The sequence below is a fragment of the Streptomyces sp. CA-135486 genome, from assembly GCF_050936555.1.
Classification (GTDB): domain Bacteria; phylum Actinomycetota; class Actinomycetes; order Streptomycetales; family Streptomycetaceae; genus Streptomyces.
The window spans coordinates 2,618,524-2,674,445 of record NZ_JBNJMM010000001.1 but is presented as its reverse complement, the minus strand read 5'-3'; the positions used below and the strand labels follow the sequence as shown (position 1 = coordinate 2,674,445).

The following is a 55,922-nucleotide window of genomic DNA, read 5'->3' as shown; positions in this document are numbered from 1 at the left end:
GCAGCGGCGCCGAGACCATCGCCCATCTGCGCGAGGAGACGAACGGACGCATCACTCTGATGTGGTGCGCCTTCGCCGGCCCGCCCAAGGTTCTGCGGGTGCACGGAAGCGGCGAGGCGATCTTCCGGGACGACCCGCGCTGGGCGGAGTTCATCACACACTTCACGGACGTCGACGGGCCGAGCGCCCGCGCGATCATCGTCATCCACGCCCAGCGCATCAGCGACGCCTGCGGATTCGCCGTGCCCTTCATGGAGTACCAGGAGGAGCGCACCCAGCACGCGGAGCACTTCGGCCGTAAGTCGGAGGAGGAGTTCGCCGCGTACTGCGAGAACAAGGAGCACGTCGGAGTGAGCCTGGACGGGCTGCCGGCGCTGCCGCTGCCCCTCCCGCAACGGACCGACTGACGCTCACGCGTCCGATGCGGCCGATGCGCGTACGGCTCAGTTCGGACAGCGCACCGGCCGCGGCCCGCGTACGGTCGTGAACCATGCGCCCACGTCTCGCGCTTGGCCCGGTCCTGCTCCTGCTCACCGCCGGTACGGTCGCGGTACCCACCCGCGCGGCCCCGCTCCCCGAGCGGATGGCCGACACCGGCGGCGGCAGCCAGCTGATCACCGCCGAGGCCGCGGGCGCCCGCTCCACCACCGGGAAGGTGACCTGGTGGGACCGCCGCTCCGACGGACGGTGGGTGGCGGCGGGCTCGGCCACGGCCCGGTTCGGGGCGAAGGGCCTGGTCGAGGGCGCAGGCCGCAAGCAGAGCACCTTCACCACACCGACCGGCCTGTACGACCTTCCGTACGCCTTCGGGATCAAGGCCGCGCCGGCCGGCACCGACTACGCCTATCGCCGGGTGACGAACAGGTCCTGGTGGTGCCAGGACGACCAGTCACTCGCGTACAACCGCTGGGTGGAGGGCCTGCCGAGGGACTGCCGGGCCGGTGAGTCCGAGCATCTGGACACGTACGCCACGCAGTACGCCCATGCCATGGTCATCGGCTTCAACTACGCGCGCCCGGTGCGCGGGCGCGGCGCCGGGATCTTTCTGCATGTCAACGGGCGTGGCGCGACGGCCGGTTGTGTGTCGGTGCCGGACGCGGCGATGCGCCGAATCCTGGCCTGGGCCGACCGGCACCGCGACCCGCACATCGCCATCGGCACCGCTTCGGGGCCCATGGCCCTCACGCGTTACTGACCGGGCAGCCGACTCACAGATTGCACAAGCGTCCCTCGAATTGAACTCCAGGCGCCTCGTTTGCGTATCCCCGTACGCGAATGAGGCACAGCCGAGGAGCAGTCGTGGCGATGTTGCAGAGCGGTCGGGCCGCGAGACGCCAGACCATGCGGGCGATCCGCCCCCGGCGCGACCCGGCGGTGGCGCTGCTGGCCGTCGCCTGGGCGGGGGCGGTGGCCGTGCTGTCCCTGTGGTGGCAGAACACGGCAGTGGTGCACATGACCACCGCCGAGTGGCTGATCGGTGCGGGCAGGATCACCGGTCTGCTGGGCGGATACATGATCGCGCTGGTGGTGCTGCTGATGGCACGTGTCCCGGCGCTGGAACGGCGGGTGGGTTCCGACCGGGTGACCCGCTGGCACGCGATGAGCGGCCGCTACGCGATCAGTCTGGTCGTCGCGCATGTCGTGCTGACCGTCTGGGGCTACGCCGTCCAGGCCCGTACCGGCCTCGTGGAGCAGACCGTCACCGTCGTCGTCGACTTCCCCGAAATGATCAATGCGGCAATCGGCACCGGACTCCTGCTGCTCATCGGCTTTGTCTCGGCCGGGGTCGTGCGCCGCCGGATGTCCTACGAGGCGTGGTACTACCTGCACCTGCTCACCTATGTCGCGGTGTATCTGACCTTCTGGCACCAGCTGGCGACCGGTGCCGAGTTCGTGGCGAACCCGACGGTGCGCACGGTCTGGTACGTGCTGTACGGAGCGGTCGGAGCGCTGCTGCTCTGGTACCGCGTCCTGTCGCCGGTCCGGCTCAACCTCTGGCACCGGATGCGGGTCGAGGAGACCGTGGACGAGGCGCCCGGTGTGGTCTCCGTACTGATCACCGGACGACGGCTGCACCGGCTCGGCGCCGAGGCGGGTCAGTTCTTCCGCTGGCGGTTCCTCACCAAGGGCCTGCGCTGGAGCGCCAATCCGTACTCGCTCTCCGCCCCGCCCCGCCCCACTCTGATGCGTATCACCGTCAAGGCGGTCGGCAAGCACAGCACGGCCCTCTCCCGGCTGGAGCCGGGGACGCGGGTCTGGGCGGAGGGCCCGTACGGAGCCATGACCGCCGGCCGCCGGAGCCGCAACAAGGTGCTGCTGATCGCGGGCGGCGCCGGAATCACCCCGCTGCGGGCGCTGTTCGAGACACTGCCCGGCGGCCCGGGCGACCTGACGCTGCTCTACCGGGCCAGCAACAAGCAGGATCTGGCGCTCTGGAGCGAGCTGCAACAGATCGCTGAGCGCCGGGACGCACAGCTGATGTACGCGGTGAACGGTCCCGACGGGGCACGGCCCGAGATCACCGCCAAGCGGCTCAAGGAAGTACTGCCCGACATCGACGCGCATGACGTCTATCTCTGCGGGCCGCCCGGCCTCGCCGAGGAGTCGTACCAGGCACTGCGCGAAGCAGGAGTGCCGCCCCGCCGGATCCACCACGAGTCCTTCGAGATGTGAGGCCGTCCTTGAAGAGGAAACATCCGCTTCGCCGGATCATGATCGGCGCCGCTGCCACCGCATCCAGCGTCGTCCTGCTGCTCGCACTGAAGCAGCCGGGCAACACCGTGGCCGAGGCGTCGTCGCAGGCCGGCTCTCAGGTGCCACCCGCGGGCTCGGCGTCCGCAGGGAACGGGGCCGGGGCCGCGGGAGGACAGACGGTGCTCGGTGACGTCGCCGGCACTCAGTACGGCGACGTCCAGGTCCAGCTCACCCTCAGCGGCGGCAGAATCACCGGGGCGCAGGCGGTGAAGGCACCCAGCGCCGACGCCAGGAGCCGGCAGATCGCCGCGAGCGCGATCCCCAAGCTCAACCAGGCCGCGATGACGGCGCAGAGCGCACAGATCGACGCGGTCTCCGGGGCCAGCTACACCAGCGAGGGCTACATCAAGTCCCTGCAGAGCGCACTCGACAAGGCAGGAACGGCGGGTTCGGGCACCGGGGGTTCCGGCAGCGACGGGTCGGGCGGGCAGGTCGGCGCACAACCGGGCTCCGGTGCGGGCTCGGGATCCGGCACCGGCACCGGCTCCGGTGGCGCCCCGGCGGCGAAGACCGTCCTCGGCGACGCGGCCGACACCCAGTACGGCCCGGTGCAGGTCCGGATCACCGTCAGCGGCGGCAAGGTCACCGCCGCCGACGCCGTCAAGGCACCCGACTCCGACGCCAACAGCCGACGGATCGCCGCCAATGCCGTGCCCAGGCTGAACCAGGCAGCGGTCACGGCACAGAGCGCGCAGATCGACGCCGTCTCCGGGGCCAGCTACACCAGCGAGGGCTACATCAAGTCCCTGCAGAGCGCACTCGACAAGGCGGGTCTGTGATGTCCGGCGGCCGGGAGCGCCTGCGCCATGTCGAGCACTCGATGGGCACAGTCTTCTCGTTCGACATCCGCATCGCCGACGGCGGCAACTCACCCAGGGTGCGCGCCGGACTCGCCGCCGCCGTGGCCGGTCTGCACCGTGTGGACGAGATCTTCTCGACGTACCGCCGGGGCAGTCAGGTCAGCCGGCTCGCCCGCGGCGAACTCTCCCTCGGGGACTGTGTCACCGAGGTCGCCGAAGTACTCGATCTGTGCGCGGAAGCGGAGCGGCAGAGCGACGGCTGGTTCACCTCCCGCTACGCCGGCGAGCTGGATCCGACCGGTCTGGTCAAGGGCTGGGCGGTGGAGTGCGCGGTCCGCATGCTCGCCTCGTCCGGTGCGGATTCGGTCTGCCTCAACGGAGGCGGCGACATCCAGCTGTACGGCGGTCCCTGGCGGGTGGGCGTCAGCGATCCGCTGAACCCGGGCGGGCTCGTCACGGTGATCGAGACCGACGAGGGCCTCGCCGTCGCCACCTCGGGCCCGGCCGAGCGCGGCTGCCACATTCTCGACCCGCACACCCGCCGGCCACCCGCCGAGGCCATGGCGTCGATGACCGTCGTCTGCCCGGGGCTGACCCACGCGGACGCCCGGGCGACCGCCGCGTACGCCATGGGCGGGCGGGCCCGAGACTGGCTGGAGGAGCTGCCCGACACCGAGGCCTTCGCCGTCAATGCCGACGGCAGCACCTGGCAGACCAGCGGATTCGCCCGCCACACGGCGAAGTTGGCTGTCTGACGACCTCTCTGACGACCCGAACGCCGACGGCCTCAGCGGTCGTTCTGAGCCAGGCGCAGCAGATGGTCCGCGAGCGCCTGGCCGCCCAACGGGTCACGGCTGATGAGGAGCAGCGTGTCATCGCCCGCGATGGTGCCGAGGACGTCGTGCAGTTCGGCCTGGTCGATGGCCGAGGCGAGGAACTGGGCCGCGCCCGGCGGCGTACGCAGCACCACGAGGTTGGCCGAAGCCTCGGCGGAAATCAGCAGTTCGCCGGAGAGACGGCGCATCCGCTCCTCCTTGGCCGACTCGCCGAGCGGAGCCTGCGGGGTGCGGAAACCGCCCTCGCTGGGCACCGCGTAGATCAGCTCGCCGCCAGTGTTGCGGATCTTCACCGCACCCAGCTCGTCGAGGTCGCGGGAGAGCGTCGCCTGGGTGACGTTCAGTCCGTTGTCCGCGAGGAGCTTGGCCAGCTGGCTCTGCGAGCGCACCGGCTGCCGGTTGAGGATGTCCACGATCCGGCGGTGGCGGGCCGTACGGGTCTGCGGTCTGGCGGGTCCGCCGTGCTCGGTGTCCTGCGCCTCGGTCATCGTCGTCTCATTCTCCGGATCGTCCATCCCCGCTGACTGCGTCGAGAACACCGGGCAGGGCCCGGAGGAACGCATCCACCTCCGCCTCGCCGATGAGCAGTGACGGCATCAGCCGTACGACATCGGGGGCGGGCGCGTTCACCAGGAAGCCGGCGCTCTGAGCCGCCTGCTGCGCCTGGGGCGCGAGGGGCTCGTTGAGCACGATACCCAGCAGCAGGCCCGCGCCACGGACATGGGAGACCAACGGGTGCTGCAGGGACTCGATTCCGTCCCGGATCTTCTCGCCGAGCCGCTTGACCTCGTCGAGTGCGCCACCGGCCGCGAGCGTGTCGAGTACGGCGAGTCCGGCGGCGCAGGCGACCGGGTTCCCACCGAAGGTGGTGCCGTGCTGGCCGGGCTTCAGCAGCTCCGCGGCCTCGCCGAAGGCGATCGTCGCACCGATCGGCAGCCCGCCGCCAAGTCCCTTGGCGAGCGTGACAACATCGGGCTCGACGCCCTGGTGGGCCTGGTGCTCGAACCAGTGGCCGGTCCGTCCGATGCCCGTCTGGACCTCGTCGAGCACCAGCAGGGTGCCGGTGGCGCGGGTGATCTCCCGGGCGGCCTCCAGATAGCCCTTGGGCGGCACGACCACGCCGTTCTCGCCCTGGATCGGCTCGATGATCACGAGCGCGGTCTCTTCGGTGACGACGGCCCGCAGCGCCTCGGCATCGCCGTACGGGACATGCGTGACGTCTCCGGGCAGCGGCAGGAACGGCTCCTGTTTGCCGGGCTGCCCGGTGAGTGCGAGGGAGCCCATGGTGCGGCCGTGGAAGCCGCCGGCCGTGGCGACCATGTGCTTACGGCCCGTCAGCCGCCCGATTTTGAAGGCGGCTTCGTTGGCCTCCGCACCCGAATTGCAGAAGAAGACGCGTCCGGGCCGGCCGAAGAGCTGGACAAGACGCTCGGCGAGTGCGACGGGCGGCTCGGCGACAAAGAGGTTGGAGACATGACCGAGGGAGGCGATCTGGCGGGAGACGGCCTCGACGACGGCGGGATGTGCGTGGCCGAGCGCGTTCACCGCGATACCGCCGACGAAGTCGGTGTACTCGGTGCCGTCCGCGTCCCAGACCTTGGCGCCCTCGCCACGGACGAGCGACAGCTTCGGCGTGCCGTAGTTGTCGGTCATCACGCCCTGCCAGCGCTGCGTGAGTTCCTGGTTGCTCATGATTCCCCCTGTCCGTCGGGCACGACCATCGTGCCGATGCCCTCGTCGGTGAAGATCTCCAGCAGGATCGAGTGCGGCACGCGGCCGTCGATCACGCGCGCGGTGTGGACCCCGTTGCGTACGGCGAACAGACAGCCCTCCATCTTGGGCACCATGCCGCTGGAGAGGTCGGGCAGCAGCTTCTCCAGCTGGCTCGCGCTGAGCCTGCTGATCACCTCGTCGCTGTTCGGCCAGTCCTCGTAGAGGCCCTCGACGTCGGTGAGGACCATCAGGGTCTCGGCGCCCAGCGCCGCGGCGAGCGCGGCCGCGGCGGTGTCGGCGTTGACGTTGTAGACGTGGTGGTCGTCGGCGGACCGCGCGATGGAGGAGATGACCGGGATACGGCCGTCGTCGAGGAGCGCCTGGATGGCGCCCGTCTCGATCTCGGTGATCTCGCCGACCCGGCCGATGTCGACCAACTCGCCGTCGATCTGCGGCTGGTGCTTGGTGGCGGTGATGGTGTGGGCGTCCTCGCCGGTCATGCCGACGGCGAGCGGCCCGTGCTGGTTGAGCAGCCCGACGAGCTCGCGCTGGACCTGGCCGGCCAGCACCATCCGTACGACGTCCATCGCTTCGGGCGTGGTGACCCGCAGGCCCGCCTTGAACTCGCTGACCAGGCCGTGCTTGTCGAGTTGGGCGCTGATCTGCGGGCCGCCGCCGTGCACGACGACCGGCTTGAGGCCGGCCTGGCGGAGAAAGACGACGTCCTGGGCGAAGGCCGCCTTGAGGTCCTCGTCGATCATGGCGTTGCCGCCGAACTTGATGACGACGGTCTTGCCGTTGTGCCGGGTCAGCCAGGGCAGCGCCTCGATGAGGATCTGGGCCTTGGGCAGTGCGGTGTGCTTACGGGTGCTCATGGGTCGTGAGAGTCCTCAGGAGGAGTACGCGCTGTTCTCGTGGACGTAGTCGGCGGTGAGGTCGTTGGCCCAGATGACGGCGGACTCGGACCCGGCGGCAAGGTCGGCGGTGATCTTCACCTCGCGGTAGCGCATGTCGACCAGTCCGCGGTCCTCGCCCACGCTGCCGTTCTTGCAGACCCAGACGTCGTTGATGGCGACATTGAGCCGGTCGGGATCGAACTCGGCCTTCGTGGTGCCGATGGCGGAGAGCACCCGGCCCCAGTTGGGGTCCTCGCCATGGATGGCGCACTTGAGGAGGTTGTTGCGGGCGATGGAACGGCCCACCTCGACCGCGTCGTCCTCGTTCGCGGCATTGATCACTTCGATGCGAATGTCCTTGGACGCGCCCTCGGCGTCACCGATGAGCTGCCGGGCCAGGTCGCCGCAGACGCTCTGCACCGCCTCGGCGAACTCCTCGAACCGGGGCGTGATCCCGCTCGCACCCGACGCGAGCAGCAGCACGGTGTCGTTGGTGGACATACAGCCGTCGGAGTCGATCCGGTCGAAGGTCTGCCGGGTCGATGCGCGCAGGGCCTTGTCGAGGGTCGCGGATTCGAGGTCGGCGTCGGTGGTGAGGACGACGAGCATGGTCGCGAGGCCGGGGGCGAGCATGCCCGCGCCCTTGGCCATCCCGCCGACGGTCCAGCCCTCGCCGTCTACGACGGCGGTCTTGTGCACGGAGTCGGTGGTCTTGATGGCGATGGCGGCCTTCTCGCCGCCGTGCTCGCTCAGCTCGGCCGCGGCCTTGTCGATGCCCGGCAGGAGCTTGTCCATGGGGAGCAGGAGGCCGATCAGCCCGGTGGAGGCCACGGCGACCTCGCCGGCGCTCTGGCCGAGTACGTCGGCGACCTTCTCGGCCGTGGCGTGGGTGTCCTGGAAGCCCTTGGGGCCCGTACAGGCGTTGGCGCCACCGGAGTTGAGGACGACGGCGGTGACTTCGCCGCCGCGCAGGACCTGCTCGGACCAGAGGACGGGGGCGGCCTTGACACGGTTGGAGGTGAAGACGCCCGCGGCGGCGCGGCGCGGACCGCTGTTGACCACGAGGGCCAGGTCCGGATTGCCGTTCTCCTTGATCCCGGCGGCGATGCCCGCCGCCGAGAATCCCTTGGCTGCCGTGACGCTCACGGTGCAACTCCAATCGTGGAAAGTCCGGTGTCCTCGGGGAGCCCGAGGGCGAGGTTCATGCTCTGCACCGCGCCGCCTGCGGTGCCCTTGGTCAGATTGTCGATGGCGCTGATCGCGATGATGCGCCCGGCTGCCTCGTCGTACGCGACCTGGATGTGGACGGCGTTGGATCCGTACACGGACGCGGTGGAGGGCCACCGTCCTTCGGGCAGCAGGCAGATGAACGGCTCGTCCTGGAAGGCCTTTTCGTACGCGGCCCGTACGGAATCGGCCGTCACGCCCTTTTTCGCCTTCGCGCTGCACGTGGCGAGGATGCCCCGGGGCATCGGCGCGAGGGTCGGTGTGAAGGAGACGCTGACCCGCTCGCCCGCCGCCGCGCTCAGGTTCTGGATCATCTCGGGGGTGTGCCGGTGGCCGCCGCCGACGCCGTACGGGGTCATGGAGCCCATCACCTCGGAGCCGAGCAGATGCGGCTTGGGCGCCTTGCCCGCGCCGGAGGTGCCGGACGCGGCGGTGATCACGGCCTCGGGCCCGGCGAGCCCGGCGGCGTACGCGGGGAAGAGCGCGAGCGAGACGGCGGTGGGGTAGCAGCCGGGCACCGCGATGCGCTTGGACCCCTCCAGCGCGGCGCGGGCGCCCGGCAGCTCGGGAAGACCGTAGGGCCAGGTACCGGCGTGCGGCGAGCCGTAGAACGTCTCCCAGTCGGCGGCGTCCTGCAGCCGGAAGTCGGCGCCCATGTCGACGACCAGGACCTCGTCGCCGAGCTGCTCGGCGACTGCGGCGGACTGTCCGTGCGGCAGGGCGAGAAAGACGACATCGTGCCCGGCCAGCACCTCGGCGCTGGTCGGCTCCAGCACCCGGTCGGCGAGCGGCAGCAGATGCGGCTGCAGAGAGCCGAGCGACTGGCCCGCGTTGGAGTTGCCGGTGAGGGCGCCGATCTCGATCCCGGGGTGGGTCAGGAGCAGCCGGAGCAGTTCCCCGCCCGCGTAACCGCTCGCTCCTGCCACTGCTGCGCGTACCGCCATCGAACCCTCCTCGTCGATGGCATGACTATACGCTGCATTGCAGATTTATGCAATCGACTGGGGGTGCAGGCGTCTCGGTGTGATGCGACGTAGCGATTCAGTTCGCCCTTCAGGGCTTGGGCGGGCCCGCTGAGCCGGCCCCGGCCTGGTGGCGCGGCACTCAGCCGGAGGTACGGCACCGGACCGCGCCGAACCCGGCCGGAGACAGGCCCCGCCCTTCGCGCCACCACCACGCGCTCAGCCGACGGCAGCGCCGAACCACGTGGACAGCCGGCCGAGCAGATCCTGCTGATCTTCACCGACCCACGCCACGTGGCCGTCCGGCCGCAGCAACACCGCCGGCACGTCCAGTTCCTCGCTGACGTCGACGACGTGGTCGACCCGATCCGCCCAGCCCGCCACCGAAAGCCGACCGGTCTGGTCGAGCAGCAGCCCGCGGCCGCCGTGCATCAGCTCATAGAGGCGCCCCTGCTTCAGCCCCACGTCCCGCATCCGCCGGCCGAGCAGTTCATGCCCCTCGCCGAAGTCGTAGCGGACCCCGACCGCGGTGATCATCTCGGTCACGTACCGGTTCACCTCCTCGAAGTCCATCAGCTTCGAGAACAGCTCCCGCAGCGCGGTCGCACCCGGATCGGTCCCCAGCAGCGTGATCTGCGCGCGCGTGTTGTCCAGCACGCGGGCGCCCACCGGGTGCCGTTCGGCGTGGTAGCTGTCCAGCAGCCCCTGAGGTGCCCAGCCGTTGACCGCGGCGGCCAGCTTCCAGCCGAGGTTGAACGCGTCCTGCACGCCGAGGTTGAGCCCCTGCCCGCCGGTCGGCGGGTGGATGTGCGCCGCGTCGCCGGCCAGCAGCACCCGGCCGACCCGGTAACGCTCGGCCTGCCGGGTGGCGTCGCCGAACCGGGACAGCCAGCGCGGCGAGTGCGCGCCGAAGTCGGTGCCCGCGAAGGCCCGCAGCTGCTGCTTGAACTCCTCGAGGGTCGGCGCGGTCGTACGGTCCTCGGCCACGCCGTCGGCGGGCACGACGATGCGGCACACCCCCTCGTTCCCGTCCACGTCGGGGATGACGCCGAACCGCAGTTGGGTCTTGCGGACTTCCTCGACGACGGCGGCAACCGTCGCCGGATCCTCGGTCACCTCCATATCACCCAGCAGCGTCTCGACCTTGGCGGGCTCACCGGGGAAACCGACGCCGAGCCGCTTGCGCACCGCACTGCGGCCGCCGTCGCACCCGACGAGGTAGCGCGAGCGCAGATGCGTGCCGTCCGCCAGCTCGGCGGTCACCCCGTCCTCGTCCTGGCTCAGCCCGACCACTTCGCAGCCGCGCCGGATCTCGGCACCGAGTTCGAGGGCACGCTCGTTGAGCAGCCGCTCGGTGACCGGCTGCGGGGTGGCGAGGCCGTACGGGTGAGCCGTGTCCAACCGGTCCGGCCACGGCTTGACGATGCCGCCGAAGAGACCGCCGACCTGGAACTTCTCACTGACCGCGAGAAAACGGTCCAGCAGGCCGCGCTGATCCATCATCTCGACGCTGCGCGCGTGCAGGCCGCGCCCGCGGGACTGCTCGGTCGGCTCGGCCAACTTCTCCAGCACGACCACGTGCACTCCGGCCAGCCGCAACTCGCCGGCCAGCATCAAGCCGGTCGGTCCGCCGCCGACCACGATCACGTCAATCATTTAAAAGCCCCCCATGCAACGAGATTGGATTTCGGCCGGCCGCTCCGCGCAGTCCGGACGCGCGCACACCCGCGCCTGCGCGCCGAATCCCGGCAACCGCATCGCGGGTCCCACCGTCGGTTCGACATCACCGCGCGACATACGTCGACAAGACCGCACATGCTTCGCGGATCTGTCATTTCCGCAGGTTCTGGCCTTGGCCGACCATTCTGCGGCACGACCCGGGCCTTGCCGCAAGCCCCCCGGTGCGCTATAGGTTGAGAGTGGCAAGGAGTGAGTACTCTCCTTGCCTTTTGTCATCCGCTGTGGACGGACAAGCTCCTCCCGAAGCGGTGCCATGATCAGGCTCCCGTGGTGGATCCGGGGCGGACGATCATCAGGACAGTCACGGTGGCCCACAGCAGGTTGAACATCCCTGTGTACATCCCCAGTTGCCCGGCCGTCCGGCGGAGGGCCGTCGCCTCCTGCACTCCGTCGGTGTCGTCGAGTGCGGCCAGGACCGAGCTCTGCCGCGGCAGCACGAGTGCGCCGAGTACGGCCGCGGCGGCGACGGTCAGCGCGATGGAGGTGAGGAGCCAGGGGCTGCCCAGCACATGCAGGCTGTTGGCGGTCGCCAGACCGAACACCGGTACCACGACGGCGATCACGGCGTAGACCCGGCAGATCCGGTGCAGGGTCCGCACCGTGGCGAGAGCCGCCGCATCGTCGGGTGCGGCCAGGGCCCGGCGGGCGGAGGGCGGGAACATGCTGGCGGCCACGGCCACGGGACCGATGGCGATGATGGCCGCCAGGACGTGGACGGTGAGAAGGAATTTCGTCATGACGGTTCCCGGGGGCTTCCGTCAGACGTCCGCGGCGCGGTGACCGGTGACCCTGGTTGAGGGCAGCCGGCCGGCCTTGGCTGTGCCGGTCAGCTCGTCGCCGTGGACGGCAACGTCGAAGGCCAGATTGAGGCGCATCGGCCGGGTGATCGACTGCCTCCAGGTCAGCCGGTCGGCCTGGAGGGTGAGATCGGACAGCGGGACCTCCTCCGCCTCGCCCGTGGCGACGCCGCGCAGTGCGCCGTCCTCGGTGAAGAGCCGCAGTACGGCCTGCTGCTTGCCGATCGGGGTGGCGATGACGAGGTTCCAGGTACCTTCGACAGACATATGGGGTGCGCTTTCTCGAGTGCTCGGGAGCCGGGGCGTTCAGGGGTGGACGTCAGAAGCCGGCGGACGTCAGAAACCGGCGGGGACCGGGCCGGTGGCGCGCCAGACGGTGCCCTGGCGCTCGTGCGCGAAGAGCTGCTCGACGGCGTGGGCGATGCGGGGGCCGAGTTCGCGCTCCAGCAGGTACAGGCCGAGGTCCAGGCCGGAGGTGACGCCCGCGCCGGTCACCAGGTCGCCGTCGTCGACGACGCGGGCGTCGATCGCGATCACGCCGGTGGCGTCCAGCAGGTCCAGGCCCAGGCGGTTGGTGGTGGCGTGCCGGCCGTCGATCAGCCCCGCCATGGCGAGGATCATGGAGCCGCCGCAGACGGTGGTCATGGTCAGGCCCGGACGGTCGAGGGCCTCCTTGAGCAGGGCCGGCAGTCCGGTCTGCAGCGTGCGGCCGAGCAGGGCGGGGATGGAGTCCTCGTTCCCAGGGGCGTCAGGGTCGCAGAGGTCGCCGATGGGGCCCACCGCTCCCGGCACGAGGACCAGGTCCGCGCGTTGCGGGTCGAGCGCGGCGGTGGCCCGCAGCGAGAGCAGTCCCGAGCCGCTGGGTACCTCGCGCGGACCCTCGGCCGAGACCAGCTCGACCTCCAGCGCGCCCGGCGCGGCCATCCCGCCGGCGAACAGCACCTCGTAGGGGGCGATGACGTCCAGCGGGTCGAATCCGTCGAACAGCACGATCTGACACAGCATCGGGAATGGTCCCTTTCTGTTGGAGCGGTGCCCCGGTGGGGCGCAGACACCGACGCTAGTCACGGTCCGGACGGCCCAGTAGTGGCTGAAGTGCCAGATCCCAACGGATTCTGGCCAAGAGGCCAAGGGGGCCTTCCCACCAGCGCAGAACAGCCAGAAGAGGGGGTGGAATCGGTTGGCCGGAACCCGGCGTCCTTCTATGGTTGAGCCATGCATACCGTGGCTGTCCTCGCCCTGGACGGAGTCATCCCCTTCGACCTGTCCACGCCGCTCGAGGTGTTCGGACGAACGCGGCTCCCCGACGGGCGCCCCGCCTACCGCGTCCGCGTGTGCGCGCCCACCGAGGACGTCGAGGCCGGCGCGTTCACCCTGCGTGCGCCCTGGCCGCTGGACACGCTGGCCGAGGCGGACACGATCGTCGTCCCCGGCATCAGCGACCCGTCCGTGCCCGTTCCGGACGAGGTACTCGACGCTCTGCGAGGGGCCGCCGCCCGGGGCACCAGACTCGCCTCGATCTGCTCGGGCGCCTTCGTCCTGGCCGCCACCGGACTCCTGGACGGCCACCGGGCCACCACCCACTGGGCCGCCGCCGCGCAGCTCGCCGCCCGCCACCCGGCCGTCGACGTCGACCCCGACGTGCTCTATGTGGACAACGGCCCGTTGCTCACCTCGGCCGGAGCCGCCGCCGGACTGGACCTGTGCCTGCACATGATCCGACGCGACCTGGGCTCTGCCGTGGCCGCCGACGCGGCCCGCCTGTCCGTCATGCCGCTCGAACGGGAGGGCGGCCAGGCGCAGTTCATCGTCCACGAGCAGCCGCCCGCCCCACGCGGCTCGGTGATCGAGCCCCTGTTGCGGTGGATGGAGGACAACGCCCGCCGGGACCTCAGCCTCGACGACCTGGCCGCGCAGGCCGGCATGAGCGTCCGCACCCTGAACCGGCGGTTCCGTGAACAGACCGGCGCCTCCCCGCTCCAATGGCTGCAACGGGCGCGGATCCGCCAGGCCCAGTACCTGCTGGAAACCACGGGCCACCCCGTCGACCGGATCGCCACGCAAGTCGGCTTCGGGTCGCCCACCGCCTTCCGGGACCATTTCAAGCGCCTCGTCGGCACCAGCCCCCACGCCTACCGACGCGCCTTCCAGGGGGCGTGACGCCGACAGGCCGGAAACCCGCTGTGGGAACGAAGACGGAACCGCCCCGGCCGGGATACCGGCCGGGGCGGAACAGGTGCGGAGGGCGGTCGCCTCGCGTCAGCCGAGGGTCGCGAGAGTCTGGTTGAAGGTGGTCGACGGACGCATCACGGCCGAGGCCTTGGACGCGTCGGGCTGGTAGTAGCCGCCGATGTCGACCGGCGAGCCCTGCACCGCGATCAGCTCGTCGACGATGGTCTGCTCCTGCTCGGTCAGCGTCTGCGCGAGCGCGGCGAACGCCTTGGCGAGCTCCGCGTCGTCGGTCTGCTTCGCCAGCTCCTGCGCCCAGTAGAGCGCCAGGTAGAAGTGGCTGCCACGGTTGTCGATGCCACCCACCCGGCGGCTGGGCGACTTGTTCTCGTTGAGGAAGGTGCCGGTCGCCCGGTCCAGCGTGTCGGCGAGCACCTGGGCGCGCGCATTGCCCGTCGTCTGCGCGAGGTGCTCGAAGCTGACCGCGAGCGCGAGGAACTCGCCCAGGCTGTCCCAGCGCAGGTAGTTCTCCTTGACGAGCTGCTGGACGTGCTTGGGCGCGGAGCCGCCGGCACCGGTCTCGAACAGTCCGCCACCGTTCATGAGCGGGACGACCGAGAGCATCTTGGCGCTCGTGCCGAGCTCCAGGATCGGGAACAGGTCGGTCAGGTAGTCGCGCAGCACATTGCCGGTGACCGAGATCGTGTCCTCGCCGCGGCGGATGCGCTCCAGGGAGAACGCGGTCGCCTCGACCGGGGACATGATCTCGATCCGCAGCCCGTCGGTGTCGTGCTCGGCGAGGTAGGTCTTGACCTTCTCGATGAGGGTCGCGTCGTGCGCGCGGCCCTCGTCGAGCCAGAACACCGCCGGGTCGCCGGTCGCGCGGGCGCGGGTGACGGCGAGCTTGACCCAGTCCTGGATCGGCAGGTCCTTGGTCTGGCACATACGGAAGATGTCGCCGGCGCCCACAGCCTGCTCGAGCACGACGTTGCCGCCGCCGTCGACGACCCGCACCGTGCCCGTGGTGGGGATCTCGAAGGTCTTGTCGTGGCTGCCGTACTCCTCGGCCTTCTGCGCCATGAGGCCGACGTTGGGCACCGAGCCCATCGTCGAGGGGTCGAAGGCGCCGTTCGCGCGGCAGTCGTCGATGACGACCTGGTAGATGCCGGCGTAGCTGCTGTCGGGGAGGACCGCGAGGGTGTCGGCCTCCTGGCCGTCCGGGCCCCACATGTGACCGGAGGTGCGGATCATGGCCGGCATGGAGGCGTCGACGATGACATCGCTCGGTACGTGCAGGTTGGTGATGCCCCGGTCGGAGTCGACCATCGCGAGGGCGGGGCCCTCAGTGAGCTCGGCCTCGAAGGACGCCTTGATCGCCGCGCCCTCCGGCAGCGACTCCAGGCCCTTGAGGATGCCGCCGAGTCCGTCGTTCGGGCTCAGTCCGGCGGCGGCGAGCGCGGCGCCGTGCTCGGCGAACGTCTTGGGGAAGAAGGTCCGTACTACATGGCCGAAGATGATCGGGTCGGAGACCTTCATCATCGTGGCCTTCAGGTGCACCGAGAACAGCACGCCCTCTGCCTTGGCACGCGCGACCTGCGCCGTGAGGAACTCCCGCAGCGCCGCGACCCGCATCACGGACGCGTCGACGACCTCGCCCGCGAGTACGGGCACCGACTCGCGCAGGACGGTGGTGCTGCCGTCGTCCCCCGCCAGCTCGATGCGCAGCGAGCCGGCCTCGGCGATGACCGCGGACTTCTCGGTGGAGCGGAAGTCGTCGGCGTCCATGTGCGCGACGTTCGTCTTCGAGTCGGACACCCACGCACCCATCTTGTGCGGGTGCGCCTTTGCGTAGTTCTTCACCGACGCCGGGGCACGGCGGTCGGAGTTGCCCTCACGCAGCACCGGGTTGACGGCGCTGCCCTTGACCTTGTCGTAACGCGCGCGGACGTCCCGGTCCTCGTCGGACTTCGGGTCGTCCGGGTAGTCCGGCAGCGCATAGCCCTGCTGCTGCAGCTCGGCGATCGCCGCCTTGAGCTGCGGGATCGAAGCCGAGATGTTCGGCAGCTTGATGATGTTGGCGCCGGGCGTCTTGGCCAGCTCGCCGAGCTCGGCGAGGGCGTCGTCGATCCGCTGGCCCGCTTCCAGGCGCTCGGGGAAGCTGGCGATGATCCGCCCCGCGAGCGAGATGTCACGCGTCTCCACAGTGACCCCGGCCGTCGAGGCGTACGCCTGGACGACGGGCAAGAACGAATGGGTCGCCAGGGCCGGCGCCTCGTCAGTGTGCGTATAGATGATGGTCGAGTCAGTCACCGGGTGCTCCGCTCCACGTCTGCAACATTGCTCGACATCAAGATATCTCGTGTCCGACCCCCTGTTGGCAGGGCCCTGGCTCCTTGTCGACGGCACACCCGCCGATGGCTGACTCACTGCTCACGGCGGTGCGCGACGCGTGAACCCCTGGCCGCCCGGCGCCGCGCGAAAATCTGCCGGCCTCGGCCGCGTGAGATGTCGATCCGGCGGAAGGCCATTCGTATAGAGGGTGAGCGGCAGGCACGAGGCCGCCGCCGTACCGAGGAGTCAGACCATGAAGCAGTACCTGCTCAGCATCTACCAGCCCGACGGACCGCCGCCGCCTCCCGAGGTCCTGGACCCGATCATGCGGGACCTGGAGGCCGTCAATGCCGAGATCAGGGCGGCCGGTGCCTGGGTGTTCGCCGGAGGGCTGCACCCGCCGAGCACGGCCACCGTGGTGCGGCTGAAGGACGACGAGGTGCTCACGACCGACGGCCCGTACCTCGAGGGCAAGGAGCACATCGGCGGGTTCACGGTCATCCAGGCGGCCGATCTGGACGCCGCGCTCGAATGGGGCCGCAAGCTCGCCCGGGCGATCACCCTCCCGATCGAGGTGAGGCCGTTTCAGCACGTATCCACCGGGTGAGGTCCGGCATGCCTCAGGTGCCCGCATCGGTGATGGAGCGCGTGTTCCGCGAGGAGTACGGCCGCGCGGTCGCCGTCCTGGTCCGCGTCTTCGGTGACATGGATGTCGCCGAGGAGGCGGTCCAGGACGCGTTCACGACAGCGGTGCAGCGGTGGCCGTCCACCGGAGTGCCCCCGAGCCCGGCGGGCTGGATCATCACCACAGCCCGCAACCGGGCGATCGACCGCCTGCGCCGGGAAGCGTCCCGCGCGGACCGGCACGCCCAGGCCGCCCTGCTGCACGCCGGTGACGAAGCAGCCGAGGAGGGACCTGTGCGCGACGACCGGCTTCGCCTGATCTTCACCTGCTGCCACCCGGCGCTCGCCCCGGCCTCCCGCGTCGCCCTGACCCTCAGGCTCCTCGGCGGGCTCACCACCGCGGAGATCGCGAGCGCGTTCCTGGTCGCCGAACCGGCCATGGCGCAGCGTCTGGTCCGCGCCAAGGGCAAGATCCGTGACGCGGGCATCCCCTACCGGGTCCCGGGCGACGCCGATCTCCCGGACCGTCTGCGGGATGTGCTCGCCGTCGTCTACCTGATCTTCAACGAGGGCTATACGGCCAGTTCGGGCGAGCGGCTGGTGCGCGAGGACCTCTGCGCGGAGGCGGTCCGCCTCGGCCGGCTGCTGGCCGAGCTGATGCCCGACGAGCCGGAGGTCAAGGGGCTGCTGGCGCTGATGCTGCTCACCGAGTCGCGCCGGGCCACCCGCACCGCGCCCGACGGCGGCCTCGTCCTGCTGGCCGACCAGGACCGCGGCCGCTGGGATCGGGCCCTCATCGCCGAGGGCCAGGAGCTGGTCCGGCAGTGTCTGAGGCGCGACCGGCCCGGTCCGTACCAGATCCAGGCGGCGATCAACGCGGTCCACAGCGATGCGCCGGTCGCGGCCGCCACCGACTGGTCGCAGATTCTGCGGCTGTACGACCAGCTGCTCGCCGTTGGCCCGAACCCGGTCGTGGCTCTCAACCGCGCGGTGGCGGTGGCCGAAGTGGAAGGCCCGGCCGCGGCACTCGACCTGGTCGACGGGCTCGCTCTCGACCGCCATCACCTCTTCCACGCCATCCGCGCCGACCTGCTCCGGCGGCTGGGCCGCGACGAGGAGGCGGTACGGGCGTACGAGGCGGCGATCGAGCGCACCGAGAACGCGGCGGAGCGAGCCTTTCTGCGCCGCAAACGCGAGGCGCTCGGCAGGGCTTGACCCCACGGCGCACTGGTGCCGTGCGGTCTTCGCCGAGCCGGGCGGACGGCTCGGCGGCGGGACGTGGATCAGGCGGCCGTCTCCAGGCACAGGCTCCAGCGCCCCGCCTGACCGGTCAGCGTGACGGTCGACAGCGGCCGGACGTCCACGTTCCAGTACGACGAGGGCGGCGCTTTGAGTGCGTACACCAAGGCCGCTCGTACGACCGCGGGCTCGGCGACGGCCACGATGGAGCCGCAGTCCTCGGCGGGGCGGGTGTCCAGCCAGCCCCCTATGCGCGCTATGAACGCGAGCAGCGGCTCGCCACCGTGCGGGGCCGAGCGCGGGTCGGCGAGCCAGGCGTCGACGGCGGCCGGTTCGCGGGCGGTCACCTCCGCGAGGGTGAAGCCGCGCCAGCGGCCCATGTCGCAGTCGCGCAGGGCGGGCTGGACGAGCGGCGCATAGCCGAGTGCGTCCCCGGTCGCACGGCTGCGGGCGGTCGGCGCGCAGTACCGCAACTCGGCCGCGCTGAGCGGCACCAGGGCGTGCGCGGCGACCTGCACCTCGTACCAGCCCGCCTGGTCGAGCGGCCGGTCGTCGTCGAAGCGCTCCGCAAGCAGGGCGGAGCTGCGGGCGGCCGCGACGAGCGTCATCCGGACAGTCATGGCGCGATCGTGGTTGTGAAAGCCCCCGCAGGTCAAGAGGTGACTTAAGGCGGGGTGGCAGCCGGTCGGCGGCCACGGCCGGGGGACTGTCGGTCGCGGCTGCCGTGCTCGGATCCTGACGGAGGCGAGCGGCGCGACCGCGACGGACTGTCTGTGCTTTCGGCGAGGATTCCGACGATCTTTACGAGGCGTGCTGCATCACGCCGGTGCGCGGCCTCATGCCCGAGGCCCTGCTGTCGCGCCTCGGCGCCACGCAGGAGATCCGGGTCTCTCGCCGAGCGGATGACCGGCTCGCGGCTTACGCGCGTGCTCCTGGAGACCGCCCGAGTTCACAGGCGGCATGTCACCGCTGCCCAGCCGCTCGTGACGGCAGGTCAGCCCCGCATCTCCTGATGCCCGGTCGGGCCGGCCGCCTGTGACGGTTGATCAGCCGAGCCGCAGGTGCCTGGCCGGTCGGCCCAGCACCTCGTCGCAGGCGCTGCGCAGCCGTCGTACACCCTCGGCGATCTCGGCCGTTCCCGCGACGCCGGCAAAGCTCAACCGCACATGTCCGGCGGGGGGTTCGGCGCAGAAGTAGGGGCGTCCCGGGGCGAGTGCCACACCCGCGCGCAGGGCCGCGGAGAGCAGGGCGGACTCGTCCGCGCCGTCGGGGAGGCGCAGCCAGAGATGGTAGCCGCCGGACGGGATGTACGGGAGGGCGAGTTCGGGCAGGCCGAGGCGGAGGGCGGCGGTGAGCGTGTCGCGGCGGGTCTTCAACTCCCCTGACACGGCGCGCAGATGACGGTTCCAGGCGGGTGCACCGACCAGTTCCAGGGCGGCTTCCTGAAGGGGGCGGGGTACGAAAAAGTTGTCGACGACATGGATGGCGCGCAGCCGCTCCAGCACCGGCCCGCGAGCCGCCAGCATGCCGACGCGCAGGCTGGCCGAGGTCACCTTGGTCAGCGAGCTGACATGGACGACGACTCCCTCGTGGTCGTCCGCGGCGAGCGGGCGCGGCAGGGGGCCCGCGTCCTCGTGGACCAGTCGGCGGGCGAAGTCGTCCTCGACGACGAAGGCTCCGGCCTCGCGGGCGATGCGCAGCACGTCCGGGCGGCGCTCGGCCGAGAGCACCGCTCCGGTCGGGTTCTGGAAGAGCGGCTGGGAGACGAAGACCCGGGCACCGGTCGCCTTGAAGGCGGCGGCGAGCAGTTCGGTACGTACTCCCTGGGCGTCCACCGGGACCGGCACCGGTCGCAGCCCGGCGGCCCGGGCGATCGCCAGCGTGCCCGGGTAGGTGGGCGACTCCACGAGTACGGGGGCGCCGGGCGGGGCCAGCGCGCGCAGGGCCGTGGTCAGGGCGGACTGGCCGCCGGCCGTGATCAGTACGTCCGCCGCGCCGATGGTGTCGCCGAGGCCGCGCGCGAACCACTCGCGCAGCTCGGGCAGTCCGTCGGTGGGTGGCCGCCCCCAGGCGCCGGGCCGTCGTCCGGCCCGGGCCAGCGCGGCGGCCATCGCCCGCTCCGGCTGGAGGGAGGGGTGCAGATAGCCGCCGTTGAACTCGACGACTCCGGGCGGCGGTGCGGCGAGCGTGGCCAGCACTCCGGAGGCGTCGACGGCGCGCGGCACCAGCTCGGTCGCGGCGTCCGCGCTGAGAGTGACCTCCTGCCAGGAGGTGTCCCCGGGGGCCTGGGCGGTGTCGGTACGGGGCTGCGCCCGGAAAGCACCGGCGCCGGGGCGGGTGACGACCAGGCCCTCGGCCGCGAGCTGAGCCAGCGCGCGGGACACGGTCACCGGCGAGACACGGTACTTCTCGACCAGCGCCCGACTCGACGGCAGCTTCCCACCTGGAGAGTAGCGGTTGAGCTCCCGCTTCAGCGCATTCGCCAAGTCCGCCACACCGCTACGCTCTTGCATGACAGCACAGGATAGCGCTACTCCCACTACCTCGATAGCGGTCAGCAGTGGCACCCTTCTCGCCGCGCTGGGCGTCGTCGCCTTCTCACTCACCTTCCCGTCCACCGTCTGGGGCCTTGAGAGCTTCGGCCCCTGGTCGCTCGTCGCCGTGCGCAGTGTCCTCGCCGCGCTGATCGCGGGCGGCTTTCTGCTCGCGCTGCGCGTGCCGCTGCCCGAGCGCCGCCACTGGGCCGGACTCGTCGTGGTGGCCGGGGGCGTGGTTGTGGGCTTCCCGCTGCTGACGACACTGGCGCTGGTGACCTCCACCACCTCGCACGCGGCCGTGGTGGTCGGGCTGCTGCCGCTGACCACTGCCGCCTTCGCCGCCCTGCGCACGGGCCGCCGCCCCTCGCGCACCTTCTGGCTGGCGGCCCTCGCCGGCGCCGCCGTGGTGATCGTCTTCACCGTCCAGCAGAGCGGCGGCGCGCTCCAGGCCGGCGACCTCCATCTCTTCGGCGCGCTGCTGGTCTGCGCGGCCGGCTACACCGAGGGCGGCAGGCTGGCCCGGCTGATGCCGGGCTGGCAGGTGATCGGCTGGGCTTTGGTCGTCTGCCTGCCGCTCAGCCTCGCCGGATCGGCTCTCGCCCTGTCCGTCGAGCCGGTCCGGCTGACGGCGCACGGCGTGATCGGACTGCTCTGGGTCGCCGCCGGTTCAACCTTCTGCGGCCTGTACGTCTGGTACCGGGGCATGGCCTCGATCGGCATCGCCAGGGCCAGCCAGCTCCAGCTCGCGCAGCCGCTCCTCACCCTCGTCTGGTCCGTGTCCCTGCTGGGCGAGCGGCTCTCCCCGGCCGCTCCGGTCGCGGCCGTCGCCGTTCTGGTCTGCATCGCGGTCACCCAGCGGGCCCGAATCTGAGGGTGCAACTCCCGGCCCCGGCCGTAGACTCGAAACACGGACCACCGCCTTCGAGGAGGTCACTCCCGATGCATGCGAACACGGGCGACAAGCTGCTGATGCACGGCAGGACCGTGGGCCAGCACGACCGCTTCGCCGAAGTCGTCGAAGTACTCGGACAGAACGGCACTCCCCCGTACCGCGTCCGCTTCGAGGACGACGGGCACGAGGCGCTGATGTCGCCGGGCCCCGACACGGTCGTTGTACCCGGCACCAGCCGTGCCTGACCGGCCCGGGGCTGCCTTGCCCCGGCTCGGCCGAGCAGACTCTTCCTCACCCGGCCCGGCCCGGATGCCCCTGCCCGGCCGGGTATGAGCGTGCCCTGACCGGGCCGGGCAGTGGCATGCCCACCCGGTTCGTCGTCACTCCGGCGGCAGCACCCTCTTCGGATAGTGGTCGGCCACCACCCTGGCCATCGCCCCGATCCGGTCGGTCCTGACCTCCTTCGCGGCGAAGAAGCAGTGCCCGCGCACACCGGAGTAGGAGCGCGCCAGTGTGAGATGGCGGGACAGCTCGTCGGGATCCTGCCAGGGCGCGGGCTGGGCCGGATCGCTCGCCTTGTACAGGGCCTCACCCGCGTAGAGGTCGACGCCGGTGCCCCGCACCACGTCGTTCCACCAGGGCAGCAGCTTGGCGTAGTCGGCCGGGGCGAAGCCGATGTGCCAGTAGATCTGCGGGACGACGTAGTCGATCCACCCCTTCCTGACCCACTTACGGGTATCGGCGTGCAGATCGTCGTACGTCTGCACGCCGGCCCTGGTGTCCGAGCCGAGCGGGTCGGTGGCGGCATTGCGCCATACGCCGAAGGGGCTGATCCCGAAAGGAAGGCCCCTCTTGGCCTTCTTGATCCGCTCGGCCATTTCCCGGACCAGCCGGTCGGTGTTGTCGCGCCGCCATGCGGCTTTGTCCGGGAAGCCCGCGCCGAAGCGCGCGTAGGTGTCGTCGTCGGCGAAGAGCTGTCCTGCGACCGGATACGGATAGAAGTAGTCGTCGAAGTGCACACCATCGATGTCGTAGCGGCGCACGGCGTCCATCATCGCTTTCTGGACGAAGCGGCGGACCTCGGGAATGCCGGGGTTGTAGTACAGCTTCCCGCCGTACGGAAGGACCCACTCCGGGTGCACCCGGGCAGGATGGGTCTCGACCAGCCGCGACAGGTCGGTGTGATTCGCGACGCGGTACGGATTGAACCAGGCATGCAGCTCCAGACCCCGCCGGTGGGCCTCGCGCACAGCGGTGCCCAGCGGGTCCCAGCCAGGGTCATTGCCTTGAACTCCGGTGAGGTACTGGGTCCAGGGCTCGTACGGCGAGGGCCACAGGGCGTCGGCGGTCGGCCTGACCTGGAGGACGACGACGTTGAGCTTCCGGGCGACCGCGGTATCGAAGTGGGCCAGAAGCTCGGCGCGCTGCTCGGCGGCGCTGAGGCCGGGCCTTGACGGCCAGTCGCGGTTGGCGACGGTCGCGAGCCACATCCCGCGGAACTCCCGCTCGGGCGCGTGCCCCCGGTGTGCGGACGACGCGGCGGGCGCGGCCGCCGCGTCCCCGGCCGTCGCGAGCGCGGCCAGTGCTCCGGCCGCCGTCATCACGAAGCGTCTTCTGCCGATCCGCGCCATGTCCTGCCCCCTGGGTTCCCGGTGCCGGCGGCCGTTTCCGCACAGCATGCCCGCCCCTGGCCGTCGAGCACACGTACATCCGGAGTAACGTCGGGGGGTCGAGGCGGGCACCGGAACCATACGGGGGCCTGCCGCAGTGGATCAGCGAAAGGCACGAGGTGACGGACTCAATGGCCGACATTGCACGCGTCGGAGTGGTGGGCTGTGGCCAGATGGGCGCAGGCATCGCGGAGGTGTGCGCCCGCAGCGGCCTGGAGGTGAAGGTCGCCGAGACCACGGGCGAGGCCCTGGAGATCGGCCGCACTCGGCTCTACAACTCCCTCTCGAAGGCCGCCGAACGCGGCAAGATCACCGAGGAGGAGCGGGACGCGACCCTGGAGCGTCTCAGCTTCACCACTGACCTCGGGGAGTTCGCCGACCGCGATCTCGTCATCGAGGCCGTCGTGGAGAACGAGCAGGTCAAGACCGAGATCTTCCAGGTCCTCGATCAGGTGGTGACCCGCCAGGACGCGATCCTCGCCTCCAACACCTCCTCCATCCCGCTGGTGAAGCTGGCCGTGGCGACCTCCCGTCCGGATCAGGTCATCGGCATCCACTTCTTCAACCCGGCCCCGGTCCAGAAGCTCGTCGAGCTGATCCCGGCGCTCACCACCTCCGAGGAGACGATCAAGCGCTCCGAGGCCGTGGTGCAGCAGGTGCTGGACAAGCATCCGATCCGCGCCCAGGACCGCTCGGGCTTTGTGGTGAACGCCCTGCTCATCCCGTATCTGCTCTCCGCGATCCGGATGTTCGAGTCGGGCATCGCCAGCCGTGAGGACATCGACAACGGCATGGAGCTCGGCTGCGCCCACCCGATGGGTCCGCTCAAGCTCTCCGACCTGATCGGCCTGGACACCGTCGCCTCGGTCGCGGACTCGATGTACGCGGAGTTCAAGGAGCCGCTGTACGCCGCTCCCCCGCTGCTCCAGCGGATGGTGGACGCCGGCCGCCTCGGCCGGAAGTCGGGGTCCGGCTTCTACCCGTACTCCTGATCCGGCCGTGCTCCTGATCCGGCCGGGCGCGTGACAGCTTCGTACTCCTGATTCACACGGAGTGTGCGGGGCGTGCCCGCATATGCCGTGCGCACACGCTCCCGCCCTCCGACCAGGGAGAGTTGACTCGGTTCCGCTTCAAGGGTCCGCTGTCCAACTTTCCCGAAGAGGAGCCAATCAGTGACCACCACCGACCCTGATCATTTAGTGGTCGTCGAAGAGTTCGCCGAGTTGCGCCGCAGCCTCGACGTCGGCCTCGCCCGCATCGACGGGCACCTGGCACTGCTCGCGCAGCGCAATGACCAGATCGACCGAGATCTCACCGATCTGGCAGCGCGCGTCGGGGCACTCGAGCACGCCAGGTGGCCGCTGCCCGCCGTGGCCGCGCTGACCGCTCTCGGAGCTCTGGCGATCGCGGTCTGGCAGACGCTCGGCCACTAGGGGGTCACCCCTGACCACCGGTCACTCCCGACCGCCGAGGTCAGCCCAGCCGCAGATGGTGGAGCATCAGCAGCCCGGCCGCCATGTTGGCGGCCGGGACCTCGCCGCGGGCGACCATGTCGGGGACCAGTTTCAGCGGTATCCACTCGCGGCGCGAGGACTCGAAGTCGTCCTCGGGGTGTCCGATGTAGGTCGCGTCCTCGGCCCAGTAGAGGTGGTGCCGGGCGTCGGTGAGGCCGTTGGACGGCTCGACGGTCATGAGGTGCTGGAGGGGGCCCGGGCGCCAGCCCGTCTCCTCCTCCATCTCACGGGCGGCCGCGGCCTCGATGTCCTCGCCGTCCTCGACGACCCCCGCGGCGAGCTCCCAGCCCCAGCTGTTGGTGATGAAGCGGTGCCGCCAGAGCATCAGCACCTCGTTGGCCCGGTTCACCGCGGTTGCCACGGCGACCGGACGGAGCCGGATGAGGAAGTGGTCCAGGTGCCGGCCGTCAGGGAGCACGACGTCGGCCAGGTTGACCCTGAACCAGCGGTTTTCATACACAGTTTGTTCGCTTAAGTTCGTCCACTGCACTTTTCTGCCACCTTCCGACAAGTAGATGGCAATATCGCAGCAGGAGCGCGGTCAGAGGGGAACGCGCAGCGCCCCGTCGATGAGTTCGGCCGCCTCGTCCGCATTCGTGCACCCGCTCGCCACGAGATGCTTGCGCACCGCGCGCAGCCGGTCCCTCAGTCGCTGCGACTCCATCCCCCTCGCCCGCTCCACCATCTCCGCCGCCGTGTGCGCCGCCCGGTCCACCTCGCCCTGGCGCAGCTCGATCTGACTGAGCATGGCGAGCCGGTGGACCCGGCCGCGGTCGTGCGCGGGTGTGTCTACGGCCGCCGCGGCGTGCTCGCGCGCCGCGGGCAGATCACCGAGGCTGAGCAGGGCCTCGGCGACCTGGACATTCACCAGGCCCGGCTGGACATAGCCGGTCTCGTCCGGCTCGGCCCCCGGAAGGATCCGCTCCGCCTCCAGTTCCGCACGGCGGATGCACCGAAGCGCACTGCCGCCGTCGCCGAGATGCGCGTACGCCTTCGCCTGCATCGCGTACAGATCGGCGGCCAGCGCCGGGGTGATCTGATGCCCGGCGGCCCGCAGCGCCGCCTCCGCGAAGGCCACCGCCTGCCGGTGCTCGGCCATGAACAGCGACTGGTTGACCAGCAGCGCGATGACATACGCCCCAAGTCCCCGGTCTCCGCTGGCCTTTGCGAGCCGCAGTGCCTGATGGAAGTAGCGCTGGGCGAGGCCGTGCGCATTGGAGTCGTACGCACAGATCCCGGCGACCGCCACCAGACCGCCCGTCGCACGGTGCAGTTGACGGCCGAGGGCATCGCTGTACCCGCCGCGCAGCAGCGGCGCGGTCTCGGCGTTGAGGAAACCGACGATGCGGGCGCGGGTGGCGATGCCGCCCGCCTTGCGGTACATGAGCTCGTAGTGCGCCCGGGCGGCGCGCAGCATCATGATGTCGGCCATGCGGACGCGCGTCTGGCCGGAGCGGGAGACATCGCAGTCCTCCGGAGGGTTCTCCCATTCCCACACGGGCATGACGGCGGGCGTTCCGGTGACCGCGGGCGCCTCGATGATGTGCGGGCGCTGCTGCTCGTCGGAGCGCCACAGCGCGGTGGCGCGCTCCACGAAACCGCAGAGCGGCGAGCCGGGCGGCGTACCCGCGTCGCCGGCCACGCCCAGGCCGATGTCGCCGAGCGTTATGGCCCGGCGCAGCCGGCCCGCGAGCACCTCGCAGATCAGGTCGGGCACCTGGCCGCGCGGCCGCTGACCCTTCAACCACCGTGCCACGGCCGTGTGTTCGTACCGCAGTGACAGGCCTCTTGCACGGCCCGCCTGGTTGACGTGGGCGGCGAGACCCGCGTTGGAGATGCCCGCCTCGTCGAGCAGGGCGTCGAGCAGGGTGTTGGGCTGCATAAGTGCCCCTCCGGTGGCTCGGTGGGCTCAGCGTAGTGGAGGGGGATTCGCACGGGGTGTGAATGGAGTGCCCCGATCTGTGCCCCGCGCGCTCTGCCGCCGTGCCACGTGCGCCGGTTGACTGAAATGCCTCTCAAGGAGGCGGCCGGGCCGCCGGCTCCCCCTCGTAAGTGCGGCGGCCCTCGATCGCGTCGTCTGCCCTGCTGATCTGCCCGACACTCCGCGGCAGGGCGGGCGGCGCCGGCCGCACGGCAACCCCTTGGTTGCCGGTCGCTGCACATGACTGCAGGCAGGTGGCTAGCGATTGGAGGGTTGGCGCCGGGTTCGGCGCAGGACCGTGTCACCGCACTGCGCCGCCACCCGGGACCGGTCGTTGCGCAGCACGAGCAGCGCCACATCGTCGGCGAGCCGCCCGCCGGTGTGCCGCAGCAACTGCGAGTGAACGGTGGTGATGACGGCGGCGGGCGAGACCGGCGAGCCGACCGCGGCCTTGGCGAGCACGGCTTCCAGACCGAAGAACTTCCCCGACGCGTCACGGGCGTCCGCCGCCCCGTCCGTGTGCAGAAACAACCCCTCACCCGGCAGCACCCGCGCACACCGGTGCACCGGCAGCTCGGCGGGGAGCGGAAACAGGCCGAGCGGCGGCAGCGGTTCGCCACAGGCGAGCGGTGCCACGCCATGGCAGCGCAGGATGTACGGGCAGGGGTGGCCGCAATTGAGCGCCACCACACCGCCGTCGCCTCCGATCTCCAGCAGCAGAACGGTGACGAACTCCTCCGCCGACGGGCTCATGGGCTCTCCCCCGCCGGCCGCCGGATGCTCGTCCCGGGCCCGCTCCCGCAGATGCCGCTGGATCGCTCGGTCCAACCGTCGTAGTACGCCGCCGAGTTCGGGCTCGTCGTAGGCGGCCTCCCGGAAACAGCCGAGCACCGCGGCGACCGCCCCGATCGCGGGCAGGCCGTGGCCGCGGACATCCCCGATGACGATGCGGACGCCGTACGGCGTCGCCACCGCCTCGTACAGATCACCGCCGACCACGGCACCGCGGCTGACCGAGAGCTGGCCCGCGGCAAGAGCCAGCCCGTCCAGTCGCGGCGGCAGCGGACGCAGCAGCACCCGCTGCGCGGCATGGGCGATTTCGCGGACACGTCTGAGCTCGCGGCTCAGTTCCCGCCTGATCCCGAGCACAATCCCGGCGCCGACGGTGAAGAAGACGATGCCGGTGACGATCCGCTCGCCCAGACTCTCCGGCTGTTCCGGTGGGCAGGCGATCTTCCAGGTGAGGGCCGCGACGCCCCAGGCGGCGGGGAGTATCAGAGGAAGCAGCCGCCGGATTTGTGAATCGCCGACGCGCGCTGCCCTCGCCCGCCGCAAGGCCGGCAAGGGTCCCCCGGACCAGATACGGATCATGCGGATGGTCCCCTCATAGGCCCTGTCCGGCGCGCAGGCCCGCCCCTACGGTCGGGTCGATTCTGTCGACCGCCCGGCGCCCGGAGGGAACAACGCCCCACGTTCTCACCCAAATGAGTGAGGTGGGGTCTCTCGCCTCCCACCAGCGCAAAAGGGGGCGCACCCGGTGGTCCGGATGCGCCCCCTCGGCAGGCGTGATGCAGGTCGGAGGCGGTCAGGCGCCGCGCAGAACCGCACCGGTGCGCTCGGCCGCGAGCGCGACAGCGGCGTCCCGGGCGGCCGATGCCTCCTCGACCGTCAGCGTCCGGTCGCCGGACCGGAACCGCAGCGCGTACGCCAGCGACTTCTTGCCCTCGCCGATCTGCGACCCGACAAAGACATCGAACAGCCGGATGGACTCCAGCAGTTCACCCGCGCCCTCCCGCAGCACCTGCTCGACCTCGGCGGCCGGCACATCCCGTGGCACGATCAGCGCGACATCCTGGGTCGCCACCGGGAAGGTGGAGATCCGCGGCGCCCGGAGGACGCCCTCGCCGGCCCGCTGCAGAAGGTCGAGCTCGACCTCCATGGCGCAGGTGCGCTCCGGCAGTCCGAGCGCCTTGGTGACGCGCGGGTGCAGTTCGCCGGCGTGGCCGACGAGGGTCTCCTCGCCGTCCACGGTGGCGTACAACGCGGCGCAGCGGCCCGGGTGCCACGGGGCGTGCTGGTCGGCGCGGACGGTGAGTTCGACACCGGCCTCGCGGGCGACCGTACGGGCGGACTCGACCGCATCGGCCCAGTCGGCCGGGCGGCCCTTGCCCCACCAGCCAGCCTGCTCGCGCGCGCCCGCCAGGACGGTGGCGACGCGGCGCGGCTGACGCGGCAGCGCCGCGTTCAGCGCGGCGATCTCCTCGTCGGTGGGGCGGCGGTCGACGGGCAGCAGGCCGGGGACCGTCTCCTCGCCGGTCGGCCGGAAGACCAGCCCCGTCTCGAACAGGGCCAGGTCGTGCGAGCCACGGCCGTCGTTGCGGCGCAGGGCGCCGAGCAGACCGGGCAGCAGCGTGGTGCGCAGCGCCGGCTCCTCGTCGGAGAGCGGGTTGACCAGCTTGACGACGGTGCGTCGCGGGTCACCGGCGTCCAGTCCGAGCTGGTCGAACACGGCCTCACTGACGAACGGGTAGGTCGGCGCCTCGACAAAGCCCGCTCCGGCGAGCGCGCGGCCGACGCGGCGGTGCAGCCGCTGGCGCTCGGTGAGCCCGCGGCCGGCCGGCGGCCTGGGCAGCGTGGAGGGCAGGTTCTCGTACCCCTCCAGCCGGATGACCTCTTCGGCGAGGTCGTTCGGCGCGGCGAGGTCGGGACGCCAGGACGGGACGGTGACGACCAGCTCGTCCTGCCCGTACACATCGCAGCCGACCTCCTGGAGGTGGCGTACGACGGTCTCGCGGCCGTAGTCGACACCCGCGACGCGGTCGGGGTGGTCGGCGGGCATCGAGATCGTACGCGGCGCGGACGGCGCGATGACCTCGGTGACGCCGGCCTCCGCGGTGCCGCCCGCGAGCAGCACCAGCAGGTCGACGGTCCGCTGTGCGGCGGCAGCCGCGGCCTGCGGGTCGACGCCGCGCTCGAAGCGCTTGGACGCCTCGGAGGAGAGCTTGTGGCGGCGCGCGGTGCGCGCGATCGAGACCGCGTCGAAGTGCGCGGCCTCGATGACCACCTCGGTGGTGGCACCGGCGGTGTCGTCGTGGTCCGCGATCTCGGTGTTGGCGCCGCCCATCACGCCCGCGAGGCCGATCGGCCCGCGGTTGTCGGTGATGACCAGGTCCTCGGCGTCCAGGACGCGCTTGGCCCCGTCGAGCGTGGTGAACTTCTCGCCCTGCTCGGCGCGGCGGACGCCGATCGGGCCGTCGATGCGCGAGCGGTCGTACGCGTGCAGCGGCTGACCGAGCTCCAGCATCACGTAGTTGGTGATGTCCACGGCGAGGGAGATCGGGCGCATGCCCGCCTTCTGCAGGCGGCGCTGCAGCCAGATCGGGGAGTGCACCTCCGGGTCGAGCCCGACGACGGTGCGCGCGGTGAAGCGGTCGCAGCCGATCGGGTCGGCGACCTCCACCGGGTAGCCGAAGGAGTTCGGCGCGGGCACGTCGAGCAGCGCCGGGTCGCGCAGCGGCAGCCCGTACGCGATGGCCGTCTCGCGGGCGACTCCGCGCATCGACAGGCAGTAGCCGCGGTCCGGCGTGACGGCGATGTCGAGGACCTCGTCGACCAGTTCCAGCAGCTCGATGGCGTCGGTGCCGACCTCGACCTCGGGCGGCAGCACGATGATGCCGCCGCTGCCGTCGTCGCCCATGCCGAGCTCGTCGCCGGAGCAGATCATGCCGTGCGAGGTCCTGCCGTACGTCTGGCGCGCGGCGATCGCGAAGTCACCGGGCAGCACGGCGCCCGGCAGGACCACGACGACCTTGTCGCCGACGGCGAAGTTGCGCGCGCCGCAGACGATCTCCTGCGGCTCGCCGTTTCCGTTGGCCATGCCGACGTCGACGGTGCAGAAGCGGATGGGCTTCTTGAACTCCGTCAGCTCCTCGATGGTCAGCACCTTGCCGACGACGAGGGGGCCCTTGAGCCCGGCGCCGAGCTGCTCGACCGTCTCGACCTCGAGACCTGCCGCGATGAGCTTGGTCTGTACGTCGCGGCCGGTCTCCGTGGCCGGCAGGTCGACGTACTCCCGCAGCCAAGAAAGCGGGACCCGCATCAGATCTCCATCCCGAACGGCCGGGTGAACCGGACGTCACCCTCGACCATGTCTCGCATGTCTTCTACGTTGTGGCGGAACATCAGCATCCGCTCGATGCCGAACCCGAAGGCGAATCCGCTGTACTTCTCAGGGTCCACGCCGCAGGCAACAAGCACCTTCGGGTTGACCATGCCGCAACCGCCGAGCTCGATCCAGCCCTCGCTGGAGCAGGTGCGGCAGGGCCGGTCCGGGTTGCCGACGGACTCGCCGCGGCAGACGTAGCAGACCATGTCCATCTCGGCGGACGGCTCGGTGAAGGGGAAGAAGTTAGGCCGCAGCCGGGTCTTCATGCCCGCGCCGAAGAGCGCCTGGACCATGTGGTCCAAGGTGCCCTTGAGGTCCGCCATGGTCAGGCCCTCGTCCACGGCGAGCAGCTCGACCTGGTGGAAGACCGGGGTGTGCGTGGCGTCCAGATCGTCGGTGCGGTACACGCGGCCGGGGCAGATGACATACACCGGCGGCTCACGGTCGAGCATCGAGCGGATCTGCACCGGCGAGGTGTGCGTGCGCAGTACGACGCCGGAACTGCTGCCGCCATCCGTGCCCTCGACGAAGAAGGTGTCGTGCTCGCCGCGGGCGGGATGGTCCGCGGCGATGTTCAGCGCGTCGAAGTTCAGCCATTCGGTCTCGACCTCGGGGCCTTCGGCCACCTCGTAGCCCATGGCCGTGAAGACGTCCTCGATGCGCTCGGAGAGCGTGGTCAGCGGGTGACGGGCGCCGGCCGGGACCCGGTCGTGGGGCAGCGTGACGTCCACGGCCTCCTCGACGAGCACCCGGGCGTCGCGCTCGGCCTCCAGCTCGGCCTGGCGGGCGGCCAGCGCCTTGCTCACCGCGCCGCGGGCCTGGCCCACGCGCTTTCCGGCCTCGGCCTTCGCCTGCGGGGGCAGGGCGCCGATCTCCCGGTTGGCGAGCGAGAGCGGCGAGGTGCCTCCGGTGTGGGCGACCTTGGCGTGGGCGAGCGCTTCGAGGTCGCCCGCGGCGGCGAAGGCGGCGAGCGCCTCGTCCCGCATGCGCTCGATCTCTGCCGGTTTCAGTGCCTCGACCTCAACAGGGTCGTACGACTTATTGGGTGCGGACATCTCTTCCCGTACTTCCGATGACTGGCTGGGGCCCCCGCTCGTCGACCGAGGACGCAAAGGTGCCAAAGGACGAGTCTAACGGGGTGTGGAGAGGCGAATGAGCCCGCGGGCGGCTAGGCCAGGTAGGCCGGGGCGCCCACGGGCAGAATAAATCGGAACTCGGCGCCACCGCCGGGTCCGCGGCCGACGGTGATCGTCCCGCCGTGCGCCTCGACGATGCCCTTGACGATGTAGAGTCCCAGGCCCGTGCCACCGCGCTTGCTGCCCCGCCAGAAGCGGGTGAAGACGCGGCCCATCGACTCCTCGGGGATACCGGGGCCTTCGTCGCTCACGGTGACGGCCGTACCCTTCTCGTCGTCCTTCGCCGATGCCGGCGCCACCTCGATGGTGACGGTTCCGGCACCGTGGCGCACCGCATTTTCCAGCAGATTGCCAAGCACCTGGTCGATCTTGTCCGGGTCGGCCCACAGGTCGGGCAGCCGGCGCTGGATGCGTACGAAGAAGCGGTCGGGGCTCTGGCCGCTGGCTATGTGCGCCTGGATGTGGCGTCCGACGGCGGCCGCGATGTCGATGGGCTGGCGGCGCACTTCGAGCCGTCCGGAGTCGATACGGGAGATGTCGAGCAGTTCGGCGATGAGCCGGGTGACGCGGTTGGCGTCGGCGTCGACGGTCTCCAGCATCAGCCGCTTCTGGTCGTCGGTGAACCGCTCCCACTTGGCGAGCAGCGTCGCCGTGAAGCCCTTCACGGAGGTGAGCGGTGAGCGCAGCTCATGGGCGACGGTCGCGATCAGCTCGGCATGGCTGCGTTCGGTGCGGCGCCTGGCCTCGGTGCCGCGCAGGCTGACGACGAGCCTGCGTATCGGCCCGGTCGGGTGCTCGCGCACATAGCGGGCGGAGACGAGGACCTCGCGGCCGCCGGGCAGCAGGAGATTGCGCTCGGGCTGGCCGACACGGGTGGCGAGTCCGCCGTACGGATCGGTCAGCGTCCACCAGCGGCGGCCCTTGAGGTCCTCCAGCGGCAGCGCCCGCTCGAGCGGCAGGCCGAGGGCTTCGCCCTTGGACACGGCGGTGATCCGTACGGCCGCGTCGTTGAAGCAGATGACCCGGCCGCTCTCGTCGGCCACGACAAGACCGTCGGGCAGGTCGTCGGCGTCGATCCCGAAAACATCGGGACCACAGGAATGGCACAGCAGAGCCCCGTGTGTCTCCGCGGGCCTGCTTGTCCCGACCGCCATATCCCCGTACCCCACCTCTCCGCCGGCGCAGTGGGCCCCCAAGCCCGTCACACTACTAGCTGGACGTGACCGAGCGGACCCCCTGAGCGAGTACTCCCACTCAGGGAGTACTGCCCGCGCGCTGGGCACGCGCCGAGGCATAGAGGCATACGGCTGCGGCGGTCGCGAGGTTCAGACTTTCGGCTTTTCCGTGGATGGGTACGCGCACGACGGCATCCGCGAGCGCGCGGGTCTCCTCCGGCAGCCCCCAGGCCTCATTACCGAAGATCCAGGCCGTCGGGCCGCCCATGGTTCCAGCGTCGAGCTCGTCGTCCAGATCGTCGCCCGCGCCGTCGGCGGCCAGTACGCGCACCCCGGCGTCCCGCAGCCCCTGTACCGCCTGTTCGACGGGGACACCGACGGCGACGGGCAGATGGAAGTGCGAACCGACCGACGCACGCACGGACTTGGGGTTGTAGAGATCCACGGAGGCGTCGGTGAGGACGACGGCGTCGGCACCGGCGGCGTCCGCACAGCGCAGCACCGTCCCCGCGTTCCCCGGGTCGCGTACATGGGCGAGTACGGCGACGAGCTTCGGCCTGGCCGCCAGGATCTCCTCGAACGGCGAGTCCAGGAAGCGGCAGACGCCGACGAGGCCCTGCGGGGTGACGGTCTGGGAGATCTCGGCGAGCACGGCGTCGGAGGCGTGGTGCACCCGGGCCCCGGCGTCGCCGGCGGCGTCCACGATGTCCGCGTACCGCTCGGCGGCCTCGACGGTGGTGAAGAGCTCGACCAGAGTGTGCTCGCCGCCCGGGCCCCGGTGGGCGACGGCCTCGCGCACGGCCTGCGGGCCCTCCGCGATGAACAGGCGCTCCTTGCCCCGGAAGGCGCGCTTGGCGAGCCGCCGGGCGGCGGTGACGCGCGGGGATCGCGGTGAGATCAGCTCGGGAGTGCGCATGTCGCCTGCGGCTCTCTGACTCGGGTCCGGGGTCGGCCCGGACGGACCTGCGGGTGCCCCCGCCCACCGGGCCCGGGGTGGGCTCGAGGTCCGACGGGGGTCGGGATGCTCCGGAACGGCGCATTGCGCCGCCCGGTGCCAGGACCTGCCGGGCCGGAGGTTCGGCGGCAGACCGGGCGTGCGGTGCCCGCCTGCCATGTGACCCGGGCCGGCCGGGCAGGAGGTTCCGCGGCTGACCGGGCATGCCGTGCCCGCACACCGCACGACCCAGGCCTGTCGTCCCGAAGGGCCGGGCGGGCTTGGGGGACCCCCAACACGACCGGACCCGCAGGCCGGAGGCCTGCGGGTCCTGGAGCGGTCCGGCTGGACGCGGCCGTCAGGCCGCCGACGCGGCCTTCGGGGCGTTGACGTCGCTCGGCAGCGCCTTCTGCGCGACCTCGACGAGCGCGGCGAACGCGTTGGCGTCGTTGACCGCGAGCTCGGCCAGGATCTTGCGGTCCACCTCGATGTTGGCGGCCTTCAGACCCTGGATGAGGCGGTTGTACGTCATGCCGTTCTGGCGGGCAGCGGCGTTGATGCGCTGGATCCACAGCTGACGGAAGTCGCCCTTGCGCTTCTTGCGGTCGTTGTAGTTGTAGACCAGGGAGTGGGTGACCTGCTCCTTGGCCTTGCGGTACAGGCGCGAACGCTGACCGCGGTAGCCGCTGGCCTGCTCGAGGATCGCCCGGCGCTTCTTGTGGGCGTTGACTGCCCGCTTGACGCGTGCCACTTGTTAACTCCTTGTAGCGGGGCCGTGGTTGGACTCACACGGCCCGGAAACGATTAGGTCCCGGTCTCGGCGCCCCGTCCCCGGGTCAGCGGGGACGGATGACGTCACTTGCCGAGAAGCTTCTTGATGGTCTTCGAGTCACCCTTGGCCATCTCGGCGTTGCCGGTGAGGCGACGCGTCAGCTTGGACGGCTTGTGCTCGAGCAGGTGGCGCTTGCCGGCACGCTCACGGAGCACCTTGCCGGAGCCGGTGATCTTGAAGCGCTTCTTGGCACCGCTGTGCGTCTTGTTCTTCGGCATCGCGCCGTTATCTCCTCGTCAGTGGCGCTCCCCCGGTGCGGGCACCGGCCAGCGGGAGCGTCAGATCTTGGTTTGTGGTTCCGGGCGGGACCCGGGCCGCCTGGGTGGCAGCCCTTCGGTCACGCCTCGGAGGTCTCGGAAGGCTCCTCGGCCGGAGCCGGAGCAGCCTCTTGCGAGGTCTCCTCGTGCGCGTAGCCCTGGCGCTCCGCCTTGCGGGCGGCCTGAGCCTCACGCGCCTCGGCCATGGCCTCGGTCTTCTTCTTGTGCGGGCCAAGAACCATGATCATGTTCCGGCCGTCCTGCTTCGGGTTCGACTCGATGAATCCGAGGTCCTCGACGTCGGAAGCGAGCCGCTGCAGCAGGCGGAAGCCAAGCTCGGGGCGGGACTGCTCACGACCACGGAACATGATCGTGATCTTGACCTTGTCGCCCTGCTTGAGGAACCGTACGACGTGACCCTTCTTGGTGTCATAGTCGTGCGGGTCGATCTTCGGCCGGAGCTTCATCTCCTTGATGACCGTGTGCGCCTGGTTCTTGCGCGCCTCACGGGCCTTCATGGCCGACTCGTACTTGAACTTCCCGTAGTCCATGAGCTTGCACACGGGCGGCCGGGCGTTCGCCGCGACCTCGACCAGGTCGAGGTCGTACTCCTGCGCAAGCTCGAGGGCCTTGGCAAGCGGAACAATCCCGACCTGCTCGCCGCTGGGACCGACAAGTCGCACTTCGGGAACGCGAATCCGGTCGTTGATGCGGGGCTCGGCGCTGATGGATCCTCCTCGGTAGCACCACACGACTGCCTGGCAGACAGCCGCGTAACGTCTGTTTTCGTAAGACCAACCGCACCGGAACGTGAAAAATGCCCCGGACGGGACACAGGCGGAAGCTCCTCGAATACCGGAGCACCGCCGCGGTCAACCGCGGGGCGCACATCGGGCGACTTCCATCGTCCGTACGGAACGATGGGCGCCGCCTGACCGGTGACCCGCCGCCCGTGAGGGTGGCCAGGTGGGAGAATCGGAGCCTCCACTTGTGGGTCGGGCACACACGTGTCCGACCGGTCGTTACACAAGGTTAGCAGCTCCGGGCGGAAGGGGCTAACTCAGGCCACGGACGGAGCCGGGCCCGGCGGGGCATATCGTGTGCGGCATGAGTGACGCGACCACCCCCAATGAGTCCCCCGACTTCGACGCCATGACCCGCGACATCGCGGAGGTCCCCGCCGTCGAGGTCATCGTCACGGTCGCGGTGAACCTGATGAGCGCGGCCGCCGTGAAGCTCGGCCTCACCGAGGACGGCGCGGAGCACAAGGACCTGGACGAGGCCCGCAAGCTGGTCCATGCGCTGGCCGGTCTGATGGACGCGAGCGCGACGGAGATCAGCTCCTTCCACGCGGCGCCGCTGCGGGACGGGCTGAAGTCGCTGCAGCTGGCGTTCCGCGAGGCGTCGCTGGTGCCGGACGAGCCGGGCCAGGGTCCCGGCGAGAAGTACACGGGTCCCGTCTACGGCTGAGACATGGACGACTGACCGTTCACCCGCGTACGAACAGGGGCTCGCCCGGAGGGGTGGCCTCGGCCGGCAGCAGCGCCAGGTCGAGGCCCCGCACCAGGCGGGCCCTCAGTACGTCGTCGGCGGCCAGCGCCTCGGCAAGGCGGCGGGCCGCCTGTGCCGGGACCGCGTCCGGGGCGAGGACCAGGGCGAGGGTGCCGTCCGCGGCGCCCGGTCCGAGGTGGGCACGGAGCACCGCGGGCTCGGCGGCGACCGCGTCCCGTACCGCCGCCGTGACCGCCGGGTCGTCGAGCGGATCGGCACTCGTGCGGCCCTCCGCGAGCGCGAGCAGCGCACGGCCGGTCAGCTGGTACGGGACGGGGCCCGCCAGGTCGATGACGAGCGTGTCGGCCTTCTCGTGCGCGGCCGCCTGCAGCGCCTGGTGGAGGGGTACGGCGACGGGGCGGGCCTCGGGATCCCAGCGGGCGAGCGAGGCGATCGAGGTGAAGGCGGGCAGCGCACGGCGACCGCCCGCGGTGAGCGTGGGAACCGCCATGTCGCTGGTCTTCTCGCGGCGCAGACCGTTCTCGTCCTCTTCGACCTCGCCGAGAACGGCGACGACGGGGACCAGCAGCCGGGCGTCCTTCAGGGCTTCGAGCACGGGGCGCTGAGCCGTCCGGTCCTCGGACCATGCGGCGAGAGCCGCCGTCAGCCGTGGGTCGGCGGTGCCGTCGTCGTCGGAGAAACCGGGGTCAGGGATGTTCTTGAGCGCCACGCGATGAGCCTAACCTCCCTGCTATGAGTGCCTGTCTCTCGGTCGCCACGCTCGACGGGTCGTACGGCGAGGAGCGCGCCTACCCGGCGGCGAGCATCGTGAAGGTGTCCATCCTGGCCGCGCTGCTGCTTGAGGGGCGTCCGCTGAGCGCGCGGGAGCGGGAGCTGGCGCGGGCCATGATCGTACGCAGCGACAACGCCGCGGCGACGGAGCTGTGGGCGGCGATCGGGGGCGCGCCGGGGCTGGACGCGGCGCATGCGCGGCTCGGGCTCACGCAGACCCGGGCCGAGTCGGCGTGGGGCCTCACGCGGACCACCGCGCGGGATCAACTCACGCTGATGCGGGCCGTGTTCGACGGCCCGTACGCCCCTCTGCGGTCCCTGATGAGGCAGGTGGCCGAGGGGCAGGACTGGGGAGTGTCGGCCGCGGGCGGCGAGTGGGCGCTCAAGAACGGCTGGATGCCCATGGGTGCGACGGGGCTGTAGGTCGTCCACTCCGTCGGGTGGGCCAGGGGCAGGCTGATCGCGGTGCTGTCCGGCATCCGACGAAGGAGGCGGGCATCGCGTGTGTGGAGGCGGCGGTGCAGGAGGCGGTCGGGTCGGCGTGACGCCGGGTGCACGGGCGTCGGTCGGGGGTCGGCGTGACGCCAGCTGTACGGGAGTCGGTCGGCGGTCGGCGTGACACCGGGGCAGCGACGGGCAGGCCGGCCGCGGGTCAGCGACGGGCAGGCCGGCCGCCGCGCCAGAGCACGACCGCACCTGCCAGCACCAGCGCGCCGATGCCGCCCGCGAGCGCGGCGAGCCAGCCGGCCGGTTCCGCGTCCTGCTGCGCCGGGTCGGGGCCGGGGCCGAAGTACTTCTTGCTGTAGCCCGCGGACGCCGCCTTCAGATCCGCCGGGCGCAGCTTCGCGCCCGCCTTGATGGCGGCGACCGGATCGACCGTGCCGTAGCCCTTGGCGTCGTCGCGGCCGCCCTTGGGGCCGTCGTCGGCGGTGTCGGCGAGGAGCTTCTTGATCTGGGCGGGCGTGAGCCCGGGGTGCGCGGCGCGCACCAGGGCGACCGCGCCGGAGACGAACGCGGAGGCGGCGCTGGTGCCCCAGCCCTGGTAGTACTTACGGTCCGGGTCGGCGATGACGATGTCGACGCCGGGGGCGCTGACGGTGGCGTACCAGCGGCGGGTGGAGAACGCGGCGTGGGTGCCGAAGCGGTCGACAGCGGTCACGGCGATCACGCCCGGGTAGGCGGCGGGGTACGAGATGTGGTCGCCCTTCTCGCCGCCGTTGCCCGCCGAGGCGACGACCACGGCGCCCTTGGCCAGGGCGTACTGGACCGCGGCGTCCTCGCCGGCCTCGGGGTGCGCGGACTCGCTGTCGTCGCCGAGGGAGAGGTTGATGACATCGGCGCCGTGGTCGGCGGCCCAGCGGATGCCCTGGGCGAGCGCGGTGCCGCGGGAGTTGCGGGCCTTCTCACGAGCCTTGTCGGTGCCTTCGAGGATGACCCTGACGGGGAGGATCTTCGCCTCGGGTGCGATGCCCTTGACACCGTCCTCGCGGCCGGCGCCATGGCCGTGGGCGGCGATGATGCCGGCCATGGCGGTGCCGTGGCGGGCCCAGGTGCGATCGCCGCGCTGGGCGCCGAAGCCGATGAAGTCCTTGCCGGGTAGTACGGAGCCGGCCAGGTCGGGGTGGCTGTCGTCGACGCCGGTGTCGAGGACCGCGACGGTGATGCCCCGGCCCTGGGTGGTGCGCCAGGCCTGGTCCGTCCGCATGGCGTCGAGCCCCCACTGCTGGGCCCGTATCGAGTCGGCGTGCGCGGGCGTCGCCGGCAGGAAGGCGAGGACGGCGGCCGCGAGGGTGGCGGCGAGGCGGTGGCGACGGGTCATTCGGGCTTCTCCGTGGCCGTGCTGACGGTCTTGCGCAGACCGCCCTCGATACGGTCGGCGATGCCGTTGGCCTCATGTCCGAGGCCCGCCTGGGCGGGCGCGGACGTCGCGCCCTGTGCCTTGGCCTCGTCGGCGGGCTGCGGGTCGGTGACGGTGCGCCCGTCGGCGAAGCCGGAGACGGCGTAGACGACGACCGGCATCCCGGTCAGCACGTTCACGGTCCAGCTCGCGCGCTGCCGGTCGCCGAAACGGGCGGCGACGGTCCCCTCGGCCGGGAGGGTTCGGGGCATCAGATCGGTGCGCTCGTCGAGCCCTTCCGAGGTGAAGCGGGAGCTCAGCGCGCGCATGGCGTCCGCGTCGGCCTCGGTGAAGATCATCCCGACGGTGGTGACGCTGCTGGCGGTGGCGTCGGTGTACGTGGCGCGCAGCGCGCGGGTGCAGCCGACCGTCTGCAGCGTCTTGAGCAGCAGCGGGTCGAGGGCGGGCGCGCAGCCGGCGTCGGGCGCGACGGCGATCCGCGTCCAGACCCGGTCGGCGCCGCCGGGGCCTGCGCCCTTGCCCTTGAGCGTGCGCGGGAAGAGCGTGTCGACGGGGACGCTGTGCCACAGTCCGCGGGTTTCGGTGTACCCGGTGGGGGCGGCGGGGTCGGCGCTGGAGTCACCGGTGAGCCAACTGCCGGTTGCCGCGCCGCCGATCAGCCCGAGTCCGAGTACGGCACAGGCGACGGCGCCGAGGGTCCGCAGGGGGTGCCGGGTCCGTACGGGACGGAGCCGGGTGGTCAGCTCGGCCGGGGTCTCGGGCGGCGGGAAGGAGTACCCACCGGGTTGCGGGGGCCGCACGCCGGGCCGTGGCGTGAGGTCGACAGCCCCGACGGCCCTGCGCCGCGCGGGCGGCGCGACGGGCCGCGGCGGCACGCCCGGGGGCAGCCGGGGGCCGGGTGGTGTGGAGCGGGGCGCGGAAATGGGCCGCAGCCGGGTGGTCGTCTCGACGGCCGGGGCGTCGGCGGGCGGGGCCGGCGCGGCGGCGGCTGCGTCCGCTGCGGGAAGGCCGGTGGCCGGTCGGCCTGCGCCGGAGGGACCGGGCGGCACGTCCGGCCGGGGCGGTACGCCGGACGGCGGCTCGGCGTCGGAACCCTCGGGGCGATCCGGGCGCGGCATGGTGTCCGCAGGCCCGGGCCGGGCGTCGGCCGCCGTGGACGCGGCACGCGCGGGCGGCACGTCCGGCCGCGGCGGAAGCCCGGCGGGAGGTTGCGGGGCAGCGGGGGCCGCCCCGGGGCGCTCGGCGGCGGTACGGGGCGCCTCAGTCGGCGCGTTGGCGCCCGCGTCCGCGCCGACTGCCGACACACGGGTCGGGGGACCTGCGTCCGCGCCGGAGCCCTCTGGACGTCCCGGACGTGCGGACGGCGCACGCCCGGGGCGGGCGTCCGTCTCCGGCCGCCGGGCGTCCGCAGACGTGGACGCGGCACGCGCGGGTGGTACGACAGGCGGCTGCGTTGCAGCGCGGGGCGTCTCCGGGGGCTCGGACGCGAGCGCGGGCGTGTCCGGGGAGAGCAGGTTCGTGATGCCCGAGGTGCGGAGGGGCTTGGGGGGCTCCGGAAAGACCAGTGCCTCAGTGATGCGGGACGTACTGGTCGGCGTCTCGTCCTCGTGGCGGCCGGGAGGGCGCTGCGCCTCCGTGCTCATCCCGCCCCCCTGGTCTCTCGTCCACGTACAACGACGGATCGCCTCTCGGGGCAGGCCCGTTCGTCACCGCGTGCCGGTCACTCTACGGGCTCAAACGCACCCCGCGGCAACGAGACCAGGGGTCCGGGTGGATCTGCCCAAAACGTCCTCTTACCCTGCGGTAATCCGGTCTGGCAAGCTCGGGCCATGACTCCCCGTGCCGCTGACCGGGCCCGCTACGACAGGGCCACCGCCCATCTCGACGCCCCACTCGCCGTCGTGGATCTCGACGCGTTCGACGCCAACGCGGACGATCTGGTGCGCCGGGCCGGCGGGAAGCCCATCCGGGTCGCGAGCAAGTCCGTACGCTCCCGGGCGCTCCTGGAGCGGGTCCTCGCACGGGACGGGTTCGCCGGGATCATGTCGTTCACGCTGGACGAGTCGCTGTGGCTGGCGCGGGCCGGTTTCGACGACGTACTGCTCGCCTACCCGTCCGCCGACCGGTCCGGGTACGCGGAGCTCGCCGCCGACCCCAAGCTGGCAGCCGCCGTGACCGTGATGGTCGACGACCTGGCGCAACTGGAGCTGATCGACCGCTCGCGGGCCGGCGGCAAGGAGGAGATCCGGATCTGCCTGGAGCTGGACACCTCCCTGAAGCTGCTCGGCGGGCGGGTGCGGATCGGCGCGCTGCGCTCCCCGCTGCGCGAGCCCGCGCAGCTCGCCGAGCTGGCCCGGTCGATCGCCCGCCGCCCGGGTTTCCGGCTGGTGGGGCTGATGGCGTACGAGGGGCATGTCGCGGGGGTCGGCGACGCTCTGCTGGGGCGGCCGCTGCGGTCGCACGTCATCCGGCTGATGCAGGCCGCGGCCCGCAAGGAGCTGGCCGTCCGGCGGGCGGCCGTGGTGCGCGCGGTGCGGGCGGTGACGCCGGAGCTGGAGTTCGTCAACGGCGGCGGCACCGGCAGCGTCCAGCACACCGCGGCCGAGGACGCGGTGACCGAGATCGCCGCCGGTTCCGGGCTGTATGTCCCGCGCCTTTTCGACAACTACACGTCGTTCACGGGGCGTCCGGCCGCGCTCTTCGCCCAGCCCGTGGTGCGCAGGCCGGGCGTCGGTGTGATCACGGTGCTCGGCGGCGGCTACCCCGCATCGGGTGCGGCGGGAGCGGACCGGCTGCCCGTGCCCTATCTCCCGGAAGGGCTCCGCTACGACCCGCAGGAGGGGCCCGGCGAGGTGCAGACCCCGCTGCTCGGTGCTCCCGCCGACGATCTGCTGATCGGCGACAAGGTGTGGTTCCGGCACGCCAAGGCCGGGGAGATGTGCGAGCGCTTCGACACGCTGCACCCGATCGAGGGCGACCGGGTGACGGGGACCGCGCCGACGTACCGGGGCGAGGGCCGGACCTTCCTCTAGCCCCTGGCCTCTTGTCTCTGGCCTGCTAGCCCGGTCCGATGCTGCTGCCCACCCCGCCGCTCGTCGCATCCCCGATCGGGCGGATGCTCGCGGCGATCTTGTCCATGTCCGCGAGCCCCGGCGCCTCGGGGCTGGCGTCGAAGGCGAACCGGACGACGACCATCGCCTCCGTACCCACCGTCGAGGGGAAGGCCAGCGACTGGACGTACCCGCCGGGGCCCGCTCCGGTGACGACCCGCCAGCGCACCAGATAGCCCGCGCGCCCGGCGACCGCGACGGACTTCGAGGCGAGCACGGTGTGGGACTTGATACCGCCGTGGATGCGGCTGCCGACGGCGTCTTCCTCGTACGCCTTGTCCGCCGCCGTGGCGATGTCCTGCTTGGCCACCGCCGCGGGCGAGGTCTCGTCCGTCCGCGTCGCGGTGATGGAGGACACCCGGCCGCGCCGGCAGAGCGGCGAGCCGCCGGCCGGGCAGTCGTAGGTCTCCTCCGTGACCATCGTCGTGCCCTCATCGAGCGAACTGTCCGACTTCTCCCAGCCTTTGGGGACGGGCATGGAGATGCCGTTGAGCTGGTCGGTCAGAGTTGCGGAGTCGTCCGTCGTGGGCGGAGTCGCGGACTGGCTGTCCGTCGGGTCCGCCGTGGTCGCGGCCGGACCGGAAACGCTCGGCGCGGACGTGGGCTTTCGGTCCTCGTCGTCCTTCCCGAGCAGCACCGCACCGGTGGCGACCGCGGCGGCGAGGACAACACCCGCGGTGGCCAGGGCCAGGGTGCCGCGGGTGTTGCCCTTGCGGCTCACCGGGGCGGTCGGCGGACCGAAACCGGCGGCCCGGGCCTGGACCTGCGCCTGGACCGGGCGGGTGTGCGCGGTCCAGGCGGTCCCGTCCCACCAGCGTTCGGTGCCGGGCACGTTCGAGTCCGGGTACCAGCCGGCCGGTGTCGTCATGCTCATCCGGCCACCTTAGGGGCCCGTTCAGGACGGGTACACCGAGTCCCGCCGGTCGGGAACAACGCTGCCGTCCACCCTGCGTACGGGCGCGGATGTGCTGTCCCGCTCGGTGTACGCAGAACAGCCGGGCGTTGTGCGACGCCCGGCTGCCGGGGTGTTTGCTGCGGAACGAGCTACGGAAGCGATGAGGCGGTTGACCTACAGAGGCGTGACGTAGGCGCCCGAGATTCCGCCGTCGACCAGGAAGTCGGTGGCGTTGATGAACGAGGAGTCGTCGCTGGCGAGAAAGGCCACGGCGGCGGCGAGCTCGTCCGCCTCCGCGAACCGTCCGGCCGGGATGTGCACGAGCCGACGCGCGGCGCGCTCCGGGTCCTTGGCGAACAGCTCTTGCAGGAGCGGGGTGTTGACCGGTCCCGGGCACAGCGCGTTCACCCGGATGCCCTCCCGGGCGAACTGCACGCCGAGTTCGCGAGACATGGCGAGCACGCCGCCCTTGGACGCGGTGTACGAGATCTGGGAGGTCGCCGCACCCATGATCGCCACAAACGACGCGGTGTTGATGATGGAGCCGCGGCCCTGGCGCTGCATATAGGGGATGGCGGCCTTGCAGCAGAGGTAGACGGAGGTGAGGTTGACGTCCTGGACGCGCTTCCAGGCCTCAAGTCCCGTGGTCAGGATGGAATCGTCGTCGGGCGGCGAGATGCCCGCGTTGTTGAAGGCGATGTCAACGCTGCCGTAGGTGTCGTACGCCGTCTTGAACAGCGCCTCGACCTGGTCGGGGTCGGTCACGTCGACGCGTACGAAGATGCCGCCGACCTCGTCGGCCGCTGCCTTGCCCGCGATCTCGTCGATGTCGCCGCAGACGACGTTCGCGCCCTCGGAGGCCAGGCGGCGCGCGCTGGCGAGGCCGATTCCGCTGCCCGCGCCGGTGATGACTGCGGTACGGCCGACCAGGCGGCGGCAGATGGGGGTCTCGGTCATGGTGTGTTCAGGCCTCCGTGCTGATGAAGACGTTCTTGGTTTCGGTGAAAGCGGCGAGCGCGTCGGGGCCGAGTTCGCGGCCGAGGCCGGACTGCTTGTAGCCGCCGAACGGCGTCCAGTAGCGGACGCTGGAGTGGGAGTTGACGGAGAGGTTGCCGGCGGCGACGGCACGGGAGACCCGGATCGCGCGGCCGATGTCGCGGGTCCAGATCGACCCTTACAGGCCGTACTCGGTGGCGTTGGCCAGCCGGATCGCCTCGGCCTCGTCCTCGAAGGGGAGGACGGCGGCGACCGGGCCGAAGACCTCCTCGCAGGCGGCCGGGGCGTCCGGGTCGAGGTCGGTGAGCACGGTCGGCGGGAACCAGAAGCCGGGTCCTTCGGGTGCTGTGCCGCGGATCCCCTTCTGCTCGTCGGGGACGTACGAACGCACCCGTTCCAGCTGGGACTTGGAGATCAGCGGGCCCATCTGGGTCTTCTCGTCGGCGGGGTCGCCGACCACCACGGACTCGATCGCGGGAGCGAGGAGATCGAGGAAGCGGTCGTAGACGGAGCGCTGCACCAGGATGCGGGTGCGTGCGCAGCAGTCCTGGCCGCTGTTGTCCAGGAAGGACATGGGGGTGGCGGCGACCGCGGCCTCGAGGTCCGAGTCGGCGAAGACGATGTTGGGACTCTTGCCGCCGAGCTCGAGCGTCACGCGCTTCACGCGGTCGGCGCACCTGGCCATGATGCTCTTGCCGACGCGGGTCGAGCCGGTGAAGACGATCTTCGCAACGCCCGGGTGCTCGACGAGCGCGTTGCCCGCGACGTCGCCCGCGCCCGGCAGCACCTGGAACAGGCCCTCGGGCAGGCCTGCCTCCAGCGCAAGTCCGGCCAGCCGCAGCGCGGTCAGCGGGGTCGTCTCGGCGGGCTTGAGAAGCACAGCGTTGCCCGCGGCCAGCGCGGGGGCCGTGCCCCAGGCGGCGATCGGCATGGGGAAGTTCCAGGGCGCGATCACGCCGATGACGCCGAGCGGTTCGAGGATGGTGATGTCGAGGCCGCCCGCGACGGGGATCTGCCGGCCGCTGAGGCGCTCCACTCCCCCGGCCGCGAAGTCGAGGAGATCGCGGACGTTGCCGGCCTCCCAGCGGGCGTTGCCGATGGTGTGACCGGCCTCCCGCACCTCCAACTGCGCGAGTTCTTCGAGGTGTTCGTCGACGACGGCGGCGAATCGGCGCAGCAGCCTGGCGCGGTCGGCCGGCGCGGCGGCCGCCCAGCCGCGCTGAGCCCGCCCGGCCCTGGCGACAGCCTCGTCGACCTCGGCGGCCGTCGTCGCCCGCACGGTCTCGACGACCTGGCCGGTCGCCGGGTTGAGCACCTCGTGGTACGCGTACGACACAACGTTCCTCACAGACGCTCGAAGGAGCGGCGGAGCTCCCAGTCGGTCACCGCGGCGTCGAAGGCTTCGAGCTCGACCCGCGCCATGTTGCGGTAGTGCGCGACGACTTCGCCGCCGAACGCGGACTTGGCGATCGGGCTGTTCTCCCAGAGTTCGGCGGCTTCGCGCAGCGTGGTGGGGACCTGCTCGTATCCGGCGGTGTACGCGTTCCCGGTGCACTCGTCGGGGAGTTCCAGCTGGTTCTCGATGCCGTACACACCGGCCGCGACGAGTCCCGCGACGGCCAGGTGCGGATTGACGTCGCCGCCGGGCAGCCGGTTCTCGAAGCGCATCGAGCGGCCGTGGCCGACGACGCGGAGCGCGCAGGTGCGGTTGTCGTAGCCCCAGGCGACGGCGGTCGGAGCGAAGGAGCCGGGCTGGAAGCGCTTGTAGGAGTTGATGTTGGGCGCGTACAGCAGCGAGAAGTCACGCAGCGCGGCCAGCTGTCCGGCCAGGAAGTGCCGCATGACCGGCGACATTCCGCCGGGTCCGTCGCCGGCCATGACGTTCGTGCCGTGCTCGTCCTGGAGCGAGAGGTGGATATGACAGGAGTTGCCCTCGCGCTCGTTGTACTTGGCCATGAAGGTGAGCGAGACACCTTCCTGGGAGGCGATCTCCTTGGCGCCGGTCTTGTAGACGGCGTGCTGGTCGCAGGTGACCACGGCCTCGTCGTACTTGAAGGCGATCTCGTGCTGACCGGGGTTGCACTCGCCCTTGGCGGACTCGACGGTCAGGCCTGCCGCGGCCATCTCGTTGCGGATCCGGCGCAGCAGTGGTTCGATCCGGCCGGTGCCGAGGACGGAGTAGTCGATGTTGTACTGGTTGGCCGGGATGAGGTCGCGGTAGTTGCGGTCCCAGGCCTCCTCGTATGTGTCCCGGAAGACGATGAACTCGAGCTCCGTGCCCACATGGGCGGTGAAGCCGTGCGCGGCGAGGCGCTCCAGCTGGCGGCGCAGCACCTGGCGGGGAGCTGCGACGACGGGCGAGCCGTCGTTCCACGCGAGGTCGGCGACGAGCAGAGCGGTGCCCTGGTTCCAGGGGATCCGGCGCAGTGTGGTGAGGTCGGGGTGCATGGCGAAGTCGCCGTAGCCGCGCTCCCACGAGGACATCTCGTAGCCGTCGACGGTGTTCATCTCGGTGTCGACGGCGAGGAGGTAGTTGCAGCCCTCGGTGCCGTGTTCCAGGACCTCGTCCAGGAAGAAGGGTGCGGCGAACCGCTTGCCCTGGAGCCGTCCCTGCATATCGGGGAAGGCCAGGACGACTGTGTCGATCTCGCCGCTCGCGACGAGGGCGCGAAGCTCCTCGACCCCGAGCGGGGGTTTGCGGTCTGCCACGGGATTACGCCTCCTTGGGTCAGCCGGAAGCCATAAGGTATTACTGAAGACCATTGCATGGGAAGGGGAAACGGCGACGTGGTGAAGAAGAGTGAACCGGCAGACCCGCTGACACCCGTGCTGCGCCCCGTGCGCGCGGGCAACGGCTTTGAAGAGGCGCTGGAACAGATTCTTCAGCTGCTGCGCCTCGGGCTGGTCCCGGGCGGAGACCGGCTGCCCGCCGAGCGCGAGCTCGCGGAGCGTATGGGGATCAGCCGGGTCACGCTGCGCGAGGTGCTGAAGGTGCTGACCGACCAGGGACTGGTGGAGAGCAGACGTGGCCGGTACGGCGGCACGTTTGTGCTGCACCGCCCCGACGCCCACGGCGAGGACGAGCTGCGTCGGCGCGTGGTGGAGGTCGACGTCGAGGACACCCTGCGCTTCCGCGAGGTGCTGGAGGTGGGGGCCGCCGGGCTGTGCGCGGCGCACGGCCTGACCGACGAGGGCGTAAAACGCCTGCGTACGGCCCTTGCCGCGACGCACGACGCGCCGCTGACCGAGTACCGGCGGCAGGACACGCTGCTGCATCTGGCCCTCGCCGAGCTGTCCGGGTCGCCCAGCCTGACCGCCCAGTACGCCGCGGTGCGGGCGAGGCTGAACGATCTGCTGGACTGCATTCCGCTGCTCGTACGGAATCTGGAGCACTCGCAGCACCAGCACACGGCGCTGGTCGAGGCGGTGCTCGACGGGGACGCGGACGCGGCCCGCGAGGTGATGCGGGAGCACTGCGAGGGCACGGCTGCACTGCTGCGCGGCTTTCTGTCCTGACTGCGGACCGCGGCCTGTCCCGCACTCCCCGGCTGCCACCAGCCCCGACTCCCGACTGCGGCCCGTCCCGACTTCCGACTGCCGCCCGTCCCGACTCCCGGCTGCGGCTCATCCGTAACCTCAGGTTTACGCAGGGGGCTTGCGCATTCCCGAAGACTGCCGCAATGGTGTGCGCACAAACCTTTGACCTCTGCCAGGAGCGACTCATGGCCGAAGGCACCACCACACACGACTCCTCACCCTCCTCCCCGGCCGACGACGCCTACATGAACCGGCGCACCCTGCGCAGGGGCAGCGCCGGCTGGCTGCTTCTCACCGGGCTCGGCGTCGCCTATGTCGTCTCCGGGGACTTCTCCGGCTGGAACATCGGCCTGTCCAAGGGCGGCTTCGGCGGACTCGCCGTCGCCACGCTGCTGATGGGCGTGATGTACGCCTGTCTCGTCTACGCGCTCGCAGAGCTGTCGGCGATCCTGCCGACGGCGGGCGGCGGCTACGGCTTCGCCCGCCGCGCGCTCGGCACCTGGGGCGGCTTCCTGACCGGCACCGCGATTCTCATCGAGTACATCCTCGCGCCCGCCGCGATCTCCATCTTCATCGGCGACTACGTCGAATCGCTCGGCCTCTTCGGCCTCGAATCCGGCTGGCCGGTCTATCTCGCCTGCTTCGCGATCTTCATCGGAATCCACCTCTGGGGTGTCGGCGAGGCGCTGCGTTTCAGCCTGGTGGTGACGGCGATCGCGGTCGCGGCGCTGCTGATCTTCGCGGTCGGTGCGTTCACCGACTTCAGCGCGGGCGGGCTCGACGACATCCCGGTCGACAAGAACGCGTTCGGCTCCGGCTCGTGGCTGCCATTCGGGCTGCTGGGCATCTGGGCGGCGTTCCCCTTCGGCATGTGGTTCTTCCTCGGCGTCGAGGGCGTGCCGCTGGCGGCGGAGGAGGCGAAGGACCCGGTGCGCTCCATGCCGCGAGCCCTCTCGATCTCCATGGGCATCCTGGTGCTGCTGGCCGTGCTGACCTTCTTCGCCTCGACCGGCGCGCGCGGCTCGAACGCCATCCAGGAGGCCGGAAACCCGCTGGTGGTGGCGTTGCAGGGGGACGGCGACCCGACGCCGCTGAGCCGCTTCGTCAACTACGCCGGTCTCGCGGGCCTGGTCGCGTCCTTCTTCTCGCTGATCTACGCCGGCTCGCGGCAGCTCTTCGCGCTCTCCCGGGCCGGCTATCTGCCCCGCTTCCTCTCCCTCACCAGCCGACGCAAGTCGCCGTACCTGGGGCTGCTGATCCCCGGGGCGATCGGCTTCGCGCTGGCGGCGGGGACGGGGAACGGGGCCCGGATGCTGAACATCGCGGTCTTCGGCGCGACGATCTCGTACGCGCTGATGGCGCTGTCGCACATCGTGCTGCGGCGCCGGGAACCGGGTCTGGAGCGGCCGTACCGGACCCCGGGAGGCGTGCTGACCTCCTCGGTGGCGTTCGTGCTCGCCCTCTCCGCGCTGGTGGCGACGTTCCTGGTGGACAAGGACGCGGCGTTCATAGCGCTGGGCGTCTATGCCGTGGCCCTCGCCTATTTCGCGATCTACAGTCGCCATCATCTGGTGGCGCGGGCGCCGGAGGAGGAGTTCGCGGCGCTGGCGGCGGCCGAGGCCGAGCTCGAACGCAACTGACTCGGACGAACCGCCTCGAAACGCAACTGAATGCGATCTGCGCGAAGGGAGCCACTGTGTCCAGGCCGCTCATCGGGGTCACCACCTATCTGGAACCGGCCACGTGGGGTGTGTGGGAGATGCCCGCGGCGCTGCTGCCCGCCGGATACCCACGCCTCGTCCAGGCGGCGGGCGGCCTCGCCACACTCCTCCCACCGGACGACCCCGCCGTGGCCGAGTCGGTCGTGGCCCGGCTGGACGGCCTGGTCATCGCGGGCGGCGCGGACGTCGAGCCCGTACGGTACGGAGCCGAGCCCGACCCCCGCACCGGCCCGCCCTCGCGGGAACGGGACACCTGGGAACTCGCCCTGATCCGGGCGGCGTTGGCGTCGGGGACGCCGCTGCTGGGGATCTGCCGGGGGCTGCAGCTGCTGAACGTCGCGCTGGGCGGGACGCTGGTGCAGCACCTGGACGGGCACGTGGGGGGTGTGGGCGTGTTCGGCCGGCACACGGTGAAGCCGGTGCCGGGGACGCGGTACGCGTCGATCGTGCCGGAGGAGTCGTCGGTCCCGACGTACCACCACCAGTCGGTGGACCGCCTGGCCGACGCCCTCGTGGCGAGCGCGTATGCCGAGGACGGCACGGTGGAGGCGGTGGAGCTGGAGGGGGCGGGATGGGCGCTGGGGGTGCAGTGGCATCCGGAGGCGGGGGATGACGAGCGGGTGATGTCATCGCTGGTGGCGGCGGCATCGGCACATTGAGCCCCACGTAGGCCGGCCCCGCCGGCGTTTGAGGCGTGGGGCAGGCCCGCCGCAGGCGACGACGCGCGGGACCCGGTGTCACCCCGCAGTCGGCCGTCTCCTCGTCAGCGTGAGCAGATCCCGCGCCGGCCCGGTCGGCCGATGCGACGTCGGCCAGACCGCACGCAGGTCCCGGTGAAGGCCCGCCTTCTCCACCGGGACAGCCGTCAGGCGGCGCGCCGTCAACTCCTCCGTGACCGCCAGTTCGCTCAGGACCGCCGGGCCCGCCCCGCTCACCGCCGCCGCCTTGACCGCCGTCGTGGAAGCGAGTTCGAGCAGGGGTTCCGCCAGGCCGCCGCAGGCGGACAGCGCCGAGTCGAGGACCTGGCGGGTGCCCGAACCTCGTTCGCGCAGGATCAGCGGGGTCGCCGCCAGTTCCGCCGGGGTCAGCGGCGCCCGGCGACGGGCCCACGGATGGCTCGGCGCCGTCACCACCAAGAGGCGGTCGTGGCCGATGACCGCGCCGTCCAGGCCCTCCGGCACGGACAGTCCCTCCACAAAGCCCAGATCCGCCTCGCCCGCGAGCAGCCGCCGGGCCACCATCGCCGAGTTTCCGGCCAGCAGCGAGACCGCCGTGCCCGGCCGCTGCGCGCGGAGCGCGATCAGCCAGCCCGGCAGCAGATACTCCGCGATCGTCATCGAGGCCGCCACCCGCAGCCGCGAATCCCGCCGTCCCCGCAGCGCCTGCGCCCCCGCGTCGAACGCCTCCGCCGCCTCCACGACCCGCCGCGCCCAGTCCGTGACCAGCGCGCCCGCGTCCGTGAGCCGGGAGCCGCGCGGCGACCTGTCCACCAGCGCGACCCCGAGCTGGCGCTCCATCGAGCGGATCCGGCTGCTCGCGGCCGGCTGGGTGATGCCCAGCTCACGCGCCGCACGCCCCAGGCTGCCGTGCCTCGCGACGGCCAGCAGCAGCTCCAGCGCACCCAGATCCGGTACCCGGTGCGCAAGCGGCACCCGCTCTTCTTCGCCTTCGCTCATAAACTCAGCTTATGGGGCCATAGGAGAACCATCCCTGGTGGGGAGCCACGCCCGGCGCGAGTGTGAGGGGATGGTCACCGCCGTGCAGCCCCGCCGCCACGCCACCGCGCCCACCCACACCACCGTACGGCTGCCGTCGCTCCGCCATTTCGGCCCCAACTGGTACGCGACCGTCATGGGCACCGCCATCGTCGCGAACGCCGGCGTCGGCCTCCCCATCGGCCTCCCCGGCCTGCGCACCGCCTGCATCGCCGTCTGGGCACTGTCCGCCGCCCTGCTCGTCGTCGTCCTGGCCGCCCGCGCCGTGCACTGGACCCACCACCGCGACCAGGCCCGCGCCCACCTCGCCGACCCGGCGATGGCGCCCTTCTACGGCTGTCTCTCCATGGCGCTGCTGGCCGTTGGCATCGGCACCCTGACCGTCGGCCAGGATGTGCTCGGCGAGCCTGCGGCCGTGGCGACCGCGGCCACCCTCTTCATCGCCGGCACCCTGATCGGGCTCACTGCCGCCGCCGTCGTCCCGTATCTGATGGTCGTACGCCAACGGGCCACGCCCAGCGCCGCCTCACCCGTCTGGCTGCTGCCCGTCGTCTCCCCGATGGTCTCCGCCTCCCTCGGCGCCCTCCTGGTGCCGCGGCTGCCGGCCGGGCAGTGGCGGGAGGGGATGCTGCTGGCGAGCTACGCCATGTTCGCGGTCAGCCTGCTGGCCACGCTGATCATCCTGCCGATGCTCCTCTCCCGGCTGATCCACCACGGCCCGCTGCCGCTCGCGCTCACGCCGACCCTCTTCCTGGTACTCGGCCCCCTCGGCCAGTCGACGACCGCGGTCAACAAACTGGCGGACGTGGCCCCGGGAGCGATCCAGGCCCCGTACGCCGCAGAGCTCGGCACCTTCGCCGTGGTCTACGGCGTCCCGGTGCTGGGCTTCGCCCTGCTGTGGCTGCTGCTCGCCGGCGCGATGGTGGTGCGGGCCGCGCGGGAGGGCATGCCGTTCTCGATGACCTGGTGGGCCTTCACCTTCCCGGTCGGCACCTGCGTGACCGGCGCGGAGGGTCTTGCGCACCACACCGGCCGGGTCGCCTTCGACTGGCTCGCGGTCGGCCTGTACGCGTTCCTCGTCGCGGCCTGGGCGGTGGCCGGACTCCGTACGCTGCGCGGCCTGTTCAGTGGAGGGCTGCTCACAGCACCCAAGTGAATGTTCTGCTGCGTCAACTTCCGGGAAGGGCGACGGTGAACTCGACGTCGACCGCGTCGCGGAGTTTGAGTGCGCCGAAGAAGCCCGAGTACGGCTTGATGCCCCACTGGGACTGCACCAGGCTCGCGGTACCTGCGACGGTGGCGTCGTCCCGCTGCCGGACCTCCAAGCGCAGGGGGTGGGTCTGCCCGACCAGGGTCAGCTCGCCCTCGATGATGGCGCTGTCGTCGTGGACCTCCGCGCGCGAGGACGTGAAGGTCGCATCTCGGTCGCGATCGACCTTCAGGACCTTGTGCATCGTCTGCTGGATCTGCTGCTTGTCGCCGTCGCTGAGCGGCTTGACCCCGCCGGTGCCTTCAAGGACCTTCAGCGCGCCCAGGTCCACGCGTACGGACACCGCGGGCCGGGCGGCGGGGTCCGCGGGGACGGTGACGCGGCCTTCCCAGACGGTGGCCTCGATGAGCAGGTCATGTCCGACCCTGGCGGCAACGCCCTGGCGGTAGGTACGCACCAGCAACCGACCGGTCTGCCGGCCGATCTCGTACTCACCTGCTGCTAGGACCACGGTTTCAGCCTACGGCTGCGCCTGGTCGCCGGCCAGCTGCCCTGTGTCGCCTTCGATGTTGTCGAGCTCTTTCTGGGCGATTTCAGCCCACTTGGCGATGCCGATATCGGCGTAGACATCCCGCGCGGCCGCGAAGCCACGCGCTGCCGCCCGGCGACGGCTGCGGGCCCGATCGTTTCTCGCGGTGGCGAGAAGGGCGCCAGCTTGGCCGAGGCGGTCCCCGAGGGTCCGGTAGATGGTGTGGGCTTCCTGGTAGGCGGCGGCTGCCTCGTCGTACCGCCCCTGCATACGATGGAGGTCGCCCACGCTCTTCGTGGTGTTGGCCTGGCCGAGGCGGTCGCCGAGGGTCTGGAAGCGGCTGTGGGCTTCCTGGTAGGCGGCGGTCGCCTCGTTGTACCGCCCCCGCGCGTAGTGGATGTCACCCAGACCCTTCGTGGTGTTCGCCTGGCCGCGGCGGTCGCCGAGGGTCTGGAACAGGGTGTGGGCTTCCTGGTAGGCGGCGGTCGCCTCGTCGTACCGACCCTGCATGCGGTGGACGTCGCCCAGATCCTGCGTGGTGTTGGCCTGGCCGAGCCTGGCGCCGAGGGTCTGGTAGATGGTGTGGGCTTCCTGGTAGGCGGCGGCTGCCTCGTCGTACCGACCCTGCGCGTAGTGGATGTCGCCCAGACTCTCTGTGGTGTTGGCCTGGCCGCGGCGGTCGCCGAGGGTCTCGTAGAGGGTGTGGGCTTCCTGGTAGGCGGCGGTCGCCTCGTCGTACCGACCCTGGGTGTAGTGGATGTTGCCCTGGCCCTGTGTGGTGTTGGCCTGGCCGAGGCGGTTGCCGAGGGTCTGGTAGAGGGTGTGGGCTTCCTGGTAGGCGGCGGCTGCCTCGTCGTACTGCCCCTGCATCCGGCGGATGTCGCCCCGACGCTTCGTGGTGTTGGCCTGGCCGAGCGATTGAGGGGCTGTTGACGACATGACCAGCTGGAGGAGTTCCTCGGCTTCGGTGTACCGGTCTTCGAGGTACAGCGACAGACCCAGGTCAATGAGGAAGTCAGCGGCCCTGCTCCAGTGATTCGCGCTGGCTGCCCGTGCCGCGGCCGTCAGTTCCTGGGCGTGCTGGTTCAGCCAGAGACGAGCTTTCGCCACTGCTTGGTCATCGCTGTCCGGGTCGTTGTTCATGACTTCTCGCGCCGATTTGAGACCCGTGTGCAGATGGTCGTACAGCCGCTCCCGGCTGGCCTCCTCCTCGCCCTTCGTCGCATCTCGGGCTGCCGTCTGGCGGGTGTAGGAGAGGCTCAAGTCGTGAAAGCTGTAACGGCCGTTCGTCCCGATCAGGAGTTGTTCGATCTCGGTGAGCCGCACCTCTGCCTCGTGTTCCGGCAGTTCCGCCATGGCGGCCAGGGAGTCGGGGCCGAAGTCGGGTCCCGGGTGCCAGGCGCAGTGGCGGATCAGGGTGCGCAGGTCGTCGTCGAGTGCCTCATAGGCGCTGGTGAAGGCGGCGCGTTCGGCGGCGTCGATCTCGCGGAAGGCGGCTCGGTAGCGGTCCGGGCCAGCCAGGGATGCGAGAACGGCCTCGGGGGAGGCGCCACGGAGCAGACGGGTACTCAAGGGGCCGAGGACCAGCGGGCTGCCGTCGATACGGTCGGCGAGTTCGCCGAGTCGACGGGTGTCTTCCGGCACGCCCATCTTGTGCCAGACCGTGGCACACTCGGTGGCCGACAGGGGAGCCAGTGCGTGGCGCCAGTCGGTGGAGAGGCCCGCCAGCTCGGAGCGGCTCGAGATCATGACCATGCTCGGCGAGTTGGCCCCCGGCAGCAGCGGCAACAGTTGACCGGTGTCGCGCGCGTTGTCGAGGAGCAGCAGGACGGGGCGTTCCTCCAGGACCCTCCGCCAGGTCTCGGCCCGCGCCGTGAGGTCGGCGGGAATGTGCTCGGGGCTGTGGCCCATGTGATGCAACTGTTCCGCGATAACTGCGTACGGGTTCCGGGGCTTTTCGTCCGGTGTCCATCCGCGCAGATCGACCTCCAGGCAGCCGCCCGGAAACAGGTGCGCGATGCCTGCGGCTGCGGCGCGCAGCAGTTGCGACTTGCCCTGACCGCCGCGGCCGTGGACCAGGCAGACAGCGGGAGGTTGCGCGGCCATCCGCTGCAGTTCGGCGATCTCCTGATCCCGGCCGGTGAAGTGCCGGGTGGGGGCGTAGGCGGTGTGCGGGGTACGCGGCGCCCGGGTGCCCGTCCGATCGCCGGTGAAGGCGCGGTTGCGGGCGAGCGGAATGCGGTGTCCGTTGTCGCGGGTGCTCATCCTGGGCAGCGGTACGGGATGGCCGTCCACCGTGCGGCCCTTCAGCCGGGAGCGCAGCACCTCGAACACGTCGGCCATGGTCAGGACGGGTTGGTCCTCGCCGCGGCGTCCGTCGGGCAGGCCATCGCTGAGTCCGTCCCGCAGCAGGGCGGCCAGCTCCAGGGTGAAGACGCTGCCTTCGGGCAGGCAGAGCGAACGCTGGGTTTCGGCGGCCGACGTCAGCACACAGGCGCCCTCGATCTCGAAGTCCGCAGCGGCAGTGGCCTGTGTCTGAGCGCCGTCCATGGGCAGGGCGAGCCCGCTGAAGCAGCTGTCTACGATCACGATTCGATGCCGTGCCTTGGAGCGCGCCACGATGGCACGGATCTCGTCGTATGCCACCGAGTGGTGCGGTCGTTGGACGTGGGAAGCCGTCGTGGCGAGATGCAGACTCCGGCCGTCGCGCCCGAAGTGCCCGTGTCCGGCGTAGTAGACGAGCAGCAGGTCACGGGCGTCGTCGGCGGCGTCCTGGAGTGCGTCGAGCAGGATGCCGGGCGTGCTGTCGGCGGGGACCTCGACACAGTGTGCACCGGCCAGACCGCCCACTTCGGCGGCGGTGAGCAGCTTGCTCAGGGCGGGCACGTTGTGGCGGACGCCGTCGAGTTCACCGAGGTGCTGGTAGGCGTGCACTCCGAAGAGGACC

The 55,922-nt window shown here is 71.2% G+C and carries 51 protein-coding genes and 1 pseudogene (2 of these 52 only partly in view); 19 read left to right on the top strand and 33 right to left on the bottom strand.

Going from position 1 to position 55,922, the window contains the following annotated elements; all coding sequences use genetic code 11:
* The 5 genes from ACQEVG_RS12135 to ACQEVG_RS12115 form a co-directional block, all read left to right on the top strand.
* Positions 1 to 407 carry the 3' portion of a pyridoxamine 5'-phosphate oxidase family protein gene (locus ACQEVG_RS12135; protein ID WP_432981253.1) on the top strand. Its footprint begins 181 nt before the window's first position, so 407 of the gene's 588 nt are visible here — the last part of the coding sequence; the start codon falls outside the window, past its left edge; its stop codon occupies positions 405 to 407.
* An 83-nt stretch (positions 408 to 490) separates the two neighbouring features.
* Positions 491 to 1,195 (top strand): L,D-transpeptidase family protein, encoded by a 705-nt coding sequence (locus tag ACQEVG_RS12130; RefSeq protein ID WP_432981250.1) that lies wholly within the window; start codon positions 491 to 493, stop codon positions 1,193 to 1,195.
* Positions 1,196 to 1,305: 110 nt separating this feature from the next.
* Positions 1,306 to 2,673, top strand: a complete 1,368-nt coding sequence (locus ACQEVG_RS12125; protein WP_432985300.1) for a ferredoxin reductase family protein — start codon at positions 1,306 to 1,308, stop codon at positions 2,671 to 2,673.
* 38 nt (positions 2,674 to 2,711) lie between these two features.
* Entirely contained in the window at positions 2,712 to 3,533 is an 822-nt protein-coding gene (locus ACQEVG_RS12120) for an FMN-binding protein (protein ID WP_432981247.1), read from the top strand.
* Positions 3,533 to 4,309 carry an FAD:protein FMN transferase gene (locus tag ACQEVG_RS12115; RefSeq protein ID WP_432981244.1) on the top strand — a complete coding sequence of 259 codons (777 nt, stop codon included), beginning with the start codon at positions 3,533 to 3,535 and terminating at the stop codon, positions 4,307 to 4,309. The genes ACQEVG_RS12120 and ACQEVG_RS12115 overlap by 1 nt, the downstream gene beginning before the upstream one ends.
* Positions 4,310 to 4,341: 32 nt before the next feature.
* Here ACQEVG_RS12115 and ACQEVG_RS12110 read toward each other — a convergent pair whose 3' ends face one another.
* From ACQEVG_RS12110 to ACQEVG_RS12070, 9 genes are all read right to left on the bottom strand, one after another.
* Positions 4,342 to 4,878: an arginine repressor gene (locus ACQEVG_RS12110; protein ID WP_432981241.1), complete on the bottom strand. Its 537-nt coding sequence runs from the start codon at positions 4,876 to 4,878 to the stop codon at positions 4,342 to 4,344.
* 7 nt (positions 4,879 to 4,885) lie between these two features.
* Positions 4,886 to 6,082, bottom strand: coding sequence for an acetylornithine transaminase (locus ACQEVG_RS12105; protein WP_432981238.1), 1,197 nt, complete (start codon positions 6,080 to 6,082; stop codon positions 4,886 to 4,888).
* Complete coding sequence (gene argB, locus ACQEVG_RS12100) at positions 6,079 to 6,978, bottom strand: acetylglutamate kinase (RefSeq protein ID WP_432981235.1); 900 nt, start codon at positions 6,976 to 6,978, stop codon at positions 6,079 to 6,081. Before argB ends, ACQEVG_RS12105 begins: the two co-directional genes overlap by 4 nt.
* Before the next feature lie 15 nt (positions 6,979 to 6,993).
* The gene (argJ, locus tag ACQEVG_RS12095) at positions 6,994 to 8,145 is read right to left on the bottom strand and encodes a bifunctional glutamate N-acetyltransferase/amino-acid acetyltransferase ArgJ (RefSeq protein ID WP_432981232.1); all 1,152 of its coding nucleotides are present in this window, start codon (positions 8,143 to 8,145) and stop codon (positions 6,994 to 6,996) included.
* Positions 8,142 to 9,170 (bottom strand): N-acetyl-gamma-glutamyl-phosphate reductase, encoded by a 1,029-nt coding sequence (argC, locus tag ACQEVG_RS12090; RefSeq protein WP_432981229.1) that lies wholly within the window; start codon positions 9,168 to 9,170, stop codon positions 8,142 to 8,144. The genes argJ and argC overlap by 4 nt, the downstream gene beginning before the upstream one ends.
* Before the next feature lie 237 nt (positions 9,171 to 9,407).
* Positions 9,408 to 10,844: a rifampin monooxygenase gene (gene rox, locus ACQEVG_RS12085; protein WP_432981226.1), complete on the bottom strand. Its 1,437-nt coding sequence runs from the start codon at positions 10,842 to 10,844 to the stop codon at positions 9,408 to 9,410.
* 341 nt (positions 10,845 to 11,185) lie between these two features.
* Positions 11,186 to 11,665 (bottom strand): DUF2269 family protein, encoded by a 480-nt coding sequence (locus tag ACQEVG_RS12080; protein WP_432981223.1) that lies wholly within the window; start codon positions 11,663 to 11,665, stop codon positions 11,186 to 11,188.
* Positions 11,666 to 11,686: 21 nt separating this feature from the next.
* Positions 11,687 to 11,992 (bottom strand): hypothetical protein, encoded by a 306-nt coding sequence (locus ACQEVG_RS12075; protein ID WP_432981220.1) that lies wholly within the window; start codon positions 11,990 to 11,992, stop codon positions 11,687 to 11,689.
* A 69-nt stretch (positions 11,993 to 12,061) separates the two neighbouring features.
* Positions 12,062 to 12,730, bottom strand: coding sequence for a DJ-1/PfpI family protein (locus ACQEVG_RS12070; RefSeq protein WP_432981217.1), 669 nt, complete (start codon positions 12,728 to 12,730; stop codon positions 12,062 to 12,064).
* A 210-nt stretch (positions 12,731 to 12,940) separates the two neighbouring features.
* Here ACQEVG_RS12070 and ACQEVG_RS12065 point away from each other — a divergent pair, with 210 nt between their 5' ends.
* On the top strand, positions 12,941 to 13,885 hold the full coding sequence (locus ACQEVG_RS12065; RefSeq protein WP_432981214.1) for a GlxA family transcriptional regulator: 945 nt from the start codon (positions 12,941 to 12,943) through the stop codon (positions 13,883 to 13,885).
* Positions 13,886 to 13,984: 99 nt separating this feature from the next.
* Here ACQEVG_RS12065 and ACQEVG_RS12060 read toward each other — a convergent pair whose 3' ends face one another.
* On the bottom strand, positions 13,985 to 16,204 hold the full coding sequence (locus ACQEVG_RS12060; RefSeq protein WP_432981211.1) for an NADP-dependent isocitrate dehydrogenase: 2,220 nt from the start codon (positions 16,202 to 16,204) through the stop codon (positions 13,985 to 13,987).
* Positions 16,205 to 16,478: 274 nt separating this feature from the next.
* Between ACQEVG_RS12060 and ACQEVG_RS12055 the strand changes: the two genes are divergently transcribed.
* Together ACQEVG_RS12055 and ACQEVG_RS12050 are read left to right on the top strand one after the other, a co-directional pair.
* Positions 16,479 to 16,832, top strand: a complete 354-nt coding sequence (locus ACQEVG_RS12055; RefSeq protein WP_432981208.1) for a YciI family protein — start codon at positions 16,479 to 16,481, stop codon at positions 16,830 to 16,832.
* A gap of 8 nt (positions 16,833 to 16,840) precedes the next feature.
* Positions 16,841 to 18,064, top strand: coding sequence for an RNA polymerase sigma factor (locus tag ACQEVG_RS12050; RefSeq protein ID WP_432981205.1), 1,224 nt, complete (start codon positions 16,841 to 16,843; stop codon positions 18,062 to 18,064).
* 68 nt (positions 18,065 to 18,132) lie between these two features.
* Here ACQEVG_RS12050 and ACQEVG_RS12045 read toward each other — a convergent pair whose 3' ends face one another.
* Positions 18,133 to 18,708, bottom strand: a complete 576-nt coding sequence (locus ACQEVG_RS12045) for a histidine phosphatase family protein (protein WP_432981202.1) — start codon at positions 18,706 to 18,708, stop codon at positions 18,133 to 18,135.
* Positions 18,709 to 19,134: 426 nt separating this feature from the next.
* Complete coding sequence (locus tag ACQEVG_RS12040; protein WP_432981199.1) at positions 19,135 to 20,601, bottom strand: PLP-dependent aminotransferase family protein; 1,467 nt, start codon at positions 20,599 to 20,601, stop codon at positions 19,135 to 19,137.
* Here ACQEVG_RS12040 and ACQEVG_RS12035 point away from each other — a divergent pair.
* Positions 20,600 to 21,496, top strand: coding sequence for a DMT family transporter (locus ACQEVG_RS12035; RefSeq protein WP_432981196.1), 897 nt, complete (start codon positions 20,600 to 20,602; stop codon positions 21,494 to 21,496). The genes ACQEVG_RS12040 and ACQEVG_RS12035 overlap by 2 nt on opposite strands.
* A 68-nt stretch (positions 21,497 to 21,564) precedes the next feature.
* Complete coding sequence (locus tag ACQEVG_RS12030) at positions 21,565 to 21,762, top strand: DUF1918 domain-containing protein (protein WP_432981193.1); 198 nt, start codon at positions 21,565 to 21,567, stop codon at positions 21,760 to 21,762.
* Between the two features lie 135 nt (positions 21,763 to 21,897).
* On the opposite strand, the gene ACQEVG_RS12025 is transcribed toward ACQEVG_RS12030, so the two are convergent.
* The gene (locus ACQEVG_RS12025) at positions 21,898 to 23,148 is read right to left on the bottom strand and encodes a glycoside hydrolase family 10 protein (RefSeq protein WP_432981190.1); all 1,251 of its coding nucleotides are present in this window, start codon (positions 23,146 to 23,148) and stop codon (positions 21,898 to 21,900) included.
* A 170-nt stretch (positions 23,149 to 23,318) separates the two neighbouring features.
* Between ACQEVG_RS12025 and ACQEVG_RS12020 the strand changes: the two genes are divergently transcribed.
* Positions 23,319 to 24,179: a 3-hydroxybutyryl-CoA dehydrogenase gene (locus ACQEVG_RS12020; RefSeq protein ID WP_355836131.1), complete on the top strand. Its 861-nt coding sequence runs from the start codon at positions 23,319 to 23,321 to the stop codon at positions 24,177 to 24,179.
* Positions 24,180 to 24,359: 180 nt separating this feature from the next.
* Positions 24,360 to 24,620 carry a hypothetical protein gene (locus ACQEVG_RS12015; RefSeq protein WP_432981186.1) on the top strand — a complete coding sequence of 87 codons (261 nt, stop codon included), beginning with the start codon at positions 24,360 to 24,362 and terminating at the stop codon, positions 24,618 to 24,620.
* A 40-nt stretch (positions 24,621 to 24,660) separates the two neighbouring features.
* On the opposite strand, the gene ACQEVG_RS12010 is transcribed toward ACQEVG_RS12015, so the two are convergent.
* The 10 genes from ACQEVG_RS12010 to infC all read right to left on the bottom strand — a co-directional run bounded on the left by ACQEVG_RS12010 (position 24,661) and on the right by infC (position 35,873).
* Positions 24,661 to 25,191 (bottom strand): NUDIX hydrolase, encoded by a 531-nt coding sequence (locus ACQEVG_RS12010; RefSeq protein ID WP_360876197.1) that lies wholly within the window; start codon positions 25,189 to 25,191, stop codon positions 24,661 to 24,663.
* Positions 25,192 to 25,242: 51 nt separating this feature from the next.
* Complete coding sequence (locus ACQEVG_RS12005; RefSeq protein ID WP_432981183.1) at positions 25,243 to 26,583, bottom strand: transcriptional regulator; 1,341 nt, start codon at positions 26,581 to 26,583, stop codon at positions 25,243 to 25,245.
* 297 nt (positions 26,584 to 26,880) lie between these two features.
* On the bottom strand, positions 26,881 to 27,993 hold the full coding sequence (locus ACQEVG_RS12000) for a PP2C family protein-serine/threonine phosphatase (RefSeq protein ID WP_432981180.1): 1,113 nt from the start codon (positions 27,991 to 27,993) through the stop codon (positions 26,881 to 26,883).
* Between the two features lie 214 nt (positions 27,994 to 28,207).
* Entirely contained in the window at positions 28,208 to 30,721 is a 2,514-nt protein-coding gene (gene pheT, locus ACQEVG_RS11995; protein WP_432981177.1) for a phenylalanine--tRNA ligase subunit beta, read from the bottom strand.
* Positions 30,721 to 31,842: a phenylalanine--tRNA ligase subunit alpha gene (gene pheS / locus ACQEVG_RS11990; RefSeq protein ID WP_432981174.1), complete on the bottom strand. Its 1,122-nt coding sequence runs from the start codon at positions 31,840 to 31,842 to the stop codon at positions 30,721 to 30,723. The genes pheT and pheS overlap by 1 nt, the downstream gene beginning before the upstream one ends.
* Positions 31,843 to 31,955: 113 nt before the next feature.
* The gene (locus ACQEVG_RS11985; protein ID WP_432981171.1) at positions 31,956 to 33,077 is read right to left on the bottom strand and encodes an ATP-binding protein; all 1,122 of its coding nucleotides are present in this window, start codon (positions 33,075 to 33,077) and stop codon (positions 31,956 to 31,958) included.
* 100 nt (positions 33,078 to 33,177) lie between these two features.
* The gene (locus tag ACQEVG_RS11980) at positions 33,178 to 34,014 is read right to left on the bottom strand and encodes a TrmH family RNA methyltransferase (protein ID WP_432981168.1); all 837 of its coding nucleotides are present in this window, start codon (positions 34,012 to 34,014) and stop codon (positions 33,178 to 33,180) included.
* A gap of 376 nt (positions 34,015 to 34,390) precedes the next feature.
* A complete protein-coding gene (gene rplT, locus ACQEVG_RS11975) occupies positions 34,391 to 34,783 on the bottom strand; it encodes a 50S ribosomal protein L20 (protein WP_432981165.1) in 393 nt (130 codons plus the stop codon).
* Between the two features lie 104 nt (positions 34,784 to 34,887).
* A complete protein-coding gene (rpmI, locus tag ACQEVG_RS11970; protein WP_360876182.1) occupies positions 34,888 to 35,082 on the bottom strand; it encodes a 50S ribosomal protein L35 in 195 nt (64 codons plus the stop codon).
* Between the two features lie 119 nt (positions 35,083 to 35,201).
* On the bottom strand, positions 35,202 to 35,873 hold the full coding sequence (gene infC, locus ACQEVG_RS11965; RefSeq protein ID WP_432981161.1) for a translation initiation factor IF-3: 672 nt from the start codon (positions 35,871 to 35,873) through the stop codon (positions 35,202 to 35,204).
* Positions 35,874 to 36,228: 355 nt separating this feature from the next.
* Here infC and ACQEVG_RS11960 point away from each other — a divergent pair, with 355 nt between their 5' ends.
* On the top strand, positions 36,229 to 36,591 hold the full coding sequence (locus ACQEVG_RS11960) for a DUF1844 domain-containing protein (RefSeq protein WP_360876178.1): 363 nt from the start codon (positions 36,229 to 36,231) through the stop codon (positions 36,589 to 36,591).
* 19 nt (positions 36,592 to 36,610) lie between these two features.
* On the opposite strand, the gene ACQEVG_RS11955 is transcribed toward ACQEVG_RS11960, so the two are convergent.
* Entirely contained in the window at positions 36,611 to 37,342 is a 732-nt protein-coding gene (locus tag ACQEVG_RS11955) for an SseB family protein (RefSeq protein WP_432981158.1), read from the bottom strand.
* Positions 37,343 to 37,365: 23 nt separating this feature from the next.
* Here ACQEVG_RS11955 and ACQEVG_RS11950 point away from each other — a divergent pair, with 23 nt between their 5' ends.
* Complete coding sequence (locus ACQEVG_RS11950; RefSeq protein ID WP_432981155.1) at positions 37,366 to 37,827, top strand: serine hydrolase; 462 nt, start codon at positions 37,366 to 37,368, stop codon at positions 37,825 to 37,827.
* 229 nt (positions 37,828 to 38,056) lie between these two features.
* On the opposite strand, the gene mycP is transcribed toward ACQEVG_RS11950, so the two are convergent.
* Together mycP and ACQEVG_RS11940 are read right to left on the bottom strand one after the other, a co-directional pair.
* The gene (gene mycP / locus ACQEVG_RS11945; RefSeq protein ID WP_432981152.1) at positions 38,057 to 39,223 is read right to left on the bottom strand and encodes a type VII secretion-associated serine protease mycosin; all 1,167 of its coding nucleotides are present in this window, start codon (positions 39,221 to 39,223) and stop codon (positions 38,057 to 38,059) included.
* Positions 39,220 to 40,062 (bottom strand): hypothetical protein, encoded by an 843-nt coding sequence (locus ACQEVG_RS11940; protein ID WP_432985297.1) that lies wholly within the window; start codon positions 40,060 to 40,062, stop codon positions 39,220 to 39,222. Before ACQEVG_RS11940 ends, mycP begins: the two co-directional genes overlap by 4 nt.
* Before the next feature lie 1,029 nt (positions 40,063 to 41,091).
* Here ACQEVG_RS11940 and ACQEVG_RS11935 point away from each other — a divergent pair.
* Complete coding sequence (locus tag ACQEVG_RS11935) at positions 41,092 to 42,294, top strand: amino acid deaminase/aldolase (RefSeq protein ID WP_432981149.1); 1,203 nt, start codon at positions 41,092 to 41,094, stop codon at positions 42,292 to 42,294.
* A gap of 25 nt (positions 42,295 to 42,319) precedes the next feature.
* On the opposite strand, the gene ACQEVG_RS11930 is transcribed toward ACQEVG_RS11935, so the two are convergent.
* The 4 genes and pseudogenes from ACQEVG_RS11930 to ACQEVG_RS11915 all read right to left on the bottom strand — a co-directional run bounded on the left by ACQEVG_RS11930 (position 42,320) and on the right by ACQEVG_RS11915 (position 46,972).
* Entirely contained in the window at positions 42,320 to 43,246 is a 927-nt protein-coding gene (locus ACQEVG_RS11930; protein WP_432981146.1) for a DUF2510 domain-containing protein, read from the bottom strand.
* A gap of 195 nt (positions 43,247 to 43,441) precedes the next feature.
* Positions 43,442 to 44,224, bottom strand: a complete 783-nt coding sequence (locus ACQEVG_RS11925; RefSeq protein WP_432981143.1) for a 3-oxoacyl-ACP reductase — start codon at positions 44,222 to 44,224, stop codon at positions 43,442 to 43,444.
* 7 nt (positions 44,225 to 44,231) lie between these two features.
* Positions 44,232 to 45,599: pseudogene (locus ACQEVG_RS11920) on the bottom strand (aldehyde dehydrogenase family protein).
* A gap of 8 nt (positions 45,600 to 45,607) precedes the next feature.
* The gene (locus ACQEVG_RS11915) at positions 45,608 to 46,972 is read right to left on the bottom strand and encodes a glutamine synthetase family protein (RefSeq protein ID WP_432981140.1); all 1,365 of its coding nucleotides are present in this window, start codon (positions 46,970 to 46,972) and stop codon (positions 45,608 to 45,610) included.
* 57 nt (positions 46,973 to 47,029) lie between these two features.
* Here ACQEVG_RS11915 and ACQEVG_RS11910 point away from each other — a divergent pair, with 57 nt between their 5' ends.
* From ACQEVG_RS11910 to ACQEVG_RS11900, 3 genes are all read left to right on the top strand, one after another.
* Complete coding sequence (locus tag ACQEVG_RS11910) at positions 47,030 to 47,779, top strand: FadR/GntR family transcriptional regulator (RefSeq protein ID WP_432981137.1); 750 nt, start codon at positions 47,030 to 47,032, stop codon at positions 47,777 to 47,779.
* A 206-nt stretch (positions 47,780 to 47,985) separates the two neighbouring features.
* Positions 47,986 to 49,440 carry an ethanolamine permease gene (gene eat, locus ACQEVG_RS11905; protein WP_432981134.1) on the top strand — a complete coding sequence of 485 codons (1,455 nt, stop codon included), beginning with the start codon at positions 47,986 to 47,988 and terminating at the stop codon, positions 49,438 to 49,440.
* A gap of 56 nt (positions 49,441 to 49,496) precedes the next feature.
* The gene (locus tag ACQEVG_RS11900) at positions 49,497 to 50,180 is read left to right on the top strand and encodes a gamma-glutamyl-gamma-aminobutyrate hydrolase family protein (RefSeq protein WP_432981131.1); all 684 of its coding nucleotides are present in this window, start codon (positions 49,497 to 49,499) and stop codon (positions 50,178 to 50,180) included.
* Positions 50,181 to 50,258: 78 nt separating this feature from the next.
* Here ACQEVG_RS11900 and ACQEVG_RS11895 read toward each other — a convergent pair whose 3' ends face one another.
* Entirely contained in the window at positions 50,259 to 51,197 is a 939-nt protein-coding gene (locus ACQEVG_RS11895; RefSeq protein WP_432981128.1) for a LysR family transcriptional regulator, read from the bottom strand.
* A gap of 70 nt (positions 51,198 to 51,267) precedes the next feature.
* Between ACQEVG_RS11895 and ACQEVG_RS11890 the strand changes: the two genes are divergently transcribed.
* On the top strand, positions 51,268 to 52,392 hold the full coding sequence (locus ACQEVG_RS11890) for a TDT family transporter (protein WP_432985294.1): 1,125 nt from the start codon (positions 51,268 to 51,270) through the stop codon (positions 52,390 to 52,392).
* Positions 52,393 to 52,405: 13 nt separating this feature from the next.
* Here ACQEVG_RS11890 and ACQEVG_RS11885 read toward each other — a convergent pair whose 3' ends face one another.
* Positions 52,406 to 52,957, bottom strand: coding sequence for a YceI family protein (locus ACQEVG_RS11885; protein WP_432981125.1), 552 nt, complete (start codon positions 52,955 to 52,957; stop codon positions 52,406 to 52,408).
* 9 nt (positions 52,958 to 52,966) lie between these two features.
* Positions 52,967 to 55,922, bottom strand: partial view of a caspase, EACC1-associated type gene (locus ACQEVG_RS11880; protein WP_432981122.1) — the 3' portion only. It continues 32 nt past the right edge of the window; 2,956 of the gene's 2,988 nt are visible here — the last part of the coding sequence; the start codon falls outside the window, past its right edge; it ends in the stop codon at positions 52,967 to 52,969.

Bases quoted from the DNA above. Each gene is read 5' to 3' on its own strand.
- rox (WP_432981226.1), bottom strand. From the start codon at position 10,844: ATGATTGACGTGATCGTGGTCGGCGGCGGACCGACCGGCTTGATGCTG.
- ACQEVG_RS12020 (WP_355836131.1), top strand. From the start codon at position 23,319: ATGGCCGACATTGCACGCGTCGGAGTGGTGGGCTGTGGCCAGATGGGC.
- ACQEVG_RS11910 (WP_432981137.1), top strand. From the start codon at position 47,030: ATGGGAAGGGGAAACGGCGACGTGGTGAAGAAGAGTGAACCGGCAGAC.
- ACQEVG_RS11895 (WP_432981128.1), bottom strand. From the start codon at position 51,197: ATGAGCGAAGGCGAAGAAGAGCGGGTGCCGCTTGCGCACCGGGTACCG.
- ACQEVG_RS12110 (WP_432981241.1), bottom strand. From the start codon at position 4,878: ATGACCGAGGCGCAGGACACCGAGCACGGCGGACCCGCCAGACCGCAG.
- ACQEVG_RS12105 (WP_432981238.1), bottom strand. From the start codon at position 6,082: ATGAGCAACCAGGAACTCACGCAGCGCTGGCAGGGCGTGATGACCGAC.
- ACQEVG_RS11960 (WP_360876178.1), top strand. From the start codon at position 36,229: ATGAGTGACGCGACCACCCCCAATGAGTCCCCCGACTTCGACGCCATG.
- ACQEVG_RS11950 (WP_432981155.1), top strand. From the start codon at position 37,366: ATGAGTGCCTGTCTCTCGGTCGCCACGCTCGACGGGTCGTACGGCGAG.
- ACQEVG_RS12000 (WP_432981180.1), bottom strand. From the start codon at position 27,993: ATGATCCGTATCTGGTCCGGGGGACCCTTGCCGGCCTTGCGGCGGGCG.
- ACQEVG_RS12050 (WP_432981205.1), top strand. From the start codon at position 16,841: ATGCCTCAGGTGCCCGCATCGGTGATGGAGCGCGTGTTCCGCGAGGAG.
- eat (WP_432981134.1), top strand. From the start codon at position 47,986: ATGGCCGAAGGCACCACCACACACGACTCCTCACCCTCCTCCCCGGCC.
- rpmI (WP_360876182.1), bottom strand. From the start codon at position 35,082: ATGCCGAAGAACAAGACGCACAGCGGTGCCAAGAAGCGCTTCAAGATC.
- ACQEVG_RS12035 (WP_432981196.1), top strand. From the start codon at position 20,600: ATGACAGCACAGGATAGCGCTACTCCCACTACCTCGATAGCGGTCAGC.
- ACQEVG_RS11890 (WP_432985294.1), top strand. From the start codon at position 51,268: ATGGTCACCGCCGTGCAGCCCCGCCGCCACGCCACCGCGCCCACCCAC.
- ACQEVG_RS12130 (WP_432981250.1), top strand. From the start codon at position 491: ATGCGCCCACGTCTCGCGCTTGGCCCGGTCCTGCTCCTGCTCACCGCC.
- pheS (WP_432981174.1), bottom strand. From the start codon at position 31,842: ATGTCCGCACCCAATAAGTCGTACGACCCTGTTGAGGTCGAGGCACTG.
- ACQEVG_RS11985 (WP_432981171.1), bottom strand. From the start codon at position 33,077: ATGGCGGTCGGGACAAGCAGGCCCGCGGAGACACACGGGGCTCTGCTG.
- ACQEVG_RS12115 (WP_432981244.1), top strand. From the start codon at position 3,533: ATGTCCGGCGGCCGGGAGCGCCTGCGCCATGTCGAGCACTCGATGGGC.
- ACQEVG_RS11980 (WP_432981168.1), bottom strand. From the start codon at position 34,014: ATGCGCACTCCCGAGCTGATCTCACCGCGATCCCCGCGCGTCACCGCC.
- ACQEVG_RS12125 (WP_432985300.1), top strand. From the start codon at position 1,306: ATGTTGCAGAGCGGTCGGGCCGCGAGACGCCAGACCATGCGGGCGATC.
- ACQEVG_RS12030 (WP_432981193.1), top strand. From the start codon at position 21,565: ATGCATGCGAACACGGGCGACAAGCTGCTGATGCACGGCAGGACCGTG.
- ACQEVG_RS11925 (WP_432981143.1), bottom strand. From the start codon at position 44,224: ATGACCGAGACCCCCATCTGCCGCCGCCTGGTCGGCCGTACCGCAGTC.
- ACQEVG_RS12075 (WP_432981220.1), bottom strand. From the start codon at position 11,992: ATGTCTGTCGAAGGTACCTGGAACCTCGTCATCGCCACCCCGATCGGC.
- ACQEVG_RS12065 (WP_432981214.1), top strand. From the start codon at position 12,941: ATGCATACCGTGGCTGTCCTCGCCCTGGACGGAGTCATCCCCTTCGAC.
- ACQEVG_RS12040 (WP_432981199.1), bottom strand. From the start codon at position 20,601: ATGCAAGAGCGTAGCGGTGTGGCGGACTTGGCGAATGCGCTGAAGCGG.
- ACQEVG_RS12070 (WP_432981217.1), bottom strand. From the start codon at position 12,730: ATGCTGTGTCAGATCGTGCTGTTCGACGGATTCGACCCGCTGGACGTC.
- ACQEVG_RS12120 (WP_432981247.1), top strand. From the start codon at position 2,712: ATGATCGGCGCCGCTGCCACCGCATCCAGCGTCGTCCTGCTGCTCGCA.
- ACQEVG_RS12045 (WP_432981202.1), bottom strand. From the start codon at position 18,708: ATGACTGTCCGGATGACGCTCGTCGCGGCCGCCCGCAGCTCCGCCCTG.
- argB (WP_432981235.1), bottom strand. From the start codon at position 6,978: ATGAGCACCCGTAAGCACACCGCACTGCCCAAGGCCCAGATCCTCATC.
- ACQEVG_RS11935 (WP_432981149.1), top strand. From the start codon at position 41,092: ATGACTCCCCGTGCCGCTGACCGGGCCCGCTACGACAGGGCCACCGCC.
- ACQEVG_RS12005 (WP_432981183.1), bottom strand. From the start codon at position 26,583: ATGCAGCCCAACACCCTGCTCGACGCCCTGCTCGACGAGGCGGGCATC.
- mycP (WP_432981152.1), bottom strand. From the start codon at position 39,223: ATGACCCGTCGCCACCGCCTCGCCGCCACCCTCGCGGCCGCCGTCCTC.
- ACQEVG_RS11930 (WP_432981146.1), bottom strand. From the start codon at position 43,246: ATGAGCATGACGACACCGGCCGGCTGGTACCCGGACTCGAACGTGCCC.
- ACQEVG_RS12080 (WP_432981223.1), bottom strand. From the start codon at position 11,665: ATGACGAAATTCCTTCTCACCGTCCACGTCCTGGCGGCCATCATCGCC.
- argC (WP_432981229.1), bottom strand. From the start codon at position 9,170: ATGGCGGTACGCGCAGCAGTGGCAGGAGCGAGCGGTTACGCGGGCGGG.
- ACQEVG_RS12055 (WP_432981208.1), top strand. From the start codon at position 16,479: ATGAAGCAGTACCTGCTCAGCATCTACCAGCCCGACGGACCGCCGCCG.
- pheT (WP_432981177.1), bottom strand. From the start codon at position 30,721: ATGCGGGTCCCGCTTTCTTGGCTGCGGGAGTACGTCGACCTGCCGGCC.
- ACQEVG_RS12025 (WP_432981190.1), bottom strand. From the start codon at position 23,148: ATGGCGCGGATCGGCAGAAGACGCTTCGTGATGACGGCGGCCGGAGCA.